This is a genomic window from Pseudomonas gozinkensis (assembly GCF_014863585.1).
GTDB lineage: Bacteria > Pseudomonadota > Gammaproteobacteria > Pseudomonadales > Pseudomonadaceae > Aquipseudomonas > Aquipseudomonas gozinkensis.
Map to the genome: position 1 here is coordinate 1,678,730 of NZ_CP062253.1, position 57,474 is coordinate 1,736,203.

At 60.9% G+C, this 57,474-nt stretch carries 50 protein-coding genes and 1 pseudogene (2 of these 51 only partly in view); 20 read left to right on the forward strand and 31 right to left on the reverse strand.

The genetic code is table 11. The features are described 5' to 3' along the window. Positions 1-782, forward strand: partial view of a DEAD/DEAH box helicase gene (locus IHQ43_RS07555; protein WP_192563920.1) — the 3' portion only. 559 nt of this gene lie to the left of the window's left edge; 782 of the gene's 1,341 nt are visible here — the last part of the coding sequence; the start codon falls outside the window, past its left edge; the stop codon is at positions 780-782. Between the two features lie 61 nt (positions 783-843). Here the strand turns inward: IHQ43_RS07555 and IHQ43_RS07560 are convergent, their stop codons facing one another. The 3 genes from IHQ43_RS07560 to IHQ43_RS07570 form a co-directional block, all read right to left on the reverse strand. Continuing rightward, positions 844-1,443 carry a hypothetical protein gene (locus IHQ43_RS07560; RefSeq protein WP_192563921.1) on the reverse strand — a complete coding sequence of 200 codons (600 nt, stop codon included), beginning with the start codon at positions 1,441-1,443 and terminating at the stop codon, positions 844-846. Beyond that, entirely contained in the window at positions 1,440-2,039 is a 600-nt protein-coding gene (locus IHQ43_RS07565; protein WP_192563922.1) for a papain-like cysteine protease family protein, read from the reverse strand. Before IHQ43_RS07565 ends, IHQ43_RS07560 begins: the two co-directional genes overlap by 4 nt. A gap of 249 nt (positions 2,040-2,288) precedes the next feature. Beyond that, complete coding sequence (locus IHQ43_RS07570) at positions 2,289-2,564, reverse strand: hypothetical protein (protein ID WP_192563923.1); 276 nt, start codon at positions 2,562-2,564, stop codon at positions 2,289-2,291. Between the two features lie 164 nt (positions 2,565-2,728). On the opposite strand from IHQ43_RS07570, the gene IHQ43_RS07575 reads away from it, so the two are divergent. The 3 genes from IHQ43_RS07575 (at position 2,729) to IHQ43_RS07585 (ending at position 4,018) form a co-directional block, all read left to right on the forward strand. Next, positions 2,729-3,157 carry an Sbal_3080 family lipoprotein gene (locus IHQ43_RS07575; RefSeq protein WP_192563924.1) on the forward strand — a complete coding sequence of 143 codons (429 nt, stop codon included), beginning with the start codon at positions 2,729-2,731 and terminating at the stop codon, positions 3,155-3,157. Next, positions 3,154-3,585: a DUF2846 domain-containing protein gene (locus IHQ43_RS07580; protein ID WP_192563925.1), complete on the forward strand. Its 432-nt coding sequence runs from the start codon at positions 3,154-3,156 to the stop codon at positions 3,583-3,585. Before IHQ43_RS07575 ends, IHQ43_RS07580 begins: the two co-directional genes overlap by 4 nt. 79 nt (positions 3,586-3,664) lie before the next feature. After that, a complete protein-coding gene (locus IHQ43_RS07585) occupies positions 3,665-4,018 on the forward strand; it encodes a hypothetical protein (RefSeq protein WP_192563926.1) in 354 nt (117 codons plus the stop codon). Between the two features lie 103 nt (positions 4,019-4,121). Here the strand turns inward: IHQ43_RS07585 and IHQ43_RS07590 are convergent, their stop codons facing one another. Continuing rightward, positions 4,122-4,856, reverse strand: a complete 735-nt coding sequence (locus IHQ43_RS07590) for a DUF899 domain-containing protein (protein WP_192563927.1) — start codon at positions 4,854-4,856, stop codon at positions 4,122-4,124. A gap of 176 nt (positions 4,857-5,032) precedes the next feature. Between IHQ43_RS07590 and IHQ43_RS07595 the strand changes: the two genes are divergently transcribed. After that, positions 5,033-5,425: a transcriptional regulator gene (locus tag IHQ43_RS07595; protein WP_192563928.1), complete on the forward strand. Its 393-nt coding sequence runs from the start codon at positions 5,033-5,035 to the stop codon at positions 5,423-5,425. Between the two features lie 124 nt (positions 5,426-5,549). On the opposite strand, the gene IHQ43_RS07600 is transcribed toward IHQ43_RS07595, so the two are convergent. The 3 genes from IHQ43_RS07600 to IHQ43_RS07610 all read right to left on the reverse strand — a co-directional run bounded on the left by IHQ43_RS07600 (position 5,550) and on the right by IHQ43_RS07610 (position 7,617). Continuing rightward, positions 5,550-6,419, reverse strand: a complete 870-nt coding sequence (locus tag IHQ43_RS07600; RefSeq protein WP_192563929.1) for a DUF6279 family lipoprotein — start codon at positions 6,417-6,419, stop codon at positions 5,550-5,552. Positions 6,420-6,496: 77 nt separating this feature from the next. Next, positions 6,497-7,213, reverse strand: coding sequence for a TorF family putative porin (locus IHQ43_RS07605; RefSeq protein WP_192563930.1), 717 nt, complete (start codon positions 7,211-7,213; stop codon positions 6,497-6,499). A gap of 215 nt (positions 7,214-7,428) precedes the next feature. After that, positions 7,429-7,617 (reverse strand): hypothetical protein, encoded by a 189-nt coding sequence (locus IHQ43_RS07610; protein WP_016985943.1) that lies wholly within the window; start codon positions 7,615-7,617, stop codon positions 7,429-7,431. 350 nt (positions 7,618-7,967) lie between these two features. On the opposite strand from IHQ43_RS07610, the gene IHQ43_RS07615 reads away from it, so the two are divergent. From IHQ43_RS07615 to IHQ43_RS07625, 3 genes are all read left to right on the forward strand, one after another. After that, positions 7,968-8,804 carry a CvfB family protein gene (locus tag IHQ43_RS07615; protein WP_192563931.1) on the forward strand — a complete coding sequence of 279 codons (837 nt, stop codon included), beginning with the start codon at positions 7,968-7,970 and terminating at the stop codon, positions 8,802-8,804. Between the two features lie 45 nt (positions 8,805-8,849). Continuing rightward, a complete protein-coding gene (locus tag IHQ43_RS07620) occupies positions 8,850-9,254 on the forward strand; it encodes a DUF2177 family protein (protein WP_192564961.1) in 405 nt (134 codons plus the stop codon). Positions 9,255-9,548: 294 nt separating this feature from the next. Further along, positions 9,549-10,481 (forward strand): DMT family transporter, encoded by a 933-nt coding sequence (locus tag IHQ43_RS07625; protein ID WP_192563932.1) that lies wholly within the window; start codon positions 9,549-9,551, stop codon positions 10,479-10,481. On the opposite strand, the gene IHQ43_RS07630 is transcribed toward IHQ43_RS07625, so the two are convergent. Then, positions 10,426-11,607: an MFS transporter gene (locus IHQ43_RS07630; RefSeq protein ID WP_192563933.1), complete on the reverse strand. Its 1,182-nt coding sequence runs from the start codon at positions 11,605-11,607 to the stop codon at positions 10,426-10,428. The two genes, IHQ43_RS07625 and IHQ43_RS07630, sit on opposite strands and share 56 nt — an antisense overlap. Before the next feature lie 104 nt (positions 11,608-11,711). On the opposite strand from IHQ43_RS07630, the gene ptrR reads away from it, so the two are divergent. Continuing rightward, positions 11,712-12,605, forward strand: coding sequence for a putrescine utilization regulator PtrR (gene ptrR, locus IHQ43_RS07635; RefSeq protein ID WP_007956575.1), 894 nt, complete (start codon positions 11,712-11,714; stop codon positions 12,603-12,605). Positions 12,606-12,747: 142 nt separating this feature from the next. Next, complete coding sequence (locus tag IHQ43_RS29680; RefSeq protein ID WP_003184145.1) at positions 12,748-12,876, forward strand: PA1414 family protein; 129 nt, start codon at positions 12,748-12,750, stop codon at positions 12,874-12,876. Between the two features lie 93 nt (positions 12,877-12,969). Here the strand turns inward: IHQ43_RS29680 and IHQ43_RS07640 are convergent, their stop codons facing one another. From IHQ43_RS07640 to speB, 6 genes are all read right to left on the reverse strand, one after another. Beyond that, the gene (locus tag IHQ43_RS07640; protein ID WP_108560177.1) at positions 12,970-13,218 is read right to left on the reverse strand and encodes a phosphopantetheine-containing protein; all 249 of its coding nucleotides are present in this window, start codon (positions 13,216-13,218) and stop codon (positions 12,970-12,972) included. Between the two features lie 44 nt (positions 13,219-13,262). Further along, positions 13,263-13,988 (reverse strand): MBL fold metallo-hydrolase, encoded by a 726-nt coding sequence (locus IHQ43_RS07645; RefSeq protein ID WP_192563934.1) that lies wholly within the window; start codon positions 13,986-13,988, stop codon positions 13,263-13,265. Between the two features lie 84 nt (positions 13,989-14,072). Continuing rightward, on the reverse strand, positions 14,073-15,452 hold the full coding sequence (locus tag IHQ43_RS07650; RefSeq protein ID WP_192563935.1) for a sodium:solute symporter family protein: 1,380 nt from the start codon (positions 15,450-15,452) through the stop codon (positions 14,073-14,075). A gap of 170 nt (positions 15,453-15,622) precedes the next feature. Further along, positions 15,623-17,134, reverse strand: coding sequence for a purine-cytosine permease family protein (locus IHQ43_RS07655; RefSeq protein ID WP_192563936.1), 1,512 nt, complete (start codon positions 17,132-17,134; stop codon positions 15,623-15,625). 55 nt (positions 17,135-17,189) lie between these two features. Beyond that, on the reverse strand, positions 17,190-17,612 hold the full coding sequence (locus tag IHQ43_RS07660; RefSeq protein ID WP_192563937.1) for a YybH family protein: 423 nt from the start codon (positions 17,610-17,612) through the stop codon (positions 17,190-17,192). Positions 17,613-17,622: 10 nt separating this feature from the next. After that, positions 17,623-18,573 (reverse strand): agmatinase, encoded by a 951-nt coding sequence (speB, locus tag IHQ43_RS07665; RefSeq protein WP_007956591.1) that lies wholly within the window; start codon positions 18,571-18,573, stop codon positions 17,623-17,625. Positions 18,574-18,886: 313 nt separating this feature from the next. Between speB and IHQ43_RS07670 the strand changes: the two genes are divergently transcribed. Both IHQ43_RS07670 and IHQ43_RS07675 read left to right on the forward strand, forming a co-directional pair. Then, positions 18,887-19,780 (forward strand): LysR family transcriptional regulator, encoded by an 894-nt coding sequence (locus IHQ43_RS07670; RefSeq protein ID WP_007956593.1) that lies wholly within the window; start codon positions 18,887-18,889, stop codon positions 19,778-19,780. Between the two features lie 4 nt (positions 19,781-19,784). Then, positions 19,785-20,381 (forward strand): tRNA-uridine aminocarboxypropyltransferase, encoded by a 597-nt coding sequence (locus IHQ43_RS07675; RefSeq protein WP_192563938.1) that lies wholly within the window; start codon positions 19,785-19,787, stop codon positions 20,379-20,381. Between the two features lie 144 nt (positions 20,382-20,525). On the opposite strand, the gene IHQ43_RS07680 is transcribed toward IHQ43_RS07675, so the two are convergent. The 3 genes from IHQ43_RS07680 to IHQ43_RS07690 all read right to left on the reverse strand — a co-directional run bounded on the left by IHQ43_RS07680 (position 20,526) and on the right by IHQ43_RS07690 (position 25,637). Next, the gene (locus tag IHQ43_RS07680; protein ID WP_192563939.1) at positions 20,526-21,899 is read right to left on the reverse strand and encodes an HlyD family type I secretion periplasmic adaptor subunit; all 1,374 of its coding nucleotides are present in this window, start codon (positions 21,897-21,899) and stop codon (positions 20,526-20,528) included. A gap of 10 nt (positions 21,900-21,909) precedes the next feature. Then, a complete protein-coding gene (locus tag IHQ43_RS07685) occupies positions 21,910-24,069 on the reverse strand; it encodes a type I secretion system permease/ATPase (RefSeq protein ID WP_192563940.1) in 2,160 nt (719 codons plus the stop codon). A gap of 209 nt (positions 24,070-24,278) precedes the next feature. Then, a complete protein-coding gene (locus IHQ43_RS07690) occupies positions 24,279-25,637 on the reverse strand; it encodes a TolC family outer membrane protein (RefSeq protein ID WP_192563941.1) in 1,359 nt (452 codons plus the stop codon). A 531-nt stretch (positions 25,638-26,168) separates the two neighbouring features. On the opposite strand from IHQ43_RS07690, the gene IHQ43_RS07695 reads away from it, so the two are divergent. Next, entirely contained in the window at positions 26,169-34,826 is an 8,658-nt protein-coding gene (locus IHQ43_RS07695; RefSeq protein WP_192563942.1) for a retention module-containing protein, read from the forward strand. A 237-nt stretch (positions 34,827-35,063) separates the two neighbouring features. On the opposite strand, the gene IHQ43_RS07700 is transcribed toward IHQ43_RS07695, so the two are convergent. From IHQ43_RS07700 to IHQ43_RS07730, 7 genes and pseudogenes are all read right to left on the reverse strand, one after another. Continuing rightward, a complete protein-coding gene (locus tag IHQ43_RS07700) occupies positions 35,064-35,441 on the reverse strand; it encodes a DUF6124 family protein (RefSeq protein WP_192563943.1) in 378 nt (125 codons plus the stop codon). Positions 35,442-35,886: 445 nt separating this feature from the next. After that, positions 35,887-37,362: a beta-propeller fold lactonase family protein gene (locus IHQ43_RS07705; RefSeq protein WP_192563944.1), complete on the reverse strand. Its 1,476-nt coding sequence runs from the start codon at positions 37,360-37,362 to the stop codon at positions 35,887-35,889. Positions 37,363-37,478: 116 nt separating this feature from the next. Then, positions 37,479-37,757 (reverse strand): annotated as a pseudogene (locus tag IHQ43_RS07710) (YbaN family protein); the annotation flags it as partial. A 297-nt stretch (positions 37,758-38,054) separates the two neighbouring features. Further along, positions 38,055-38,432 carry a DUF6124 family protein gene (locus IHQ43_RS07715; protein WP_192563945.1) on the reverse strand — a complete coding sequence of 126 codons (378 nt, stop codon included), beginning with the start codon at positions 38,430-38,432 and terminating at the stop codon, positions 38,055-38,057. A gap of 472 nt (positions 38,433-38,904) precedes the next feature. Further along, a complete protein-coding gene (locus tag IHQ43_RS07720; protein WP_192563946.1) occupies positions 38,905-40,749 on the reverse strand; it encodes a beta-propeller fold lactonase family protein in 1,845 nt (614 codons plus the stop codon). A gap of 185 nt (positions 40,750-40,934) precedes the next feature. Continuing rightward, positions 40,935-41,330 carry a YbaN family protein gene (locus tag IHQ43_RS07725; RefSeq protein WP_065260960.1) on the reverse strand — a complete coding sequence of 132 codons (396 nt, stop codon included), beginning with the start codon at positions 41,328-41,330 and terminating at the stop codon, positions 40,935-40,937. Positions 41,331-41,340: 10 nt separating this feature from the next. Next, entirely contained in the window at positions 41,341-41,928 is a 588-nt protein-coding gene (locus IHQ43_RS07730; RefSeq protein ID WP_085605689.1) for a UPF0149 family protein, read from the reverse strand. Positions 41,929-42,205: 277 nt separating this feature from the next. Here IHQ43_RS07730 and recQ point away from each other — a divergent pair, with 277 nt between their 5' ends. From recQ to IHQ43_RS07745, 3 genes are all read left to right on the forward strand, one after another. Further along, on the forward strand, positions 42,206-44,335 hold the full coding sequence (gene recQ / locus IHQ43_RS07735; protein WP_192563947.1) for a DNA helicase RecQ: 2,130 nt from the start codon (positions 42,206-42,208) through the stop codon (positions 44,333-44,335). 134 nt (positions 44,336-44,469) lie between these two features. Continuing rightward, positions 44,470-44,904 carry a MarR family transcriptional regulator gene (locus IHQ43_RS07740; RefSeq protein ID WP_115076960.1) on the forward strand — a complete coding sequence of 145 codons (435 nt, stop codon included), beginning with the start codon at positions 44,470-44,472 and terminating at the stop codon, positions 44,902-44,904. A gap of 127 nt (positions 44,905-45,031) precedes the next feature. Continuing rightward, positions 45,032-46,819 carry a motility hub landmark protein FimV gene (locus IHQ43_RS07745; protein WP_192563948.1) on the forward strand — a complete coding sequence of 596 codons (1,788 nt, stop codon included), beginning with the start codon at positions 45,032-45,034 and terminating at the stop codon, positions 46,817-46,819. Between the two features lie 6 nt (positions 46,820-46,825). On the opposite strand, the gene IHQ43_RS07750 is transcribed toward IHQ43_RS07745, so the two are convergent. Beyond that, the gene (locus tag IHQ43_RS07750; protein ID WP_192563949.1) at positions 46,826-49,015 is read right to left on the reverse strand and encodes a patatin-like phospholipase family protein; all 2,190 of its coding nucleotides are present in this window, start codon (positions 49,013-49,015) and stop codon (positions 46,826-46,828) included. A gap of 72 nt (positions 49,016-49,087) precedes the next feature. On the opposite strand from IHQ43_RS07750, the gene IHQ43_RS07755 reads away from it, so the two are divergent. Beyond that, on the forward strand, positions 49,088-49,375 hold the full coding sequence (locus tag IHQ43_RS07755) for an Rdx family protein (protein WP_192563950.1): 288 nt from the start codon (positions 49,088-49,090) through the stop codon (positions 49,373-49,375). Here the strand turns inward: IHQ43_RS07755 and IHQ43_RS07760 are convergent. Together IHQ43_RS07760 and IHQ43_RS07765 are read right to left on the reverse strand one after the other, a co-directional pair. After that, complete coding sequence (locus IHQ43_RS07760; protein WP_192563951.1) at positions 49,369-50,262, reverse strand: DMT family transporter; 894 nt, start codon at positions 50,260-50,262, stop codon at positions 49,369-49,371. The genes IHQ43_RS07755 and IHQ43_RS07760 overlap by 7 nt on opposite strands. A gap of 72 nt (positions 50,263-50,334) precedes the next feature. Beyond that, a complete protein-coding gene (locus IHQ43_RS07765) occupies positions 50,335-51,099 on the reverse strand; it encodes a helix-turn-helix transcriptional regulator (RefSeq protein ID WP_192563952.1) in 765 nt (254 codons plus the stop codon). 132 nt (positions 51,100-51,231) lie between these two features. Here IHQ43_RS07765 and IHQ43_RS07770 point away from each other — a divergent pair, with 132 nt between their 5' ends. Next, positions 51,232-52,047, forward strand: coding sequence for a UDP-2,3-diacylglucosamine diphosphatase (locus tag IHQ43_RS07770; RefSeq protein ID WP_007958385.1), 816 nt, complete (start codon positions 51,232-51,234; stop codon positions 52,045-52,047). 29 nt (positions 52,048-52,076) lie between these two features. On the opposite strand, the gene IHQ43_RS07775 is transcribed toward IHQ43_RS07770, so the two are convergent. Continuing rightward, positions 52,077-52,667, reverse strand: coding sequence for an HD domain-containing protein (locus IHQ43_RS07775; protein ID WP_192563953.1), 591 nt, complete (start codon positions 52,665-52,667; stop codon positions 52,077-52,079). A gap of 24 nt (positions 52,668-52,691) precedes the next feature. Next, on the reverse strand, positions 52,692-53,003 hold the full coding sequence (locus IHQ43_RS07780; protein WP_192563954.1) for an Mpo1-like protein: 312 nt from the start codon (positions 53,001-53,003) through the stop codon (positions 52,692-52,694). Positions 53,004-53,170: 167 nt separating this feature from the next. Here IHQ43_RS07780 and IHQ43_RS07785 point away from each other — a divergent pair, with 167 nt between their 5' ends. Then, complete coding sequence (locus tag IHQ43_RS07785; protein WP_202949245.1) at positions 53,171-54,232, forward strand: AraC family transcriptional regulator; 1,062 nt, start codon at positions 53,171-53,173, stop codon at positions 54,230-54,232. On the opposite strand, the gene IHQ43_RS07790 is transcribed toward IHQ43_RS07785, so the two are convergent. Further along, on the reverse strand, positions 54,189-55,643 hold the full coding sequence (locus IHQ43_RS07790; protein WP_085666727.1) for a TrkH family potassium uptake protein: 1,455 nt from the start codon (positions 55,641-55,643) through the stop codon (positions 54,189-54,191). The two genes, IHQ43_RS07785 and IHQ43_RS07790, sit on opposite strands and share 44 nt — an antisense overlap. Positions 55,644-55,764: 121 nt before the next feature. Between IHQ43_RS07790 and IHQ43_RS07795 the strand changes: the two genes are divergently transcribed. After that, positions 55,765-56,331: a nitroreductase family protein gene (locus IHQ43_RS07795; protein ID WP_192563955.1), complete on the forward strand. Its 567-nt coding sequence runs from the start codon at positions 55,765-55,767 to the stop codon at positions 56,329-56,331. A gap of 5 nt (positions 56,332-56,336) precedes the next feature. On the opposite strand, the gene IHQ43_RS07800 is transcribed toward IHQ43_RS07795, so the two are convergent. Then, positions 56,337-57,474: the 3' portion of a sensor histidine kinase gene (locus IHQ43_RS07800; protein ID WP_192563956.1), read on the reverse strand. The gene runs 203 nt beyond the window's last position; 1,138 of the gene's 1,341 nt are visible here — the last part of the coding sequence; the start codon falls outside the window, past its right edge; the stop codon is at positions 56,337-56,339.

Consider the following 57,474-nt stretch of genomic DNA (forward strand, 5'->3'; position numbering starts at 1 on the left):
GCGGTTCCGGCCTGCGCGAGATGATCGCCAAGGTGCTGAACAACCCTGAGCACCTGCAGCTCAACGCGGTCAGCCAGCTGAACGACACCACTCGTCAGCAGATCATCACCGCCGACCACAACCAGCACAAAGAACAGATCGTGAACTGGCTGCTGGCCAACGAGACCTATCAGAAGGCCATCGTCTTCACCAACACCCGGGCCATGGCCGACCGCATCTACGGTCGTCTCGTCGCCCAGGAATACAAGGCGTTCGTGCTGCACGGCGAGAAAGACCAGAAGGATCGCAAACTGGCGATCGACCGCCTGAAGCAGGGCGGCGTGAAGATCCTGGTGGCCACCGACGTGGCGGCCCGTGGTCTGGACGTTGATGGTCTGGATCTGGTGATCAACTTCGACATGCCACGCAGCGGCGACGAATACGTGCACCGCATCGGTCGTACCGGCCGTGCCGGCAACGACGGTCTGGCGATCTCGCTGATCTGCCACGGCGACTGGAACCTGATGTCGAGCATCGAGCGTTACCTGAAGCAGAGCTTCGAGCGCCGCACCATCAAGGAAGTCAAAGGCACCTACGGCGGGCCGAAAAAGGTCAAGGCCTCGGGCAAAGCCGTCGGTGTGAAGAAGAAAAAGACCGACGCCAAGGGTGACAAGAAGAAAACTGCCGCCAAGACCCCGACCAAACGCAAGAGCGCCAACCGTCCGAAGCCGGACGCTCTGGTGAGCAGCGATGGCATGGCCCCGCTGAAACGCCGCAAGCCGACAGCGCCGGCGGCTGAATAAGCCGTTTCAGGCAGGCAGAAAAACCCGGACATGGTCCGGGTTTTTTTATTGCCAGCGTTTATCAACTGCCCAGCAGGCCAGTGGTGTCGGCATCAAAGCGCCGCTTGGCCTGATCGGCTGCCGATTTTAGCTGTGCGAGCAGAGCGGCCTCGCTGTACAGCCCGGTCAGCGCCAGTTCTTTTGGGGTTGGCTCGATCGGGATCAACACGTCTTCACCCGCCGCATGCAGCCAGATCGCCACGAAGTGCAGCGCCGAGACAAACAGCATCCGCAGTTCAACGGTTTTGCCCTTCAGTTGCGGTGACTGTTCGGCCAGTTTCAGCGCATCGACCGTGGCGGCCGCCAGGTTGCCGTGGTTCAACGAGGCGAACTCGACGTGACCGCGTACTTCGGCCAATTGCGCATCGGCAATCGACACCCCGCCGGAGAACACCAGGTAATGCCAGTCGCCGACTCGGGCGTTTTTCAGGCCTTTGCCCTGGCTCAAGTCGTCCAGACTGAGCGAGTAGCCGCGATAGGCCTCGCTGAGGCTGATCCCGGCAGGCGCAGCACTGGCAAACTGGCGATTGACGCCGAAACCCTGGGACTGCAATGCGGCCTGCAGGGCCGGACGCAAGGTCTGTACGCCGTTGGAAGGCGCCTTTGGATAAGTCAGTTTCATGATGTCGCCCCCTGGTTTTTCGCCGTGAAGTAAGTGTGGGTCCAGTTCCCGCCGCCGTTGTAGGAACCGGGGAAGGCACTCAGCGCGCGGGTCGAATAGCCGTAGATCGAATCCGCGACCAGCACGTAATTGCCGTTGGTACCGTAGATCGCCAGAAAGTGCGCACCGCCGCCGTACCAGGCGCAACGCAGGCCGATCGGACGGCCCATGTTGATCTGGTTCTGGATGGCCGACATCTGCAACGAGCCCGAATTCATGCCGTTGAAACTGCGGGTGATCTTCAGGGCGACGTCGAGATAGCCATACACATTGCACGGCCCCGGTTGATTGCAGCAGTTGCGATCCAGCGCGGCGCTGGCAACGGCGCATTGGGTCCAGGAACCGGTGCCGTAATAATTGCCGATCGAGGCGGAAGCGGCGGCCCAGCACCAGTTGGTCTGGGTCTGTTGCTGCATGGTGAAGTTCAGGCTGGCGGCCGCCAGGGCGCGTTGTTGTACAGTCGCCTCGACTTCGACCAGTTGCGGGTCGAGCAGATGGCCGATCAGACATTCGGGCAGGGTGTTGCCGGTGAATGCCGTTGTTTCAGTGGTTAACATTTTTCAATCCTCCATGAATGAAAACAAACGTTCCGCGTTTGCGGGATAACGGTATTGCCGAGCGATCGGTGGGTAAGGGTTGCCATCTCTGATGGCCGGTTCCGATCAGGCTCGGGGTAACCGTAGGTGTGAATATGCGTTTGTGCAAATATAAAAATGCACTAGTGCAAATGTCCGGATAAAAGAAAGCAGGCTTCGGTATCGATCCAGCCTGATCGATGCCAAAGCCTGCCGTTGTCTGAGCGGGTGTTACCCCTCGGTTTTCTTCTCGGCCGAACCCAGTTCCTTCAGGCGCTGGTCGATCAACTGGCATTTGTCCGGCAGATCGGCGCTGGCCGTTCCCAGGTCCATCTTCTGCAGTTCGGCGTTGATCTCCTTGGCCTTGGTCGGGTTTTGCTCGGTGAGCTTCGCGACTTCCTGGGCCAGTTGCTCGCGCTTGGCGGTGGCTTCTTCCGGCGTACAGGCCCAGACGGGCAGGGCGCAGGCGAGCGTGGCGGCGAGGGTGAGCTTGAGCAGGGTTTTCATGGGAGCAGGCCTCAGTTCCGGTTAAGGCGGGTTAACCGGTTGAGGGTTTTGGCCGAGAGAAAGTTCAGTTTCTGTATTGAAGGTTGCCCTGTAATTGACCGTTTTCGGGTGCTCCACTAGGATGCGCCATCATATTGATATCAGCTGGCATTGAAGGATCGAACATGCTTTCTAGAGTTGTCACCGCGGGCCTGCTGCTGGCACTGGCCGGTTGCACCAACGTCAAGGTCGAGCCGGTGGCTCCTCAATACAAGATCTCCAGACTGTGCATCGAGGAAAACCCGAAAGTGGTCGTGGGGGACTTCGTTGCCGGGGTTCAAACAGTGTTGCGTCGCCACGGTATCGACAGCCAGGTGTATACCGCTCCGGTGCCTGCCAACTGTGAATATCGCTTGAACTACACCGCTATTCGCTCGTGGGATCTTTCCATGTACTTGTCCGATGCCACCGTTCGACTTTACAAGGGCGAGCAGCAAATCGGTTTTGCCCATTACAACCTGACCAACGAGGGCGGTTTCGATTTGTCGAAACTGGCCTCGGTCGAGGAAAAAATGGCGCCGGTGATCAATCAGTTGTTGGGGCAAAAACAATGAGCCAGTTCTTCACGCGTCTCCCGGCCCTGTTGTTCCTGCTGATGCTGGGCGGGTGCAGTCACCATCAACCTGCTCAACCGTACTTCGAGCCACCCCAGCCACCGCAGGGCAAGGCGCTGGTCTACATGATGCGTTCGCAGGTGATTCAGGGCAGTTTCTACGACAGCATTTTCAGCATCAATGACAGTGCGGTTGTGGCACTCGGCAGCAAAAACTATTCGTGGGTGTATGTCAGCCCTGGTTTGCACAAGGTGTCCGCAGGACCGCGCCCGAACCCCGGCAATGTCTTCCTGAACCTGCCCGTCGAGGCGGGCAAGGAGTACTTCGTCGAGTACACCCAGGAAAACATGATGGAACTGATCCGGTTGCGCAAACCGGAGGAGGGTAAGCCCATGGTTCGCGGTTACGAATACTTGCGGGTCGAGTGATGTTCTCGGGTAACGAATTCGAGGCGGGCGTGCTGGGTGATCCGCCCCTTTGCTGCTGTGAACTCAGGAAGGACACGCAATGACCGAGGATGAGATTTACCGAAGGATCGGGCAGTTGTTGATGGATGAGGCGCCGGAGTCAGCGGTGACGGTAATTGTTGATGCAGAGCTTTCGCCCGAGGACGATCACTGCCGGTTGCTGTTTGATTATGTCGACGGAGAAGGCGAGCGGGACTGGTTCAGTCCGAGCAGCGGTGAGGTTGACGGCATTGTCATGAACAGCCTGGTTGCCCTTGGAAAGTTGCACAAAGCGCAAAACCTTACGGCCGGACTACCCGCCTGGAACGCCTGTGAGATCGCCATGGACATTGTGGGCGGCAAGTTGAAAATCGACTTCAGGTATGACGAGACGCTCGACCTGCCGACTGACTGACGCAAGGCATCCGTAGCGACTGGCGTCGCTTTCCCGCGTTTGAAGCAGAGACAGATTCCACAGACCGGACAATCTGTCTCGCTTCATCGCTGTCAAATGGCGATCAGGTCCCGTGGCAGCAACTGGATTTCGTTTCTCCCTCATACCGGTCATGGTGCCGCACCCACTCCATGATCTCGTCCTCGTTCCGGCCCTTGGGTGTGAGGTCGAGGTAGTTGTAGGCGCCGACCAACAAGTCCAGGCCTCGCGCGTAGGTTGAGTAAGTGTGGAAAATGTCACCGTTGTCCGCGCGATAAAACACGCTGAGACCGGGCATTTCTTCCTCGGCGCTGTCGGTCTTTTCGTAGTTGTACGTAGCCTTGCCTGCTTCGACATCGTCAGCGCGGGCGCACACGCCAAAGTCGTAGTTGAAATCGCAGCCGTCCGACGACACCCAGTCGAATGTCCAGCCCATCCGCCGCTTGAAGGCCTGGAATTCGGCGAACGGTGCGTGGGACACCGCCACCACGGCGATGTCGTGATGAGCCAGATGTTGGTTGGCGCCATCGATGTGGTCACTGAGGAATGAACAGCCCGGGCAGCCTTCCTCCCAGCCCTTGGCGAACATGAAGTGGTAAACGACGAGTTGGCTGTGGTTGCCAAACAGATCGGCAAGTTTCAACTCGCCGTTCGGGCCCATGAAGCGGTAAGCCTTGTCGACCTTCACCCAGGGCAGGGCGCGGCGTTTGGCGCTGAGCCGGTCGCGCTCCCTGGTGAAGGCCTTCTCATCAGCCAGATGCTGCTTACGGGCGGTGAGCCATTCTTCGCGCGACACCACCGGATGATTCTCAACGTTCATGATGATTTCTCCTGCGGGGTTGAAACCGTCTGTCTCAGACTAGTCGTTCAACCACCCGGGAAATCGACAGACCGCCGGTCGGTCGGGGCGCCGAATAATCCTGAACGGTGACGCAGCGCCCCGGTCACAACCTGTGAACGCGCCAAAAAATCACGCGCACCGGAGGTTGAATCAGGATGACGACTTATAACTGGGATTTGATTGAACGCCTGCTGCATGAAGTGCAGAACGGCGCGGGCCACAGCTTCGCGCCGCGCTCTTACGCAGAAGACTATGCAGCGGCAAAAGCGGCGGCGGGTGAGCCGATCGAGAATCTGGATCATCTGAAAACCATTGCCTGTGAATATGAGCAAAAGTTGCTGCTGCGTGGTTTTATCGAGCCCCGTGGCGAAGACGAAGGCAGCACCGGCAACAACTTCAGCCTGACTCCGCGGGGTTCCAGCCTTTTGAGCCTGATCGACAGCAGCATTCCAGGCAATGATCATCCGCGTCAGGTGTTGGATGAGCAGGAAGATGCGCTGGATGAGGCGACGTTTGATCGTGTGGCATCCAAAGCGCAGATTGCCTGAGGTTTTGCACAAAAAAATGTGGGAGCGAGCCTGCTCGCGATAGCGATTTGTCAGCCAACCTTTTTCTGACTGCCTGGCCGCTATCGCGAGCAGGCTCGCTCCCACATTGGGTTTTGTGGTGGTCTCAGATCTTTTGTGCCGCCTTCAGGCACTTCAAGTCGTTGAAGTCCTTGCGCACCCCCTCGATTTTTTTCAACAGGCGCTGGCGCTGCTGCGGCGTGCTGTCGGCCATCAGATCGACGAACAGCGAACGGGCCTGCGCTTCGGTATTGGCGTAGGCCTTTTGGTAATCCGCTGTCCATAAACGCTCGCGATTGACCAGAAGCGTCTCGATCCGTTGTGGGAATTCAGGACTTTTGCGTTGCGCCACCGCCGCGCTGAATTGCTTCTGCCAGTGGGCGCGGTTGGCGATCCATTGGGTGTTCTGATCACCCAGGGCGTTCGACCAGGCCATCACCCGCTGCTCCTGCTCGGCGCTCAACGGGCCGAGCCAGTCGTTGAGGCGCTTGTCCATGCGCGCGCCACGTTCGGCAATCTGCTGCGACAGCGGAGGCTTGAGGTATTCCTGTTGGCGCTTTTGCAGATCCTTGGCAAAGGCGTCGTTCATTTCGGCAACCTGCCGATCATCGAGCCCTTGCAGCAATTCAATCGCCGACGGGGTGATTTCCCGGGCGGTTTCGGCGATCGCCTGCTTGGCCTCAGCGGTGCGGGCCTGGAGCGCGGCGTCGGTGACCTGATTGGTCTCGACCATCGTTTGCAGGCGATCGAGCCAGTCGAGATAACCCGGTAACTGCGTGGTGCAGTGCCAGCTCAGGTGTTCCCTGAGGCGTTCGTTGAACCAGCCTTTCTGCTCGCCGTTCATGTCCAGGTAGTCGCTCAGCGTCCATGGAATGATCACGTCGAGATTGCGATAGGCCAGGCCGACACGACTGCAGGCACCGAGGGCGAGGGTCAGGATCAGTAGAACGGCGATGCGTTTGAACCAGCTAGACATGGGCGAATCCTTGCGAAAGCCAGCCTTGAGGGTCTGATGCTCATGTGAACGCAGGAGGGGCCCGGCAGTTCAGCCAATCAAAAGAACGGGCGTTCGGCCTTGAGCGTGACCAGCCCGTCGCACTGACTGTTATGCCCGGAATAAGCCGAGCAATCGCTGCCGCTGAGGCTCGAATTGCTGTAGATCAGGTCGAGGTCGATGCCCATGAACGGCCGGGAAAGTTTCACCGACCAATCGGTGAAACTGCTGACATAACCGCCGTCCACCGAGACCGGCGTGTTGAGCTGATGAGTGGTGTATTTCATGCTGATCCCGATACCGAACGGTTGATTGCCGCCGAGGTCGGCAAACAGGGTGTTGTTCTGTTTGTCCGGATCGTTGCTCAGGGCGATGCCGATCCGGCTGCCGAGCAGGGTCAGGCCACCGAACAGTTCCTGGCTGTCGAGGGTGTCGACCTTGGGATAGCTGTAGTGAATCATCCCGACTTCGTAGCCGAGGGTTTGATCGAAAGGTTGTTTAAAGCCTACATAGGAATCGATTTCAAGGTTCTTCCCCGGCGTGAGGCCCATGCTCGGTGCGTACTGGCCGACATAGAGGCCGCTGTCATGGCTCAGGTCCAGACCGCCGTGGAACGAGCCGACCACCGAAGGTTTGACCAGCCCCTGGGCCATGCTGCGGCTGGGCGTGGTGCCGAGCTTGAGGTCGAAGTCGCCGAGTTCACGCTGGAAAATCTGCGCGTGCGCCGCCGGGCTTGCCAGCAGGCTTACAAGTAATAAACAGAGGGGTTTGAGCATGCGTCACTCCTTGAGCAGCGAGCGCAGGCGGGACAAACCTGCTGAAACGCTTGATCCAGACGCGTGCAAGGATACCGGCGAATGATCGGCATCGAGGGCCGTTCGTCGATTTCTGGTGTTTTGATTGTTTGATTAAACGCGAGAGGGGTCTTGCGGGGGATCCGGTCCAGACGCTTCGAAGCTCAAAGCGCCTTTGGACAGGTGTACTGCGGGTGTTACTTCTTGCCCAGGCTGATCTGCTTGGACGGGCCGAACGTCTGGCCGCTGACGCCCTTGGCAATTTGCTGGATTTCGCCGCCGGACTTGAGGAATGCCGCGATCTGATCGTTGATCGATTCGCTGGTTTCAACGGCTGGAGCTGGCTTTGCTTTGCTGGTGGATGCTTTTACACGCATGGCGGCCATTAACCTGTAGAAAAGTAACTCGGCCAGGCATCGTACAGGAATAACTTGACAATTGCTTGGTAAATATCCCCCGGAATAACCCAGCGTGCAGGTGGATTATTCTCGATTAATTATTCGGAATATCCCGCTAACCTGCTGTTTTAAATAACAACATTTATCTTTCTTTGCGTCCTTTTCGAGGGGCGGGAGCGTTCGGCAATCGTCCCGATCGCCTGACGAGTGGCGCCCGCTCCACGGCAAACCAAGGAAAATCAAGGCTTGGCGCAAATTTTCAGTCGGCGGGGGATCTGCCGGCCAACGAACCCGGCAAAACCGGGTAGAATGCCGCCCACGCAATGAGGGTATTGGAAATGGCTTTAGTCGGGCGTTACAACAGTTTGCAAGTGGTTAAACACACTAACTTCGGTTTATATCTGGACGGCGGTGCCGACGGCGAAATTCTTTTGCCCAACCGTTATATCCCTAAAGATATTCCCAGCGAAGATGAAGACTGGCTCAATGTTTTCATTTATCTGGACAGCGATGACAAACTTATTGCCACCACTGAAAAACCAAAAGTTCAGGTCGGTGAATTTGCCAGTTTGAAAGTTGTTGAAGTCAACAGCATCGGCGTGTTCCTCGATTGGGGCCTGCCGAAGGATCTGCTGCTGCCTTACTCCGAAGAAAAACGCCAGATGACCGCCGGCGAGTACTGCGTGGTGCATGTCTACCTGGACAAGCACACCCGTCGCATCACCGCCACCGCGCGCCTGGATCGTTATCTGGACAAGACCCCGGCCAACTACAGCGTGGGCCAGGAAGTTGATCTGCTGGTGGCCGAAGCCACCGACATGGGTTTCAAGGCCGTCATCAACAACAAGCACTGGGGTCTGATTCACAAGAACGAAATCTTCAAGTTCATGCGTTCCGGCATGCGCGAGAAAGGCTTCATCAAGGAAGTGCGTGCCGACGGCAAGATCAGCCTGAGTCTGCAACCGGTGGGTCAGGAAGCGGCCAGCAGCCTGAGTTCGAAGATCCTCGCCAAGTTGCGCGAAAACGATGGCACCCTGGCCGTCAGCGACAAGAGCGACCCGGCGCTGATCAGCAGCCTGTTCGGTGTCAGCAAGGGCAACTTCAAAAAGGCCATCGGTTCGCTGTACAAGGAAGGCAAGATCGTCATTCACGCCGATCGCATTGAACTAACCTGAGCCTGACGTGGCCCATGTTGCATGGGTTCACTCGAGGTCGGGCAGATGAAAAAAGCGCTGATTGCCTACGTCGCCACGTTGCTGGCGTTTCTTCTGCTCGACGGCATCTGGCTCGGCGTATTGATGGCGCCGACCTATCGCGAACTGCTCGGTTCGCTGATGCTCGAAAAACCGTTGCTGGTGCCAGCAGCGGTTTTTTATTGCCTGTACGTTTTCGGCTGCGTGGTGTTTGTGGTGTTGCCGTCGCTGACCTGGCAACGCGCCGCCCGGATGGGCGCACTGCTCGGGCTGGTCGCTTATGGCACTTATGACCTGACCAATTGGGCGACGCTGCGTGGCTGGTCGGTGCAGGTGACATTGATGGATTGGGCCTGGGGCACATTTGCCACGGCGCTGGCCTGTACGGTGGGATTTGTTGTGGCCAGCCGGTTTGGCAGATCAGCCCGTTGATTTCGGTCGTCTGAACTGACGCCATCGCTGGCAAGCCAGCTCCCACAATGTCCCAGTCGTACACAAAATCTGTAATCACCGCTGATCCTGTGGGAGCTGGCTTGCCAGCGATTGACGGCGCAGCCGTCAGCCATTCGCCGCTGACGTTGCAGAAGCATCAAATGTCTTTTCCAGACGGCTTTTTCTGGCTGACTGGTTAATAATCCACTCACTATTTTTCGCCCCGGACGCAGAGCCGGGGCTTTGTTCGACCATTGGAAAAACTGCCATGTCGTGTGTGTTCGAGGTGTCGAGGTGAGCGTCAGTCGGCGCAGTGCCGACGGATTTGCCCTGCAAGTGATGATCGGCCTGTGCCTGATCTGGGGCGTGCAGCAGGTGATGATCAAGTGGGCGGCGACCGACATTGCGCCGGTGATGCAGGCGGCGGGGCGGTCGGGGATTTCCGCGTTGCTGGTCGGACTGCTCATCTGCTGGAAGGGCGGCTGGGATCAGGTCGGGGCTACCTGGCGCGGCGGCTTGCTGGCCGGTGCCTTGTTCGGTCTTGAGTTCCTGTTCATCTCCGAAGGCTTGCAGTTGACCACCGCAGCGCACATGTCGGTGTTCCTCTACACCGCGCCGATCTTCACCGCACTGGGCGTGCATTTCCTGTTACCCAGCGAGCGTCTGCGGCCGGTGCAATGGCTGGGGATCTTCCTCGCGTTCGTCGGCATTGCCATCGCGTTTGCCGGCGGCGTGTCGTGGGACAACCTCGACCGCCGCATGTTGATGGGCGATGCCCTCGGCGTGCTGGCCGGCGCCAGTTGGGGCGCGACCACCGTGGTGGTGCGTGCCTCGCGGCTGTCGGAGGCGCCGGTGACGCTGACGCTTTTTTACCAGCTGATCGTCGGCTTCATTGGCCTGTTGCTGATCGCGCTGCTCAGCGGGCAGATCACCCACGTCAGCCTGACCGCCGTGGCCGTGGGCAGCGTGCTGTTCCAGGGGCTGGTGGTGTCGTTCTTCAGTTACCTGACCTGGTTCTGGTTGTTGCGCCGTTATCTGGCGGCCAATCTCGCGGTGTTTTCCTTCATGACGCCATTGTTCGGCGTGACCTTCGGCGTGGTGTTGCTCGGCGAAGAACTGAGCCTGAACTTCATCATCGGGGCCGTGCTGGTGTTGCTCGGCATCACCTTCGTCAGCGCGGAACAGTGGGTGCGTCGGCGTTTGCGCAAAGCCCTCGGTCAGCCGTAACCGATTTGCACGCCAGACCGCCGGCAATCAACAGGCCGCTGCCGGCGATCACCAGCGCCGGTTGCAGGCCACCGCTGAAATGGCTGCTGACCGCCGCCAGCAACGGCCCGCTGAGCTGACCGACAGCGAAGCACGCGGTGAGCAGGCCGGCGTTGCGCTGGGTGGCATGGGGCGCCAGTTCCCGGGAGCGTTGCATCACCAGTTGCATGCAGGCCAGGAACGGCGTGCCGCACAGCATCACGCCCAGTGCCAGACCGAGGCCGCTGCCCAACAGGCAAGCGAAAACTCCCGCAGCCTGAAGCCACAACGTCGCCATCAACCAGTGCCGGGTGGTTTGCGGATCGTGCCGTCGCAAACTCACCAGCAACACGCCAATCGCGGCGCCGAGGCCGAAGCACGGCCAGAACAGATCGGCCTGCCATTGCCCGTGAAACTGCGCGTTGGCCATCTGCGACAGGAACGTGGCCGGGATGATGTAGCCCACGCCATACAAGGCATACACCACCGCCAAATGCCCAATACCGCGATTCGACGAGCTCACGGCAGTCGGTGCGGCCGGCACACCGACGCCCGGTTGCGGCAGAATCCGCACGATCCCCAGCAACATCACCAGCGCCACGGCGGCATAGATCAGCCACAGGGTCGCGGAAGTCTGCTGCGCCAGATGTGAGAACAGCGCCAGCAATCCCGTCAGAAAAATCCCCAGCCCCGGCCCGGCAAAAACCAGTGCTCCCAACCGTGGGCGACCCGCCGCCGCAGCCAGTGGCTGACTCAATGCAGTAATCATCACCAGCACCCAGGCGCTCGCCACGCCAGTGCCAAAGCGCAGCAGCAGATGCGACCAGAAACCGTTGGCCCAGAACGACGCCAGCGTCAGCAGCACACACAGCCACAAGCCGCCATGCAGGCGTAGCTGTACCTGCTCCGGCCGTCGGGAAAACATCGCATCCACCGCGCCAAGCAGATAACCGAGGTAGTTGGCCGCCGCAATCAGACCAGCGGCGGTCAGGTCGATCTGCCCTTCGCTGAGCAGGTGCGGCAGTTGCGGGGTGAGGGCGAAACGCCCGATGCCCATGGCCATCATCAGGGCAATGAAACAGGCGGATAAGCGAATCAGCGGGGACATGGTCTGAATTCCGTTGGAGGTTCAATGACCGTCAGGCTAGGACTGATTGACTTTCTTTAAAATTGAATAATAGTGAGTAACTTGTTCTGTTCAGGAGAAAGGTTGTGGAGTTCAGCCAATTGCGGATCTTCCAGGCCGTGGCGGAGGAGGGCTCGATCACCCGCGCCGCCGAGCGTTTGCACCGCGTGCCGTCGAACCTGTCGACCCGACTCAAACAGCTCGAAGAGCAATTGGGTGTCGAATTGTTCGTCCGTGAGCGTCAGCGTTTGCAGTTGTCGCCTGCGGGAAAAGTCCTGCTGGACTACACCGGCAAACTGTTCGCCCTGCGCGATCAGGCCAGTGCGGCGGTGATGGGCGGGCAACCGGCGGGGGATTTTGTGCTCGGCACCCTGTACAGCACGGCGGCGATTCATTTGCCGGCGCTGCTGGCGCGGTATCACAAGCAGTATCCGGCGGTGAATCTTCAGGTGCAGTCCGGGCCCAGTGGCGAATTGCTCGAAGGCCTGCTCACCGGGCGTCTCGATGCCGCGCTGGTGGATGGCCCGCCGCAACTGGCCGGGATCGACGGCGTGCCGCTGTGCAATGAACGGCTGGTGCTGATCAGCGAGGCCGATCACCCGCCGATACGTAGCGCCAGGGATGTCGAAGGTCGGGCGGTGTTCACCTTTCGCCATGGCTGCGCCTACCGCGCGCGGCTGGAGGCGTGGTTCGCCCATTATCAGGCCGCGATGGGCCGGGCGATGGAGATCGAGTCCTATCAAGGCATGCTCGCCTGCGTGATTGCCGGCAGCGGCGTGGCGCTGATGTCGGAGTCGATGCTCGCCAGCCTGCCGGGGCGCGAAAGCGTGGCGGTGCACCCGCTGGCCGAGCCTTTTGCCAGTGCGACAACATGGCTCATGTGGCGGCGGGGCATGGTCGGTGCCAACCTCAATGCCTGGATCGAACAGCAGCAGGCGCTCTATCCCGTGGCTGGCGAAGACGTGCGGGAAACGGCTTGAACGAACGGTCAGGGATTTGGATCAATTCAGTAACAGATCATTGCGGATTTGGCCGAGCATTGCGTAGGACTTCGGACTATTATCAGTGCGAAGCGGCCTCAGAATTCCGGACGCTCAGCACCACCCTGAAGGGGGCATGACGATGAAAGAGAAAATTCAAAACTGGCTGCACGATTTGGGTGTTGCCCTCGGCTTGATCGAACCGCCTCTGCAACCGGTCCCGATTCGCACCGATGACGAACAGCGTCGGCGTCAGCCACGTCGGCGGTAATGCCCCGCTTTGAAGGATCAAAGGATTTAAACGACAAAAGATCGCACCCGGCTGTCACTCCATTGAGTGGCGGCCGGGTGCGATCTTTTGTTTTCAGTGACGCCCGATTTCCATCAGAAACCGGCTCAGGTCATTCGCGGTTTTCGCGGTCTTGAGCATGCGGTCTTCTTCGGCGGTGAATGCCGTCAGTCCGAATTCATCTTCCAGATGGAAGATCAGATCCTCGATATCCGCTTTTTCCAGCCCCAACTGCGCGAGGCTGGTGTGGTCGTCGAATTCACGATTTTCCAGCAGGCGCAGGATGAACCGGTGCACGGCAGCACGCACGGCAGCTCTTCTCATGGCAGATCTTTAGGGTTGTTGGTCTGACTGGAGTACAGCAGGCCTCAGGCGTGCCGGCGCAACCATTCGTCAATCATCGAGCGTAAATGCTTTCCGGAAAAACTGCCGAAGTGCCCGCCATGTACCGTACGGATCTTCAACCCCTGTAAACGGCGCAGGCTGGCGGCGTAGTCGTCGAGGTTGGAGTGGTAGGCGTCCTCGATCAACGGCCCGTCGTAGATGATGTCGCCGCTGAACAGGGTTTCGCTGGCCGCTTCGTAAAGGCTGATCCCGCCCGGCGAATGCCCCGGCGTGTGCAGCACCTGCAACGTTCGGTTGCCGAGGTCCAGCACATCGCCGTCCTCGACAAAACCGGTGGCCGGCGCTGCCTTGACCCGATATTCGGCGTAGCACAACGGGCAATCCGGGTGCGCTTCGAACATGTCGTCGCCGACGAAGGCCCGGCTCAGATCGTTCTCGCCATCCGGCGCCGCCAGGATGTCCGCCTCGGCGGGATGCACCAGCCGTTCGGCAAATTCATGATGCCCGGCGATGTGATCGAAATGGCAATGACTGGCCACCGCCACCAGCGGCCGCTTGGTCAGCCACGGCAGTTGCTCGCGCAGACTGACCAGCCCGGAACCGCTGTCGAGCAGCAGATCCTTGTCCCGCCCCTGAACGTGCCACAGGTTGCAGCGGTAGAACGGGCGGATGAACGGCTCGTGAATCAGGCGAATACCGTCGCTCAGGGTTTGCACTTCGAACCACTGATCGCGAGAAACAATCTTCATAGGCACTTTCCTTGAGACGAAAAAAACGGGTGTGGCAACCGACGCCACACCCGCCGAAGAAAGCATCAAGTCGTTGTGTTCAGCTTAGATCGCGCTCGCCACCACGTTTGGGCGACGCGACATCAGGCTGACCACCACAAAACTCACCAGACCCACAGCCAGGCTGTAGTAGATCGGCGTGTTCGCATCCAGACCATCCTTGAACATGAACAGCAGGGCAGTGGCGAAACCCAGGCCCATGCTGGCGATGGCGCCGGCGGTGGTGGCGCGTTTCCAGAAGATCGCACCGATCAGCGGAATCAGCATGCCGCCCACCAACAGGTTGTAAGCCAGGGTCAGAGCGCTGATCACGTCATTCACAACCAGAGCGATACCCAGCACCACGACACCGGTCAGCAGGGTGAACAGGCGGTTCACACCCAGGCTCGACTGTTTGCCGCCGCGCAGTTTCGGCAGCAGGTCTTCGGTCAGGGTGGTGGCCGCGGCGAGCAGGCCGGCGCTGGCGGTGGACATCATCGCGGCCAGGGCAGCGGCGATCACCAGACCACGGATGCCGTCCGGCAGCGACAGTTTGACGATCGCGGCGAAGGCGTTGTTGACGTTGTCCAGATCCGGGATCAGTACGTGCGCCGCCATGCCGATCAGGGCACAGGCCAGGCCGTAGAGGATGCAGTAGATGCCCGCGATGCTACCGGCGTACTGAGCCACTTTGGCGGTCTTGACGGTGAACACCCGTTGCCAGATGTCCTGACCGATCAGGATGCCGAAGAAGTAGATCATGAAGTAGGTGATGATCGTGTCCCAGCCGATGGTGGTGAAGCTGAAGGCGGTGGCCGGCAGTTTCAGTACCAGTTCGTCCCAGCCGCCGACTTTGTACAGGCAGATGGGCAGGAGGATGAACATCAGGCCGACGGTCTTGATGATGAACTGGACGATGTCGGTCAGGGTCAGCGACCACATGCCGCCGATGGCCGAGTACACCACCACCACGCCACCGCCGAGCAGTACCGAGACCCAGAACGGCAGGCCGAACAGCACTTGCAGCACGGTGCCGATGGCGAGGATCGAGGTCACGCCGATCATCAGCGCGTAGGCCAGCATGATCGCCGCGCTCGCCGAGCGGGCCATCGGGTTGTAGCGTTTTTCCAGGACCTGGGTAACGGTGTAGATCTTCAGTTTCAGCAGCGGCTTGGCCAGGAACAGGTTCAGCGCCACGATGCCGCAACCCAGTGCCGCGCACAGCCAGAAACCGGAGATGCCGTGCACGTAGCCCAGGCGGACGGTGCCGACGGTGGACGCGCCACCGAGAACGGTCGCGGCCATGGTGCCCATGTACAGGCTCGGGCCGAGGTTACGCCCGGCGACCAGGAAGTCCTCGTTGGTCTTGGCCTTGCGCATGCCGAAGTAGCCGAGCAAGAGCATGCCGGCGGCGTAGATGAGGACGACGAATAAATCCAAAGCCATGATGGCGTGTCTCCGATTGTCTTTTTTATGGTGAAACAAGTTTGGTTTCTTGTGGGAGCGAGCTTGCTCCGGGCGGCGATCCGACGAAGGCGTCGGCACATTCAAAAGTGATGTGACTGACAGATCGCTTTCGCGAGCAAGCTCGCTCCCACAGGGGTATGTGCTTTTGCTCAGGCGGCTTGGCGCATTGCCGCTTTAGCTGGCGCCTCCGCACCCTGGCTCCGGGGATCCTTCGGGCCGTAGACCAGCGCCGGTTCCGGGAACAGGCTCAGCAGCATCAGGTACATCACCGAGGCCAGACCGAGGGTCACCAGCAGGCTGATGTCGATGCCGCCGGCCAGTTCACCCAGCGGGCCGACGAACTGCCCCGGCAGGTTGACGAAGCACAGGCCGACCGCCGCGCTCGGGATCCACGCGCCCAGGCCGCGCCAGTTCCAGCCGTGGCTGAACCAGTAGCGTCCGCCTTGCTCGCCGCGCGTGAACACTTGCAGGTCGTCCGGGCAGTAGAAACCGCGACGCACCACCAGGCCGATGATCATGATCACCATCCATGGGGTGGTGCAGGTGATGATCAGCACAGCGAAGGTCGACACGCTCTGTACCAGGTTCGCCGCGAAGCGCCCGATGAAGATGAAGGCAATCGACAGCACGCCGATCAGCAGCGTCGCCTTGACCCGCGACAGCAGACGCGGGAACACGCTGGACATGTCCAGCCCGGTGCCATACAGCGACGTGGTGCCGGTGGACATGCCGCCGATCACCGCAATCAGGCACACCGGCAGGAAAAACCAGCTCGGCGACACCGCCAGCAGACCGCCGACGTAGTTGTTGGCCGCGATGTAGTCCGGTGCCTGGATCGCCACGATGGTCGCGGTGGTCAGGCCGAACAGGAACGGGATGAAGGTGGCGATCTGCGAGAAAATCACTGCCGCCATGATCCGCTTGCGCGAAGTCTCACGCGGGATATAGCGGGCCCAGTCGCCGAGGAACGCGCCGAAGGAAATCGGGTTGCTCATGGCCACCAGCGCAGCGCCGATGAACGCAGCCCAGAAGCCTGGCTGGCCGAGGCTGACAGTGCCGGCGTAGTGCGAATCGAAGGGACCTGCGAAGGCGAAGATGCCAAGCAGGAACAGCAGGCTCGCGCTCCACACCGCGACCTTGTTCACCCACAGCAGGAAGCGGAAGCCGTAGATGCACACGGTCAGGACCAGAATCGCGAACAGACCGTAGGCCAGGCCCAGGGTCAGGTCGGTTTCCGGCAGGCCGATCAGGCGTTTCGCACCACCGATCAGCGCATCCCCCGAACTCCACACCGAGAGCGAGAAGAAGGCGATGGCGGTCAGCAGCGACAGGAACGAACCGACGATCCGCCCGTGCACGCCGAAGTGCGCACCGGACGACACGGCATTGTTGGTGCCGTTCAGCGGGCCGAACAGGCCCATCGGGGCGAGGATCAACGAGCCGAGCAGCACGCCCGAGACAATCGCCCAGACGCCCGCCTGAAAGGACAGGCCGAACAACACCGGGAAACTGCCGAGCACGGCGGTGGCAAAGGTATTCGCGCCGCCAAAGATCATGCGGAACAAGTCCACGGGACCGGCGGTGCGTTCGTTGTCCGGGATCTGCTCGACCCCGTGGGTTTCAATCTGCGTAAGGCTTTGGTCTTTGTTGTTGTTATTCATGATCTGCTCCGATCATAAAGGCGCGCTCATCGTGCGTGAGCGTCACCTGTCTTGGCTAAGGGGATGGCAGCCCTTCCGGCATTGCGGACAAATGTTCGTGGCAGGCCAGCCAATGGCCTTGTTGTTCTAGGCTCGACGCTTGTTTCTTGAAAACAATCGTCTCGCGCTCCTGGCTGAAGTGTTGCTCCCCTTGCATGCGCAGCTCGGTGGCCACGTCATGGATGAAAATCGCCACGTCACCCTGCAGGCTGACGAAGGCGTTGCTCGAGATGCAGGACAGCACCTCGAAGCCATCCTCGGCGCGCCAGCTGTCCCACAACGCCTGATAGGCATCGCGCGACAGCAGGGGCTGTTCGAGGGTGTAGAACACGAAGCTCGCATCGGCGCTGAACGCGCCGAAGTAGGCTTCGCGATCGTTACGGGCGAAGGCGGACACCAGATCGGCGGCCGCTTTCAGAACCTGATCACGTTCGTTCATGACCCGACCCTCAGCGGTGGACGACGCCCGGCAGTACGCAGAGCATTTCGTACAGCAGGTTGGCGGCCAGCAGCGAGGTGTTGCCGGTGGTGTCATAAGCGGGCGAGACTTCTACCAGATCGCAGCCGATCAGGTCGAGGCCCTGGCAGCCGCGAACGATTTCAATCGCCTGAATGGTCGTCAGGCCACCGATTTCCGGGGTGCCGGTGCCAGGCGCCCAGGCCGGGTCGATGCCGTCGATGTCGAAGCTCAGGTACACCGGGCCGCCACCGACTTTCTCGCGCACTTCGGCCATCAGCGGTTCCAGCGACTTGTGCCAGCACTCTTCGGCCTGCACCACGCGGAAGCCCTGATCGCGGCTCCAGTTGAAGTCGTCAGCGGTGTAACCCTGCGCACGCAGACCAATCTGTACCACGCGGTCGCAGTCCAGAAGGCCTTCTTCGACGGCGCGACGGAAGGTCGTACCGTGGGCGATCTTCTCGCCGAACATGTGATCGTTGACGTCAGCGTGGGCGTCGATGTGTACCAGACCGACCTTGCCGTGCTTTTTGTGGATGGCACGCAGGATCGGCAGGGTGATGGTGTGGTCGCCACCCAGGGTCATCGGGATCACGTTGTGCTCGAGGATGTTGTCGTAGGCTTCTTCGATGATGCGCACGGCGTCGAGCAGGTTGAAGGTGTTGATCGCCACGTCACCGATGTCGGCAACCGACAGCGAGTCGAACGGCGCAGCGCCGGTGGCCATGTTGTACGGGCGGATCATCACCGATTCGGTGCGGATGTCGCGCGGCCCGAAGCGGGTGCCGGGGCGCAGCGAAGTACCGATGTCCAGTGGCACGCCAACGAAGGCAGCGTCCAGGCCGGCAGCGGTCGGTACATGGGGGAGTCGGAGCATGGTGGCGATGCCGCCGAAGCGCGGCATTTCGTTGCCGCCCAGTGGTTGGTGAAGAATCTTGTCCACGGGTAGGGCCTCATCGTCTTTGTTTTATTTATGTCGGCGCACCGCATTCGCAAGGTCACGGGCACCGCTGTGGGCCGATTCTGCGAAATGTAGTGGGGCGAAAGAATCGCTACGGGCAAATACTTAGTTCAGAAATTTCTAAACTAATGAGAGGGAGATGGATAGACTTCTCGCTGATCGTTCCCACGCTCCGCGTGGGAATGCATCCCGTGACGCTCCGCGTCACAGCCGTGAAGTCGACGCAGAGCGTCCTGAGCGGCATTCCCACGCAGAGCGTGGGAACGATCTATGGGGAACGATCCTTGGAGTAGACATGGCCAACGCTTTACCCGACCTGAAACTTTTGCGCATCTTCGTCAGCGTCGTGCGTCACCAGGGTTTTGCCAACGCGCAGCAGGAACTCAACCTGTCGACCTCGGCGATCAGCACCTACATGAGCCAGCTCGAAGCCGCGCTGGGTCTGGTGCTGTGTCATCGCGGGCGCGGTGGTTTCAGCCTGACCAGCAAGGGCGAGCTGTTCCATCAGGAAACCCTGCGCCTGCTCGCGGAACTTGAAGGTTTCGAGCAATACGCCGCCGCGCTCAAGGGCGAATTGCGCGGCACGCTCAATCTGGGGGTGATCGATTCCACGGTCAGCGACAAGGCCCTGCCGTTCGCCGAAGCCATCGGCGCCTACAGCCAGGAACACCCGGCGGTGCATTTGCATCTGTCGGTGATGAGCCCGTATGAACTGCAGCTCGGCGTGCAGGACAACCGCCTCGATCTGGCCATCGGCGCGTTCTCCACACGCATGAGCGGTCTGGTGTACATGCCGCTATACCGCGAGCAGCACTGGCTGTATTGCAGCAGCCGTCACCCGTTGTTCAACGAGCGGCGGATTCCCGAGCAGGTCATCACCCAGCAGCGCATGGTCGGGCGCGGTTACTGGAGTCAGGCGGAACTGGCCCGCCACGGTTTCAAACACAGCGCCGCCACCGTGGAAAGTATGGAGGCGCAGCTGATTCTGGTGCTGTCCGGTGCCTACATCGGTTACCTGCCCGAGCACTACGCCCAGGCCTGGGCCGACAAGGGTGATTTGCGGGTGCTGTTGCCGGCGACCTTCGGTTATCAGGCGCCGTTTTCCATGATCATGCGCCGTGGCCGCAGCCGCGAGCCGCTGATCCAGACTTTCCGCGATCTGCTCAAAGCGCAGCTCAATCAGGCATAAGACAATGTCCAGACCCCAATGCCCGCGCTGCCTGCGCCCACAAACCCATTGCCTGTGCCCGCTGATCCCGAGCCTCGACAGCCGCACCCGGGTGTTGCTGTTGCAGCACCCGAGCGAAGTCAATCACGCGCTCAACACGGCGCGGCTGGCGGCGCTCGGTTTGAACAATGCCGAGCTGATTGTCGGTGAGGTGTTCGAAGATCTGCCCGCGCTGCTGAACCGGCCGGGGTATCGGGCGCGGTTGCTGTTCCCGGCGGAGGATGCGCAGTCGATGCAGGCTTACACCGCGTCGGATGAACCGCTGTTGCTGGTGGTGCCGGATGGCACGTGGCGCAAGGCGCGCAAGATGTTGCACCTCAATCCGTTGCTGGCGGCGTTGCCTCGGGTGACTTTGGCACAGGGCGGGGTTTCCCGGTATCGGCTGCGCAAGGCTCCGGGGCCGGGGGCGTTGTCGACGATTGAGGCGATTGTTCAGGCATTGCAGACGCTTGAGGCACCGACCTCTTTCGATCCGTTGCTCAAGCCGTTCGAGGCGTTGATTGAAGGGCAGATTGCGGCGATGGGGGAGGAGACTTTCCAGCGCAATCATTCTGGAAATTAAGGGTGTTCTCACTGGCCCTTTCGCGGGCAAGCCCGCTCCCACAGTGTCCGTGTCGTACATAAAGTTTGTGACCACTACAAAATCTGTGGGAGCTGGCTTGCCAGCGATGGGGCCAGATCATTCACCGCAAAGTCCAGATCATCACTAGCGTTCGCGCATCGCCTCGGTCCGCGCCTTCAGCACCGGTTTGAGCAGGTAATCCAGCACGCTTTTCTCCCCGGTAATGATGTCTACCGTCGCCACCATCCCCGGAATGATCAGCAGCGGTTTCACATCCCCACCCAGGTGGTTTTTATCGGTGCGCACCTGGATCAGGTAGAAACTGTTGCCCTTGTCATCGGTGATGGTGTCGGCGCCGATCAGCTCGAGCTTGGCACTGAGCCCGCCATAGATCGTGTAGTCGTAGGCGCTGAACTTGACCATGGCTTTCTGGCCCGGATGCAGGAACGCCACGTCCTGCGGCCGAACCTTGGCTTCGATCAGCAGGTTGTCTTCCAGCGGCACGATTTCCACCATGTCGCTGCCCGGCTGCACCACGCCGCCGATGGTATTGACCTTCATTTGCTTGATCACCCCATGCACCGGCGACGTCACCGTGGTGCGGCTGACACGGTCGTCAATGGCGATGCTCGAAGCGGTGATTTTCGACAGGTCGGTGCGTTTCTCGTTGAGCTCCTTGGCCGCTTCAGAGCGGAAGGTCTGTTCCGATTCGTCGATCTTGCTCTTGATCTCGTTGATCGCCGATTCGGCCCGGGGAATGGCGAGCGTCGTGGCATTCAACGAGCCACGAATTTCCACTGCGCTACGACGTAGACGGAGGATCTCCACAGGCGATACCGCACCGGTTTTCACCAGCGGCTCCGACATGTTCATTTCCTGTTGCAGCAGCGCCAGGCTCGAACTGTATTGCCCCTGTTTCGAACGAAACTCCGCCAGCTCCTGCGCCTTCTGCCGCAGTTGTTCGCTGAGGGTGCGCTGTTCGCTGGCCAGCCGCCGTTGCCGTTGCTCGTACAGCGAACGCTCATCCTCGGCCACTTGCGGCGCCTTGGCGATCACCTCGTCCGAGAGTTTGAACGGCCGGCCTTCGGCTTCGGCGGACAAGCGTTCGACCTGAGCGGTCAAGGCATAGCGATCGGCCTCGCTCTCACCCTTGTTCGACAGAAACCGCGTGTCGTCCAGACGCAGCAGGGTGTCGCCCTTGCTGACCATCTGCCCTTCACGCACGAAGATCTCGGTGACGATCCCGCCCTCAAGGTTCTGGATCACCTGAACCTTGCTCGACGGAATCGCCTTGCCTTCGCCCATGGTCACTTCCTGGAGCACGGCAAACTTGGCCCAGACCAGCGCACTGATCAGCAGCGCCGCCGCCAGCCACACGGTGATGCGCGACCAGCGCGGCGAATCCTGCAACGAAGCGCCGGCGGTTTCCGGCATGAATTCGGCCTCGGCGCTTTTGCCGAAACTGTCGAAGTAGCCACGGGATTTAGCATTTGAATCAGAGCCGGAGGAAGCAGACATGGGGCAACTCCTAGACCGCCGCCGAGCCGACCCGGCCCTTGCGCAGTGCATCGATGACCGCTTCTTTCGGACCGTCGGCGACGATCCGGCCGTTGTCCAGCACCAGCAACCGGTCCACCAGACTCAGCATCGAGGTGCGGTGGGTGACCAGCAGCAAGGTTTTGCCCTGCACCCAGCCGTGCAGTTTCTGGCGCAGGACGTCTTCGCTGCTGTTGTCCATGGCGCTGGTGGGTTCGTCGAGCAGCATGATCGGCGGGTCGAGCAACAGCGCCCGCGCCAGCAACACCGCCTGACGCTGGCCACCGGAGAGCAGTTGCCCGCGCTCGCCCACCGGCCGGTCGAAGCCTTGCGGATGCTGGCGGGCAAGCTCGGTGACGCCGGTCAGTTCGGCCACTTCGAGCATGCGCGAATCGCTGATATAGCGGGCGCCGAGGGTCAGGTTGTCACGCAGGCTGCCGGCCAGCAGCGGCAGATCGTGGGCCACGTAACCGATCTGCTGGCGCAGGTCGGCGACATCCAGTTGCCGCAGGTCGAGGCCGTCGAGCAGCAACTGGCCTTCTTCCGGTTCGTAGAACCCCATCACCAACCGCGCCAGGGTGCTTTTGCCGGAGCCGCTGCGGCCGATGATGCCGATGCGTTCGCCGGGTTTGACGCTGAAGCTGACGTTGCTCAGGGCCGGCGCGTTCTGGCCGTTGTAGTGGAAAGTCACGGCGTTGGCGTCCAGCGCGCCTTGCAGTTGCGTGCGCTCCAGCGGCCGCTGTTTGCCGTCGCGCTCCTGAGGGAGGGACATCAGCGCGTCGGTGCTTTTCATGGTCAGTTGCGCTTGCTGGTAACGGGTGATCAGCCCCGCGATCTGGCCCAGCGGCGCGAGCACGCGGCTGCCGAGCATGTAACTGGCGACCAGCGCACCGACGCTGAGGTTGCCGGCGATGATGCTGTAGACCCCGGCCACAATCGTCGCCATCCCCGAAAACTGCTGGATGAACAGCGTGCCGTTGGTGGCCAGCGCCGAGAGATTACGCGCGTGGCTGTCGAGGCGGGTGAGGGCGCCGTGGGTGCTTTCCCACTTGTGCTGGCGCTCGCTTTCGGCGCTGCACGCCTTGAGGGTTTCCAGGCCGCCGAGGGTTTCGATCAACAACGCCTGACGCTCGGCGCCGAGGCTCAGGCTTTTCTGCACGGTGTCGCGCAGGCGGGCCTGAATGATCATCGCGAAGATGATCGTGATCGGAAACGCCAGCAGCGGAATCACCACCAGCCAGCCACCGAGCAGGCCGATCACCACCAGCATCAACACCACGAAGGGCAGGTCGATCAGGCTGGTCAGGGTCACGGCGGTGAGGAATTCGCGCAGGCCCTGAAAGTCGTGAATGCTCTGGGCGAATCCGCCGATGGTCGCCGGCCGGGCCTTCATCGCCATGCCGGTGATGCGCTCGAACAAAGTGGCGGAAAGGATCACATCGGTTTTCTTGCCGGCGGTGTCCAAAAGGTGCGCGCGCACCACCCGCAGCACCAGTTCGAAACCGGTGCCGATCAGCAACCCGATGGCCAGTACCCACAGGGTCGAAGTGGCCTGGTTCGGCACCACGCGGTCGTAGGTCTGCATGACGAACAGCGGCACCATCAGGCCCAGCAGGTTGATCAGGAAACTGGCGAGAATCGCGTCGCTGTACAGCCATTTCGACAATTTCAGGGTGTCGCGAAACCATGCCTGCACCCGTGGCACCAGCGGTGAGCGCAGGTCTTCGAGTTCGTGGCGTGGCCGGGCGAACAAGGCCTGGCCGCTGTAGTGTTCGGTGAGCTCTTCACGGCTGACCCATTGCTCGCCGCCGTCGGCTTCGCTGGGCAGGATCAGCGCCTTGCCATCCTCGGCAAAGCGCCGCAGCACCGCCGTGCGCCCGTTGCCGAGCAGCAACAGCACTGGCAGGTTCAGCGGTGAAATGTCTTTGAGTTCCCGGCGCAGCAAACGCGCCTGCAACCCGGCCCGGGCTGCGGCGCGGGGCAGCAGGTCCAGGCTCAGGCGTTGTTTGTCCAGGGGCAGCCCGGCGCTCAGGCTGGCGCGACTGACCGTCGCGCCATGGAGTTTGCAGAGGATCAACAGACCGTCCAGCAACGGGTCATCGAAGCTCAGCCGCGGATCGATCCCGGCGTTACCGGGTTGCATGCTGGTCATATTGATCGCTCCCGTTGAGCTGGCTCGGCTATCCACATCAACCCAGTGTTACTGCGAGGCAATTAACCGTACTGATCGTTCCCACGCTCTGCGTGGGAACGCAGCCCGTGACGCTCTGCGTCACTGGACGCGGAGCGTCCCTAGAGGCATTCCCACGCGGAGCGTGGGAACGATCAGGTTGCGGCCTTCGGCAGCGCCTGCACGCGGCGTTATTTCAGTTCGGGCAAGCGCGCTTCGTTCTTCACCTCGGTCGCGGCAATCGCATCGGCAGGCAGCACCACTCGCTGCTTGGTCAGCAACTGACCCATGTTCGCCAGCACTCGGTACATCGAATATTCCTCGGTGTAGCGGATTTCGGTGTAGCGACGGTTGGCGTTGTACAGCTCGTTTTCACTGTCGAGCAGGTCAAGCAAGGTGCGCTGGCCGAGGCCGAACTGATCCTGATACGCGGCGCGCACACGCTTGGTGGTTTCAGCGTATTCACGGGCGGTCGGGGTCTGCTTCTTGGCGTTGACCATGGCGTTCCAGGCCAGGTGAATGTTCTCGTTGAGCTGACGCAGGGCGTTGTTGCGGATGTCCATCGCCTGGTTGATCTGGTGCGCATCGGAAGCCAGACGTGCCTTGTCGCTGCCGCCACGGAACAGGTTGTAGTTCATCACCACACCGACTCGCCATTCGTTGTCGTGGCCCTCGTCGCCCTGCACGTTGTTGTTGGCGCCGACCGCGGCTTCCGCGTCGAAGCGCGGGTAGAACGGAGATTTGGCGACTTCGTACTGGCTCTCGGCCGATTGCACGTCGGCCTGGGCGGATTTCAGGTACGGGTTGTTCTCGACCATGCTCTGCTGGGCTTCGGGCAAGGTGGCGGGCAACTCGCCGCGGGTCGAGGCGGGGGTTTCCAGCTCATCGGGCATGCGCCCGACCACGCTGTAGAAGTTCGACTCGGCGTCGGCCAGATCGACTTCGGCGGTGTCGAGGTTGTTCTGGGCCAGCGCCTTACGGGCAACCGATTGATCGGAGTCGGCGGTGCTGCCCACGCCGCGCTCGGTGCGCAGGCCGATCTGGTCGTTGACCCGCAAGTGTGCCTGCAGGTTGTTCCTGGCCAGGGTCACCAGTTCACGGCGCTTGAGCACTTCGAGGTAGACCTCGATGGTACGCAGGGCCAGATCCTGGGCGGTGCCTTGCGCGTAATAGGCGCGCGAGTTGGAAACGCCCTTGGTGCGTTCGACTTCGTTGGCAGTATTGAAACCGTCGAAGAGCATCTGCCGCAGACGCAGTTCCGACTGGGTGTAATTGAGGATTTCGGTGTGATGGTTACCCAAGGCCCGGGTGTTGGTGTTGTCGCTGTAGCCGCGCCCGTAAGCAGCGTTCAGATCCACCGACGGATAGAAGCCGCCCTTGGCGACTTTCACTTGTTCATCAGCCGACAGGCGCGCGTCCACGCGCGAGGCCAGTTCGGGGTGTGTCGCGATGGTGCTCTGGATCGCTTCGGTGAGGTTCATGGCCTGGGCTTGGGAAGTGCAAGCCATGGCCAGCAAAACCGCGCTGCAGAGGGGGGTTAGTACGCGCATGGGTGCATCTCCCTGAGTCCTGATGGTGTTTCGCTGTCGCCAATTTATTGACGATATTTTTAGTAGAAAGCGTTTCATGCCTGTAACAACAGAGCTAAGAACATCCTGAAGCGTAGCTAAGAAAAAATTTTCATATGGGTTATGCCAAAAAAAACTTATGCGGTTCGCCAAATCCAGCACATTGTTCCACTCGAAAGCCTTTGTTTTATGCGCTTTAGGGAGCACAGAAAGGCTTGAGGAAAGTTCCACTCACTTTGCGACATACGGCGAAGTACTGCTAAAGGGGAGGGACGCGTAGCGGCTGAGGGGTGACAGTTTTTTGTCACTTGGGTGATTCACCACCGTTACGTAGCGCTAGTGGGCCTGCTGCATCGAACAGAGATTCCAAGTACCTGATGGCGCTGGAGTTTCTGGATTTGCGCAACCTGCGAAACGAACTGTCGAGGTGCGAGCGTCGCCCCGACAACCCGCTTGAGCCATGGGCTGCTTCGCGAACCAGCGCCGACGGTGGTCGGCAGCGGAGGAATGCACATGGCAACGCTCATCGGGATCGTCACTAAAGTCATTGGTCAGGTTTTCGCTCAGTCAGCAGACGGAAGTCGGCGTGCGCTGGTGGAAGGTGATCGTCTGTTTGCAGGGGATCAACTGATCACCGGGGCGGAGGGGGCGGTTGCCGTCCATCTGCAAAATGGCCAGGAACTGACCCTCGGTCGGGACAGCAGCCTGACCATGACCGGCCAGTTGCTCGCCGATCAGGCCGCCCACGTCAATGCCCCGGAAGCAGTGACCCCGAGCGAATCGCAACTGACCGACGTCGAGCAGATCCAGAAAGCCATTGCCGCCGGCGATGACCCGACCCAATCCGCCGAAGCAACGGCAGCCGGCCCCGGAGCCACCGGTGGTGCGCCGGGCGCACTGGGTGGTGGCCACAGTTTTGTGTTGCTGACCGAAGTGGCGGGCCGGGTCGATCCGGTCATCGGTTTTCCGACGGCCGGGTTCAACGGCATTCCAGAGTTTCCCGAAGAGCGGCATAACGCCGTGATCGACAACGGTGACGGCCAGGCCGCGCCGATTGTTCCGCCACCGCCACCGGTCAATAATCCGGTGACTCTCGGCGGCCTGTCCGTCGCTGGCGGCGAACTGACCCTCAACGAAGCCAATCTGCCCGACGGTTCCGCCGCCAACCCTGGCGCGCTGACCCAGACCGGCAGCTTCACGGTGTCGGCGCCGGATGGTCTGAGCAGCTTGAGCATTGGCGGCATCAACGTGATTGTCGGCGGTGTGCCGATCGGTTTCCCGCAATCGATCACCACGCAATTGGGCAACACCCTGACCATCACCGGTTACAACCCGGCCACCGGCACGGTCAGCTACAGCTACACCCTCAACGGCAATGAAACCCACGCGGCGGGCGACGGCGCCAATAACCTCAGCGAACAATTCACCGTGATCGCCGGTGACAGCAATGGCGACACGGCGACTGGCACGCTCGACGTCAACATTACCGACGACGTCCCGAAAGCGTTCGATGACAACAATGGCACGGCGTCAGAGACCCAACTGACGTTGACTGGCAACGTCCTGACCAATGACGTGCAGGGCGCCGACCGCGTGCCTGTCGGCGAAAACGCCGGCCCGATCACCCCCGGTACATTCATCGGGACTTACGGCACGTTGGTGCTCAACGCCAACGGCACCTACACCTACACGCTCAACACCAGTGATGCGGACTTCAAGAGTCTGCATGGCGGTGGCAACGGCACCGAGACCTTCACCTACACCATCACCGATGCCGACGGCGACACCAGCACCGCCAACCTCGTGTTGCAGATCCACAACAATGACGACCCGGTGATCATCAACGGGTTGAATGTCGAGGGTGGTGAGCTGACCGTCTACGAGAAAAACCTCGGCGACGGCAGCGCCCCTGATTCATCTGCGCTGACCCAAAGCGGCACGTTCACCATCACTGCTCTCGATGGCGTCACCACGCTGACCATCGGCGGCATCGCCGTGGTCACCAACGGTGTGGCCGCAGGCTTCCCGCAATCGGTAACCACACCACTGGGCAGCACGCTGACCATCACTGGCTTCAACGCGGCAACCGGTGTCGTCAGCTACAGCTACACCCTGGTGGATAACGAAGCGCATCCGACTGCCAACGGCGCCAACGTTCTGAACGAGCAATTCGCCGTGACCGTGGTCGATGACAATGGCACCACCGCCAATGCCACGCTGGACGTGAACATCGTCGACGACCTGCCAAAAGGCGTGGACGACAGCAACGCCGGCACCGCTTCGGAAACCAATCTCACACTGACTGGCAACGTCCTGACCAATGACGTGCAGGGCGCCGACCGCGTGCCTGTCGGCGAAAACGCTGGCCCGATCACCGCCGGCACGTTCACCGGGACTTACGGGACATTGGTGCTGAATGCCAACGGCACTTACACCTACACGCTCAACACCAGCGACGCCGATTTCAAAGCACTGCACGGCGGCGGCAACGGCACCGAGACCTTCACCTACACCATCACCGATGCCGACGGCGACACCAGTACCGCGAATCTCGTGCTGCAGATCCACAACAACGACGACCCGGTGATCATCAACGGGTTGAATGTCGAGGGTGGTGAGCTGACCGTCTACGAGAAAAACCTCGGCGACGGCAGCGCCCCTGATTCATCTGCGCTGACCCAAAGCGGCACGTTCACCATCACTGCTCTCGATGGCGTCACCACGCTGACCATCGGCGGCATCGCCGTGGTCACCAACGGTGTGGCGGCAGGCTTCCCGCAATCCATCGTCACCCCATTGGGCAGCACGCTGACCATCACTGGCTTCAACGCGGCAACCGGCGTCGTCAGCTACAGCTACACCTTGGTCGACAACGAAACGCACCCAACCGCCAACGGCGCCAACGTGCTCAACGAGCAGTTCGCCGTGACCGTGGTCGATGACAACGGCACCACCGCCAACGGCACGCTGGACGTGAACATCGTCGACGACCTGCCAAAAGGCGTGGACGACAGCAACGCCGGCACCGCTTCGGAAACCAATCTCACACTGACTGGCAACGTCCTGACCAATGACGTGCAGGGCGCCGACCGCGTGCCTGTCGGCGAAAACGCTGGCCCGATCACCGCCGGCACGTTCACCGGGACTTACGGGACATTGGTGCTGAATGCCAACGGCACTTACACCTACACGCTCAACACCAGCGACGCCGATTTCAAAGCACTGCACGGCGGCGGCAACGGCACCGAGACCTTCACCTACACCATCACCGATGCCGACGGCGACACCAGTACCGCGAATCTCGTGCTGCAGATCCACAACAACGACGACCCGGTGATCATCAACGGCCTCGACGTGAATGGCGGTGAGCTCACTGTCTACGAAAAAAACCTCGGTGACGGCAGCAGCCCCGATGCTCCAGCGTTGACCCAAAGCGGCACCTTCACCATCACCGCGCTGGACGGTGTCACCACGCTGACCATCGGTGGCATCGCCGTGGTCACCAACGGTGTGGCCGCAGGCTTCCCGCAATCGGTGACCACTCCATTGGGCAGCACGCTGACCATCACCGGGTTCAACGCGGCAACCGGCGTCGTCAGCTACAGCTACACCCTGGTGGATAACGAAGCGCACCCGACTGCCAACGGCGCCAACGTTCTGAACGAGCAATTCGCCGTCACCGTGGTCGATGACAACGGCACCACCGCCAACGCGACGCTGGACGTGAACATCGTCGACGACCTGCCAAAAGGCGTGGACGACAGCAATGCCGGCACCGCTTCGGAAACCAATCTCACACTGACTGGCAACATCCTGACCAACGACGTGCAAGGCGCTGACCGCGTGCCGACCGGCCCCAACGCCGGTCCGATCACCGCCGGCACCTTCACCGGGACTTACGGCACCCTGGTGCTGAACGCCAACGGCACATACACCTACACGTTGAACACCAACGATGCGGACTTCAAGAACCTGCACGGCGGTGGCAACGGCACGGAGACCTTCACCTACACCATCACCGATGCCGACGGCGACACCAGCACCGCTAACCTGGTGCTGAACATCCACAACAACGACGATCAGGTGTACCTCAACGGTCTCGACGTCAACGGCGGCGAACTCACCGTCTACGAGAAAAACCTCAGCGACGGCACCAGCCCCAACACTCCGGCACTCACCCAGAGCGGCACCTTCACCGTCACCGCGCTCGACGGTCTGCAAACCCTCACCGTGGGCGGCATCGCCGTAATCACCAATGGTGTTGCGGCAGGGTTCCCGCAATCGGCGGTCACGCCGCTGGGCAGCACGCTGACCATCACCGGATACGACCCGGCCACGGGCGTGGTCAGCTACAGCTACACCCTGGTGGATAACGAAACCCACCCGAATGCCAACGGCGCCAACAGCATCACCGAGAACTTCAACGTGGTGGCGACGGACACCGATGGCAGCACCGCCACCGGGCAGATCAACGTCAACATCATCGACGACCTGCCGACCGCCAAACCCGACGCGACGTCGGTGCAGGAGGGCGGCACCGTCAGCGGCAACGTGCTGGACAACGACATCGGCGGCGCCGACGGCCCGGCAGCCAGTGGCGCGGTAGTGGGCGTGCGCGCCGGCTCCGACACCTCGACTTCGGCCATCGGCGGGCTCAACAGCAACATCAACGGCACCTACGGCTACCTGACCCTCGACGCCAACGGCAACGCGGTCTATCACAGCAACCCGAATGCCGTGAGCGGCCCCGGCGCGGTGGACGTGTTCGTGTACACCGTGCGCGATTCCGACGGCGATGAAAGCACCACCACCATCACCATTGACGTCTACAACAGCAAGCTGTGCGCGGTCAGTGACACCGACGTCACCGTGTACGAAAAAGCTCTCGACCTGACCAAGGACGGGCAAGACCTGGCCGCTGGCACGGTCACCGGCAGCGATCCGGCCAGCACCGGCGAAACCGCGTCGGGCACCCTGGTCGGCTCGGTCACCGGCGCGGTCGGTGCGATCAGCTATGCGCTGGTCGGCAGCGCCACCGGCAACTACGGGCAGATCGTGCTCAACCCCAACGGCACGTACACCTACACCCTGACCTCACCGGCCAGCACCACCCCGCACGCCGATGACGGCGCCAACACCCTGACCGAAACCTTCACCTACCAGGCCACCGATTCGCTGGGCAACGTCGTCACCAGCACCATCGTGGTCAACATCGTCGATGACGTGCCGAAGGCGATCAACGACAGCAACGCCAGCACCGCGTCGGAAACCCAGTTGACCCTCAACGGCAACGTGCTGACCAACGACGTGCAAGGCGCCGACGTAGTGGCGACCGGCCCGAATGCCGGCCCGATCACCCCCGGCACCTTCACCGGTACTTACGGCACCTTGGTGCTGAACGCTAACGGTACGTACACCTACACGCTGAACACCAACGATGCGGACTTCAAGAATCTGCACGGCGGCGGCAACGGCACCGAGACTTTCACCTACACCCTGACCGATGCCGACGGCGACACCAGCACCGCCAACCTGGTGCTGAACATCCACAACAACGATGATCCGGTGATCCTCAACGGCCTCGACGTGAATGGCGGCGAACTCACCGTCTACGAGAAAAACCTCAGCGACGGCACCAGCCCCAATATCCCGGCGCTGACCCAGAGCGGCACCTTCACCGTCACGGCCCTCGACGGTCTGCAAACCCTGACCGTGGGCGGCATCGCCGTGATGACCAACGGCGTGGCCGCCGGCTTCCCGCAATCGACCGTCACCCCGCTGGGCAGCACGCTGACCATCACCGGTTACAACCCGACTACCGGCGTGGTCAGTTACAGCTACACCCTGGTGGATAACGAAACCCACCCGAACGCCAACGGCGCCAACAGCATCACCGAGAACTTCAACGTGGTGGCGACGGACACCGACGGCAGCACTGCGACCGGGCAGATCAACGTCAACATCATCGACGACCTGCCAACCGCCAAACCCGACACCGGTTCGGTGGCGGAGGGCGGCACGGTCAACATCAGCGTGCTGGGCAATGACGTCAGCGGCGCGGATGGCGCAGCGATCGTGGTCGGCGTGCGCGCCGGCGGCAATACCGCGACCTCGGCCATCGGCGGCCTCAACAGCAACATCAACGGCAACTACGGTTACCTGACCCTCGATGCGGCGGGTAACGCGGTCTATCACAGCAACCCGAACTCGGTGAGCCCGCCGGGCGCTACCGATACCTTCACCTACACCATCCGCGACAGTGACGGCGACGAAAGCACCACCACCATCACCGTCAACGTCGCCGACAGCAAACTCGTGGCCTCGGTGGATCAGGACGTGACCGTCTACGAGAAAGCCCTCGACCTGACCAAGGACGGCCAAGACCTGGCCCCCGGCACGGTCACCGGCAGCGACCCGAGCAACACCGGCGAAACCGCGACCGGCACGCTGGTCGGTTCGGTCAGCGGCGGCAGCGGGGCGATCACCTACACCCTGGTCGGCAGCGCCACCGGCACCTACGGGCAGATTCTGCTCAACCCCGACGGCACGTACACCTACACCCTGACCTCGGCACCGAAAACCACGCCGAACGCCAACGACGGGCCGAACACCCTGAGCGAAAGCTTCACCTACAAAGCCACCGATGCACTGGGCAACAGCACCACCAGCACCATCGTGGTCAACATCGTCGACGACGTTCCCAAAGCGGTGGCCTCGGACCGTTCGGTGACGGCGGTGGAGATCGACTCCAACATCCTCATCGTCCTCGACATCTCCGGCAGCATGGCCGATGCCTCCGGCGTGCCGGGCCTGTCGCGGCTGGAACTGGCCAAGCAGGCGATCAGCGCCTTGCTCGACAAGTACGACGATCTGGGCGACGTGAAAGTGCAGCTCGTCACTTTCAGCAGCAACGCCACCGATCGCACCGCGGTGTGGGTCGATATCGCCACGGCCAAGACCATTCTGGCCGGCCTCAGTGCCGGCGGCGGCACCAACTACGACGCCGCCGTGGCAACCATGTACAACGCGTTCAACACCTCGGGCAAACTCACCGGGGCGCAGAACGTCGGCTACTTCTTCTCCGACGGCAAACCCAACGAGGGTGACATCGGCACCGCCGACGAAGCGACGCTCAAGGCGTTCCTCGATGCCAACAACATCAAGAACTACGCGATCGGTCTGGGCAGTGGCGTGAGCAACGCCAACCTCGATCCGCTGGCGTACGACGGCATCACGCACACCAACACCAACGCGGTGGTGGTCACCGACCTCAACCAGCTCAACTCGGTGCTGTCCGGCACCGTCGAAGGGGCGCCGGTTACCGGTTCGTTGATTGGCGAGGGTGGCACGTTCGGCGCCGATGGCGGGTTCATCAAATCCATCGTGGTCGACGGCACCACCTACACCTATGACCCGAAAGCCAACGGCGGCCAGGGTTCGCTGGTCGCCAGCGGCGGCGCCAACCACGGCACGTTCAACACGGTGAACAACACCCTGAGCATCGCCACCAACAACAGCGGCACCCTGGTGGTCAATCTCGACACCGGCGATTACAGCTACACCTCGCAAAAAACCACCACCGTGGTGATCACCGAGAACATCGGCTTCACTCTTAGCGACAACGATGGTGACCTCGCCAGCTCGACCCTGACGGTGAAAGTGATCCCCAACGCGCCTCCGGTGGCGGTGGACGACCACATCATCACCAACGTGCTGTCGGGCAACATCGTGGTGCCGGGCGAGTTGTTGCTGGCCAACGACACCGACCCCAATGGCGACACCCTCAACGCCACGCCAACCTCGTTCAACACCGGCTGGGTCTCCAAATCGGCAGACTTTACGGGCAGCGGGGCGATCAGCTTCACCGGCACCAACGCCAACACCGCCGCCAACCAGAACCTGGCCAACGTGCGTAATTCGTTCAGTGCCAACGCCGCGACCATGACCGCCGTGCTGGTGGTCAGCGGCTACCTCGGCGCGGTGACCAACACCAACGCCAACGATGAAGACCGCATCACCGTCAACCTGCGCCAGGGCGAAACCCTCAATCTGGACCACAACCTGGCGGCCGGTCACATCACCATGGAGTACTCGATCAATGGCGGCGCCTACATCGCCCTCGCGGACGGCCAGACCCTGACCGCGACGTCCGATGGTGTCTATCAGATTCACATCACCAACATCACCAACACCACGGGCAGCAACGCCAACGCGGCGGAGAACTACCAGCTGACCATGACCCTCAACTACGCCGGGGCCCACGACATCACCCCGGACTACCACGGCACCTACACCGCCAACGACAACCACGGCGGCAGCGACACGGCGAACGTGACCATCAGCTATCAGGACGGCCACATCCTCACCGGCACCTCGGGCGATGACGTCCTGGTGGCCGGCACCGGCGACAACATCATCAACGCGGGCGACGGCAACGATGTACTCACCGCAGGCTCTGGCAACAACGAACTGCACGGCGGCGCCGGCAACGACTTGCTCTACAGCGGCCCGGGCAATGACCTGCTCGACGGCGGCACCGGCATCGACACCGCCAGCTACGCCCATGCCACCGCCGGGGTGACGGTCAACCTCGGCCTGCTCGGTGCGCAAAACACCATTGGCGCGGGCACCGATACCCTGACCGGTATCGAAAACCTTGTCGGCTCGAACTTCAACGACACCCTCACCGGCGACAACAATAACAACGTGATCAACGGCGGCCTGGGCAACGACATCCTCAACGGTGGCGGCGGTGACGACCTGCTGATTGGCGGCATGGGCAACAACACCCTGACCGGCGGGCCGGGAGCGGATACCTTCCAGTGGCTCAAGGGCAACAGCGGTCACGACCTCGTCACCGACTTCACCCCTGGCACCGACAAGCTCGACCTGTCGCAACTGCTGCAAGGTGAAAACGGCACGTCGGCGTCACTGGATGACTACCTGCACTTCACCGTCACCGGCAGCGGCGCCTCGGTCATGACCAGCATCGACGTCAGCGCCATGGCCGGCGCCACGCCGAACCAGACCATCGACCTGGCCGGCGTCAACCTCGCCAGCCACTACGGCGTGACACCGGGGGCGGGCGGGTTGATCGCCAGCGGGCACGACACGGCGACGATCATCAACGGCATGTTGAATGATCATTCGTTGAAGGTGGATACGGTTTGATCTGAACGCTGAAACGACAAAACCCGCCGTCCCGATCAAACGGGACGGCGGGTTGTGTTTTTGCGCGTCGATCGCCCCCACCTCGAAACACTTGATCGTTCCCACGTCGAGGCGTCGAACCGTCCGCGTGGGAATGCCTCAATGGACGCTCTGCGTCCGCTCTTTGGGACGCGGAGCGTCCCGGGCTGCATTCCCACGCAGAGCGTGGGAACGATCAGACGGCGGGTTTTTCTTTGCTCAGGTTACAGCGGGCGCCTCAGCCTTCACTTCCAGATTATCCAGCACCCGATTCACCGCCAGCTCCCCCAGCATGATCAGCTGCGCAATCCCCAACAGCACATGCCGCTGCGAGCCATCCACCAACCCGGCGAAGTCATTGGCCATGGTCTTGGCCGAAGTCAGGGTTTCGCAGGCGTCGGCCAGCAGTTCTTCGCTGTCGATACCGGGGGCGATGAGGTAGCGGGCGTTGGGTTTGAGTAGCGGTTTTCTGGGGAGTAGCGGATTGAGGTAATGGTCGAGGGCGCGCTCGGCGGCTTCGTGGAATTTCTTGGAATCGAGGGTTTCGTAGGGCGAGGTGGGGTCGGTTTCGGGCGGGTTTGGCGTGGGTTTGATCATGGTGAAGCTCCTTGAGAAATGGGGCCGTCATCCATCGCTGCTAAACGAATTAGGTGGCGGCTGAACGCGGGTTAGCAGACCAGGCTCAAGGATCCCGGCGCACCGAAGTGCCCCACGTCACAGCCGCCATAACAAAACTTTGGCGACACCAACGTGCCTTGAGGTTAACCGGGCTGCTAAACCCGATCGCTGTTATTCAGCGACCGCCAAACAATAGAACCCGCCCCCAAGGCGCACAAGCCGGCGGATTCTGGCGGATGCGTAGGCAAAGGCGCAAGGTTGCGTGGCTTTGCGGACATATCCTTCAACACACTTCAACATGGATTTTGAAACAACAAAACCCGCCATCCCCGTTGAACGGGAGGGCGGGTTTTCAGGACGGAGACTGGAGAATAAATACGTCCCCATTTCCTCCATTTCCTATTTCCTACGTCTCTGTTTTCAATTATTTCGCAGGAATAACCGAGACCGTACTACTGGCTGCATTACTGACATAGAGGAGGGTGCCATCCGGAAGGACGGTGATTGCACCTGGACCTTGCCCGACGCTGTCGGTCTTGATAACCGCCTGACTCTGCGTATCAATCACCGCGACTAAATTGTCAAGATAAAGGCATACGTAGGCACGGGAGCCGTCCGGGTGAAAGGCAAGTTTTGAAGGATGTTGCCCGACGCTGATAGCTTTGATAACAGTATGACTCTGGGTCTCAATCACCGAGACTGTACCGCTTTCTTTATCAGTCACGAAGACATGAGAGCCGCTTGGATTGGCGGCGATTTCGAAAGGCCATTGTCCAGCGTTGACAGTCTTGATAACCGTTTGACTTCGGGTATCGATCACCGAGACTGTACGGAATCCTGCTTGAGTCACGTAGAGGTATGAGCCGTTCGGATTGATGGCGATCCTGAGTGAGCCTGGCAGGTTGTCGATAGTCTTGATAACCGTCAGGTTCTGGGTATCAATCACTGTGACTGAGCGGTAAGTGGCACTACACACGTAGACACGAGTGCCGTTCGGATGGATAGCGATCCCATTTGGCGTGACTCCGACTTTGATGGTTGCGGTAACCGTTTGACTTTGAGTATTGATCACCCAGACTGTACTGGCTAAGGCGCCGTACACATAGAGAAAGAGGCCGTTCGGGTGGATGGTGATGCCTGATGGGTCTTGCGCCAAGCGGATGGTATTGATAACCGTCTGATTACCGGCATCAATCACCGAAACTGAACTGCCTTTGGTATTACACACGTAGACATGGGAGCCGTTCGGGTGGGCTACGCTACCTACTGGCTCTTTCCCGACTGGAATGGTCGCTGACAGGCCGATGCGTAGCGTTCTTGGCGGAGCCGATACCGGCCCCGAATCATAGTTGCCTTCAACCGCATAACTATGAAGCCCTGGTGTTTGAGTGCCCGTGTTATAGGTCCAGTTTCGACTTCCATCCACGGCGATCAGTCCCTGCTGTCGGACTCCGTCGATACGTAGATAACAGGTCGCATTCGCCCTGGCTTTGCCGCTCATCGCAAACAACGTTTCGGAAGTGCTGGAGCCCTCAGGAATCTCCTTCCCGCTGATCAAGCCTTTGATCATCTCAATCGTCAGCGTCTCGGCTGCGCCCACTGTCAGTACCCATTGGTGAAAGGGCGTCGAACTGGAGTTTGCACGCAAGCCAAAGGTGTGCGCCCCGTCCAGCATATTCTGCACTCGATGAAGGTATCGACCGCTTGTGTTGAACACGCTACCAGGCGGCGTCAAAACCTTGATGACGCCGTTATGGGTGTCGGTAATTTCCAACGGATCTCCGGGTGGACCGTCAGCCCCCATCTCGATGTCTTTGGATTGCGTAATGTCAGGGTTCTTTAGTGGGGTCCCGCCGGGAAACGTGCTGAAAAAAGAAAAAAACGGATTCTGGGTGCTCATGGCAAAGGTTCCTTTGTGGGCCCAGCCGGTTCCGTCGGAAGGCTGCAGGCATGCACCATGGAACGCCATCAAAAGAATGCTGCGCACCTGTCAACTCTGACAGTCACGACAAGCGGTCAAGACTTGCGCAAAGTCTTCTGCCGCAGGATATAAACCGTCACCAACACCGCACTGGTCAACATGAACCCTCGCGCCCAAGGCAGCGGCACCAGGTAGCACGAGAACAGAATGCTCGCCCACATCAGCCCGATCGCGTAGACCTTGCCTTTAAGCGGTATGCCGTTGCCATCGAGGTAGTCGCGAATCCATGGCCCGAGTCGGGGATGCTCGACCAGCCATTGGTAGAAACGCGGAGAGCTGCGGGCGAAGCAGGCGGCTGCCAGCAGAATGCGGGGAAAATAAATATGTTTCCATTTCCCTGCATTTGCGGACACAACCTTCAACACACTTCTACAGGGGGGTTCGATGGCGCTGAAACGACAAAACCCGCCGTCCCGATCAAACGGGACGGCGGGTTGTGTTTTTGCGCGTCGATCGCCCCCACCTCGAAACACTTGATCGTTCCCACGTCGAACCGTCCGCGTGGGAATGCCTCAATGGACGCTCTGCGTCCGCTCTTTGGGACGCGGAGCGTCCCGGGCTGCATTCCCACGCAGAGCGTGGGAACGATCAGACGGCGGGTTTTTCTTTGCTCAGGCTACAGCGGGCGCCTCAGCCTTCACTTCCAGATTATCCAGCACTCGATTCACCGCCAGCTCACCCAGCATGATCAGTTGCGCAATCCCCAACAGCACATGCCGATGCGAGCCATCCACCAGCCCGGCGAAGTCATTGGCCATGGTCTTGGCCGAAGTCAGGGTTTCGCAGGCGTCGGCCAGCAGTTCTTCGCTGTCGATGCCGGGGGCGATGAGGTATCGGGTGCCGGGTTTGAGCAGTGGTTTTCGGGGAAGGAGGGGATTGAGGTAGTGATCGAGGGCGCGCTCGGCGGCTTCGTGGAATTTCTTGGAGTCGAGGGTTTCGTAGGGCGAGGTGGGGTCGGTTTCGGGCGGGTTTGGCGTGGGTTTGATCATGACGAATCTCCGTGATGGGATTTGGCCGCCACGACTCATCGCTAAACAAGTAAAGGTGGCGGCTGTACGCAGGTTAGCGATCCGGGTCACAGAAACCCCGGGTAGACCCGAAGGTCTCCCACGCACAGCCACCATTACGCCAAGTGCAGAGAAGAGACTGCAATCGGGATTGGGTGTTGTTGCGTCTGTAGTGGGCCGGATCGCTAAACCCGATCGCTGCTTTTCAGCGACCGCCAAACAATAGAACCCGCCCCCAAGGCGCACAAGCCGGCGGATTCTGGCGGATGCGTAGGCAAAGGCGCAAGGTTGCGTGGCTTTGCGGACATATCCTTCAACACACTTCAACATGGATTTTGAAACAACAAAACCCGCCATCCCCGTTGAACGGGAGGGCGGGTTTTCAGGACGGAGACTGGAGAATAAATACGTCCCCATTTCCTCCATTTCCTATTTCCTACGTCTCCGTTTTCAATTATTTCGCAGCAATAACCGAGACTGTACTACTGGGTGCATTAGTGACATAGAGGAGGGTGCCATCCGGAAGGACGGTAATTCCGCCTGGAGATTGCCCGGCGCTGACAGTATTGATGACCGCGTGACTCTGCGTATCAATCACCGCAACTAGATTGTCAGTGTGAAGGCTTACGTAGGCACGGGAGCCGTCCGGGTGAAAGGCGACCGACTCAGGATTTCGCCCGACGCCGAAAACCGTGATAACCGTCAAGCTTCGGGTATCAATCATCAAGACTGTACCGCCATCGTAATCAGTCACGTAGGCAACGGTGCCGCCTGGACGGACGGCGATACTCCGAGGTTTTTGCCCGGCGCTGATAGTCTTGATAACCGTTTCACTTCGGGTGTCTATCACCGAGACTGAACTGTATCCCAGCCGAGTCACGTAGACATGGGAGCCGTCCGGGTGGATGGCGACTCTGTATGAGGCTGGCAGGTTCTCGATGGTCTTGATAACCCTCATATTCTGGGTATCAATCACCGCGACTGCGCCGCTATAGTATTGACATGCGTAGATACGAGAGCCGCTCGGATGGACGACGATCCCAGTTAAATAGCCTCCGATTTTGACGGTCGTGATGACTGTCAGACTTCGGGTATCAATCACCGAGACTGCAGCTGTGGAATAACTGCATACGTAGACAACGAGGCCGTTCGGATGGACGGCGATGCCTGATGGCTCTTGCTCAACGCTGATGGTCTTGATAACCGTCTGACTTGCGGTATCAATTACCGAAACTGAACTGCCTTTGTAATTACACACATAGACACGGGAGCCGTCCGGGGTAGCTAAGACGTTTGACGGACTATCCCCGACTGGAATGGTCGCTGACAGGCCGATGCGTAGCGTTCTTGGCGGAGCCGATACCGGCCCCGAATCATAGTTGCCTTCAACTGCATAACTATGAAGCCCTGGTGTTTGAGTGCCCGTGTTATAGGTCCAGTTGCGACTTCCATCCACGGCGATCAGTCCCTGCTGTCGGACTCCGTCGATACGTAGATAACAGGTGGCATTCGCCCTGGCTTTCCCGCTCATCGCAAACAATCTTTCGGATGTGGTGCCGCCGTCAGGGATTTCCACATTGCTTGGTAAACCCACGAGCGAAGTGATGGTTGGAATATCCGGCTCTGCCTCACCGAACATTTCTCTCAGTACTTTCGAAAACATCAGCCGTTCGCCACTGCCGGATTTGTACACGCTGTAGTTGATGAGCGTCAGTACGCCCTTGTTGGCGGCAAGCCAGTCTCCCGACAGCGTAAAAGTCGGAATTGTCCCGGTCTGGACTTTGCGTTCATCGCTTTCCCACACGGTTTTACCCACGGCACGAATACGTACGGTGTAGCCAGTGATCATGCCCACGTAACTGACGCTGAGGGTTTTTTTGTCGCTCGCCAGTGTGGGGGCCCGGAGGTCGAACGGATAGGGGGCTATGTGCAATAACTGGGTGCGGGAATAAATCAGCGCTGTCCCTGGAGTCTCGCGCACGGTGTAGTAGACACTCACGGTATGGCCAATGGCATCTACGACTTCCACGCGAGGCACGGGCACATTGATCACACCGGGAGTGCCCACTGTCACGACGGCCGAATGATAGGTGTGTCGAGGGTTATCAAAAGTGATGCGAACGGTATGCCCCCTCGCCATGCCCGTGTAATGGGGAACCTGAACGATGAGTTCGTTATCACTGTACATATCATTGAAGTTGAGGTGATCGCCGGCCCCTGTGGCTTTCGGTATTTTAGGGGCAAACGGCTCCGGCAATGCATTGGGAGCATTGGTGGGTCCTGTTGATTTGACTGACATGATGCACCGCCTCTTTTTTTGAAAATGAACAAGAGGGGTGAGCTAACACCCGCATCAAAACAGGTGCTACTGTCAGAAATTACAGGTGGGCGGGGCTATCAGACCAACGGTCAGAATTGCAAACCACGACGTCGGAGATCAAAAAAATCACGTTCAGAAAGAAAGGCGGATCAGTCTACGGCTGCTCACGATTTTCGTAGTGTCTTCTGCCGCAAGATATAAACCGTCACCAGCACCGCACTCGTCAACATGAACCCTCGCGCCCAAGGCAGCGGCACCAGGTAGCACGAGAACAGAATGCTCGCCCACATCAGCCCGATCGCGTAGACCTTGCCTTTAAGCGGTATGCCGTTGCCATCGAGGTAATCGCGAATCCATGGCCCGAGCCGGGGATGCTCGACCAGCCATTGGTAGAAACGCGGAGAGCTGCGGGCGAAGCAGGCGGCTGCCAGCAGTAGGAAGGGAGTGGTGGGGAGAACAGGCAGGAATATCCCGATCACCCCCAATGCCACGCTCAGCCAGCCGATGGCCAGCAGGATGTAGCGCAGCATCAGGGGGCGGTTGCCTATGGGGTTGTCCATAGGCCGGATCTTAGTGGTGACGTGGCTTGAGGATCGCCGGCTTTTCGTCGGGTGCCTGGCACAGCAGGTACAGCGCGGTCAGGGCTTCCGGGATCTGCACGATCATGTCGTCCATCAGGTTGGCGTCCCTGGCGATGTCTTCGAACTCGGGCTGTTCGTCGAACAGGCCCGAACCGACCATGATCGGCAGGAGCATTTCGCTGACTTCTTCTTCGGCCGTTTCGAACCAGGCCGCCTCGCGCAGGAACACGCCCTCCATGAAACCGATGCACCAGCCGCGCAGTTCGGAGTCGTCCGGGTCGTCGCCCAGGTCCAGCTCGCAGGGCAGCTCGAATTCTTCATCCGACGCCAGTTGGCGAGCAATGTGGGCCTTGAGGCCGATCAGCGTGGCTTCGATCTCTTCACGTTGGGCTTCGCTGCTGTAATGCGGCTCTTCGGCGAACAGGGCGTCGATCCACTCACGATCCGGCACCACGTCGGCGCAGATCGACAGCGCAGTCAGGTAACCGTGAGCGGCCACGTAGTCCAGCGCCTCTTCATGCAGCTCGTCGGCGTCGAGGAAGACTTGCAGGCGGGTTAGTTGCTCGGCGAAGGACATTAAAGGGCTACCTTGGGGGAATAAACAATGCGGGAATTCTAGGCCTTCTTGAGCCCTCAAGCCAGCCGCACGGCAGATTTGCCCGTACAAGCTTCTTATCGGCGGTGCCCTTTGCCGGGGAGGGCTCGGGTATACTGCCGCGCTTTGCGATCCCTGCCGGTGTCGCGGCTGTTTTTGTACGGCGCGATGCAATGCGCGCTTACGTTTTGTTTAAAGCAGCTTCGGCTGTCTTGAACCAGCCTGTGCAGGGATGTTTCGGTGGATTTTTGGAGTTTTTATGCTCGAACAGGCTCAGCGCGTCCTCAAGGACATCTTCGGCTACGACAGTTTCCGTGGCCGTCAGGGTGCAATCATTGAGCGCGTGGCCAGTGGCGGTGATGCCCTTGTCCTGATGCCGACCGGCGGCGGCAAGTCGCTGTGCTTCCAGGTGCCGGCGCTGCTGCGCGACGGCCTGGCGGTGGTGGTGTCGCCGCTGATCGCGCTGATGGACGATCAGGTCGCCACCCTCGAAGAGCTGGGCGTGGCCGCTGCCGCGTTGAACTCCACCCTGAGCGCCGAGCAACAGCGCGACCTCGCCAACCGGATCAAGCGCGGCGAAGTGAAAATGCTCTATCTGGCGCCGGAGCGTCTGGTGCAGCCGCGCATGCTGTCGTTCCTGCAAGGCTTGAACATTGCGCTGTTCGCCATCGACGAAGCGCACTGCGTATCGCAGTGGGGTCACGACTTCCGCCCGGAATACCTGCAACTGGGCCAGTTGGCGGAAATGTTCCCGGACGTGCCGCGCATTGCCCTGACCGCCACCGCCGACAAGCGCACCCGCGAAGAAATCGTCACCCGCCTGCACCTGCAGAACGCCGAACGTTTCCTGTCGAGCTTCGACCGGCCGAACATCTTCTACCGCATCGTGCCCAAGGAGCAGCCGCGCAAGCAGTTGCTGGCGTTCCTCGCCGAGCGGCGCAGCGATGCCGGTATCGTCTACTGCCTGTCGCGCAAGAAAGTCGAAGAGGTTGCCGCGTTTCTTACCGAGCAGGGCTTCCCGGCGCTGCCGTATCACGCCGGTCTGCCCAATGATCTGCGCGCCTATCACCAGAAGCGCTTCCTCAATGAGGAAGGCCTGATCATGGTTGCCACCGTGGCGTTCGGCATGGGCATCGACAAACCCAACGTGCGCTTCGTCGCTCACCTCGACCTGCCGAAATCCCTTGAAGCCTATTACCAGGAAACCGGGCGTGGTGGCCGTGACGGTCTGCCGGCGGACGCGTGGATGGCCTACGGTCTGCAAGACGTGGTGATGCTCAAGCAGATGCTGCAGAACTCCGAAGGCGACGAGCGCCACAAGCGTCTGGAGCAGCACAAGCTCGACGCGATGCTTTCGCTCTGCGAAGAAACCCGCTGCCGCCGTCAGGCGCTGCTGGCGTATTTCGACGAAGACATGCCCGAGCCGTGCGGCCACTGCGACAACTGCACCGACGGCGTGCAGACCTGGGACGCCACCGAGCCTGCGCGTCAGGCGTTGTCGGCGATCTATCGCACCGGCCAGCGTTATGGCGTCGGCCATCTGGTGGACGTGCTGCTGGGCAAGGACAACGAAAAGGTCCGCAGCTTCGGCCATCAGCACCTGTCGGTGTACGGCGTCGGCAAGGCGCTGAGCGAGAGCGAGTGGCGCTCGCTGTTCCGTCAGTTGGTTGCCCGTGGTCTGGCGGATGTCGACCATGAAGGCTACGGCGGGCTGCGCCTGAGCGATACCTGCCGGCCGCTGCTCAAGGGTGAAGTGAGTCTGGAGCTGCGCCGCGACCTGAAGCCGCAAGTCACCGCCAAGAGTGGCAGCAAGAGCCCGGCCAGCCAGCTGGTGCGCGGCGAAGAACGCGAACAGTGGGAAGCGTTGCGCGCCCTGCGACGCAAACTGGCGGAAGAACACGGCGTGCCGCCGTATGTCATTTTCCCCGATTCAACCTTGCTGGAAATGCTCCGCAGCCAGCCGACCTCGCTGGCGGACATGGCCCGGGTCAGCGGCGTCGGCGCACGCAAGCTGGAGCGTTATGGCGAGGCCTTCCTCGAAGTGCTCGGCGGCGAGGCCGAAGCGCCGAAAGTGGTGGCCGATGTGCGCCACGAATTGATTACCCTGGCCCGCGCCGGCATGACGCCGTTGCAGATCTCCGGCCAGTTGCAGTGCTCGGAAAAGAACGTCTACACCATGCTCGCCGAAGCGATCGGCAAGCAGCAGCTGTCGCTGGAACAGGCGCTGGATTTGCCGGAAGACCTGATGGGCGAAGTCCAGGACGCTTTCCTCGACGGCGAAGGCGAGTTGCCGTCGGTCGCCGAAGTGGCCGAGCTGTTTGCCGGTCGTGTACCGGAAGGCGTGCTGTATTGCGTCAGGGCTGCGCTGCAATCTGAATTCGAAATGTGAGAGGGCGTTTACGCCAACCGTCATACCGATGTAACGATTCAGTACAGGGCGCCTCTTGCCTATAGGCAGATGTCATGCTTAGCTGACTAATAATTAGTTTTTCTCTATTTGTTCAGTCTAATCATGAGTGTTTTATGCCGTTAACCGATCAACACCGTTTTGGCATGCAATTGGCCCAGATGTCCCGTGGCTGGCGTGCCGAACTGGATCGCCGGCTGGCCGGCCTGGGCTTGTCCCAGGCACGCTGGCTGGTGCTGCTGCATCTGGCGCGTTTCGAAGAGGCGCCGACCCAGCGGGAGCTGGCGCAGAGCGTCGGCGTCGAAGGGCCGACTCTGGCCCGTCTGCTCGACAGCCTGGAAAGCCAGGGTCTGGTGCAACGCCAGTCCGTAATGGAAGACCGCCGGGCGAAAAAAATCGTGTTATGCGCACCGGCCCTGCCGCTGATCGAACAGATCGAAACCATCGCCACGCAACTGCGCAAGGAATTGTTCGAGGGCATCGATGAGGCCGATATGAAGGTGTGCATGCGGGTTCACGGGCACATTCTGGCCAATCTGGAAAAGTCTTGAGGCACAACCGCGTGCCGTTTTTTTGAGAGATCGCGCTGGGCAGACTATAAGAACTACTGGGCAATATCGTGTTCGTACCGGATGTGCGAACGCATAGAAGTCGGTTTTGCTTATTCAAGGGATGCTCATGCTCGGAAGTCGGCACGTGGTACTGCGTTGCGCCAATTCGCTGCTGGTGGCCGGTGTACTCACCTGGTCCACCGCGTCATTGGCGCTGGGGCTCGGTGATATCACCGTGCATTCAGCCCTCAATCAGCCGCTCAAGGCTGACATCGCCCTGGTGGATGTCGGAGGGCTCAGCGAAAGCGAACTCAAAGTCAGCCTGGCCACGGCGGACGAGTTTGGCCGCGCCGGCGTCGAGCGCGTGTTCTTTCTCAATGACCTCAAATTCACCCCGATCCTGCGCGGTAATCGCAACATGATCCGGGTGACCTCGACCAAACCGGTCAACGAACCCTTCCTGAATTTCCTGGTGCGGCTCGATCAGCCCAATGGTCACCTGCTGCGCGAATTCACCGTATTGATCGACCCGCCGGGTTCGCCGGGGATTGTCCCTGCCTCCGACGAGCCGGATGCCCGAGCGCAATCGTCGGAGTTCCCGACGCCCGAGGCCCCCTCCGCAACTACGCCGACCAAACCTGCCGCGCCTGTACAACCACCGCCCCCGGTCGCCGACGCGCAGGCCGAGCAATTGGCGGCGAGCCTTGTGCAGAACCAGCAACTGCAAAAAACCATCGATGAGTTGAACGTGAAGCTTCAGGCGCAGGAAGTGCTGATCGCTGATGGCAAGAAACAGCTCGGTGATTTACAGGCCCGTCTGATTGAAGTGCAACAGACGCCGCCGACACCTGTCGCACCCGTGGCGCCTGTGCCGGCGCCGGTCACTGCCCCGGTCGAGTCTCAGGAAGATTCACTCAATTGGCCGCTGCTCGGTGGACTGCTGCTGGTACTGGGATTACTGGTGGCAGGGTTGTACGTGCGCCGACAACGTCAGCAGGCGCCAGGGGCCGAGGCGCAGACACCGTTCCTGCCGGTACGAAACGAACCTCCGGTCGACGACGCCGAACCGATGCAGCCGAGTACCGTTCACAGTGCTGTGGAACATCGCGAAGAACACGCCAACGGCGATGTGCTGGAGGCGGTCGGTATTTATCTGGCTTACGGAAGGTTGGGCGAGGCTGCCGGTATGTTGCGCGATGCGTTGCAGCGGGAGCCGGAGCGCATCGATCTTGGCGTGCAGTTGCTTGAAGTGCTGGGTCGACAGGGCGATACGCCGGCCTATGACGAGCAGGAAAACCGCCTGCGCCAGCTCGGGGTCGAGGATCAGCGGTTGCAGGACATTCGCGCCCGCTATCCGAAACTGGTCAGTGCCGCACCTTTGGTGGCGGCGGCCCCGGTGATTGCTGCGCTGCCGATCGAACCTTCCACGCCTGTGGAGCCGGTAGCCGAAGACAATTTCGAACTGAACCTGGATCAGCTCTCAATGGCTTCCAGTTGGGATCTTGAGGAAACCCGCCCCAGCACGGCTGCGCATGAACAGGTTCCATCAACGCTCGGCTCCGATCTGCAGGTATTGCCACAGGATTTCGAATTGGCCGAAACCCTTGCCGACGATGAGGAAACCGCCGAGCTGGAATGGATCGCCGAGCCGGAAGCGCAGCCACTGGACGAGGACTTTCTCAACGAGTTTGGCGATCCCGGTCCGTCGCTGTCGCTGGAACCGCTGGAGCTACAGGCTGCGGAAGCCGAACCCGAACCCTCGGACGCCGCCAACGCCGGCAAACTCGAACAGGCCCAGACCTGCATCGACGACGGTGATATCGACAGCGCCATTGCCTTGCTCAACGAACTGCTCAAGGAGGCTGATGAACCCCTCAGGCAAACGGCGCGCACGCTGTTGGCGGGGATTCGCTGAGCGCTATCAGAAGGTCTGGCCGAGGTTAAGGTACACCGCCTGTTCATCCGCATCGTTCAAGCCGTAGCTGAAATTCAACGGCCCCAGCGGCGTATCGAAGCCGATGAACACGCTGGCCGCGTTGATGTAGCCGCTGTCGAATTCATTGTCGTTGTTCCACGCCCGACCGCGTTCCAGTGACGCACCGGCGTACAACGGGAAGTCCAGCGGCAGGTACGAGCGCGGGGTGAGGCGGCGGTAATACACCGCGCGCATCAGACTGACGTTTTGCCCGGAGATCGCGTCCTCGCGGAAACCGGACAATTGCCGGGCGCCACCGAGCAGGAAACTGGAGGTCACCACGTTGGCATCGTCCAGCGTGCGGCCGTAACGACCACCCAGAATCAGCGTATCCGGGCCGCTGCTCATGGCCTTGTCCAGTTTGAACTCCCACTGCCGGTAGCGCGTGTCGGAACCCAGGCTCGGTTCGTACTGCACCAGGGTCAGGCCGATGTCTTCGCCTTCGTGGGGGTAGTAAACGTTGTCCAGCGAGTCGAACGAATACTTCAGCGCATAGAACCCTTCGTTGAAGTTTTCGCTCGGCAGGTCCTGATCGCCAATCCGCACATCCGCCTTGCCCCAGGCCTCGCCGACCCCGAAACGGACTTCGCCGCTGTTGCCGATCTGTCGACCAAAGTTGAGGCCGAAGCCGTAGCGCTCGACGCGATACTGGGCGATCGGATCATTGTCCAGGACCGAATCGACGTTCTGTGCGGCGAACGATGCATAAGGCGCCACGAAGTAGCGAGAGCCCACGTCCAGCGGCTGATAGAACTCGCTGTACAACTCTTGTTTATCGCCGATCTGTGCCCGGGTCAGCCATTCCGCGCCGAGGCGGTTGATGCCGTTCATGCGATAACTGGCGCCGAGGTTGAAGGCGCTGTCGCCGCGCATGTCATCCGACAGGTTCAGGCCGACTCGCAGGTAATCGGTTCCGGTGCGTTTGCCGCGCGCGCTGATCACCAGCGTGTGATCAGCGCCCTTGTGCACCACGCGGTATTGCACTTGCTCGAAGTAATCGAGGCCGTAGAGGGTGCCCATGTCGGTTTGCAGACGGCCCAGATCCAGCGGTTCGCCGATGTGCTGTCGAATGTAATAGCGGATCACGTCATCGCCGACTTTCGAGTCGTTCTCGACCTTGATCGCAGTGATGATCGGCGTGCGCTGGCCCGGCGCGCGGGCGGCGTTGAGCTCAGCGTCTTGTGACTGCACGGGTTTGAGGCGGGCGAGGCGCACGTTCAGGGCCTGGGTCGCGCGGTAGCCGGCGTCGATCATCTCCTGGCCTCGACCGAAGTCGGTGGCGCCGAAACTCGCCAGTGGCGGCTGGATCAGCACGTCATCGGGATGCAGGGTCGCCAGTTGCTCTTCGGAGTTGCGCCGGGTCATCAGGGTGATCGACTGATTCAGCACATCGACCACGGTCACCAGTTGCTTGCGGTTGCGCAGCGGGGTGCCGATGTCGACCACGATGGCCACGTCGACGCCCATTTCCCGGGCCACATCGAGGGGAATGTTGTCGGTCATGCCGCCATCCACCAGCAGTCTGCCGTCGAGTTCGACCGGGGCGAACACCGCCGGGATCGACATGCTGGCGCGGATCACCTGGGGCAGATGGCCCTTGCGGAACACCACTTTTTCGCCGTTGGCGATGTCGGTGGTCACGGCGCGGAACGGGATCGGCAGCTTGTCGAAATCCCGGGTGTCGCTGGTATGGGCCAGCAGGCTTTCCAGCAGCAGCGCGAGGTTCTGGCCCTGAATCACGCCCAATGGCAGGCCGAGGCTGCCGTCATCGCGAAAGCTCAGTTTCTGTTTCACCAGAAAGTCGCGGTCGTCCTGCTTGCGCCGGAACGGCACGTCTTCGCGGGGCGGGGCGTCGGACAGCGCCTGCTGCCAGTCGATGGTCAGGGCGAGTTTTTCCAGCTCGTCGATCTTGTATCCCGAGGCGTACAGCCCGCCGACCACCGCGCCCATGCTGGTGCCGGCAATCGCATCGATCTTGATGCCTTGCTCTTCCAGAGCCTTGAGCACACCGATGTGCGCCAGCCCCCGGGCCGCGCCGCCGGACAGCACCAGGCCGACTTTCGGGCGTGTGGCCTCACTGGCATGAACGAACAGCGGCAGGAAACCAAGCAACAGGCAGATCAGAAGACGACGCATCGTGAGTCTCGGGGCGAGCGATAAAGCCGGCTATTATAGCGGCGCCCCTCTGGCTCAGGAGTTTCAGCGATCATGACCGTCACAAAACCGGAAATCGTCATCACCTATTGCACGCAATGCCAGTGGCTGTTGCGCGCCGCGTGGCTGGCGCAAGAACTGCTCAGTACCTTCGGCGACGACCTCGGCAAAGTGTCACTGGTGCCGGGCACTGGCGGGGTGTTCCACATCGCCTGCAACGATGTGCAGATCTGGGAACGCAAGGCCGACGGCGGTTTCCCGGAGGCCAAGGTACTCAAGCAGCGGGTGCGCGATCAGATCGACCCAGATCGCGATCTAGGGCACAACGACCGTACTCAGTGAGAAGCAGCCTCGGCCGCGACGGTTTTCTTGTCGTTGCTGCCTGACAGCCGGCTCGATACCACGATGGCAACGATGATCAGCGCGCCGCCGATCAACATGCGCAGGGTCGGCTCTTCATTGAACAGCAGCCACGCTACGGTTATCCCGTACACCGGCTCCATGGCGAACACCACCGCTGCGGTGCGCGCCTTGATCACCGCCAGACTGGCGACGAACAGGCTGTGGGCAACACCGGTGCAGAACACCCCGAGCAGACCGATCCACAACCAGTCGATGGCCCGCACCTCGCTCAGTTGCGGCGCCGCCACCGGCAGCAGACACAGCGCCACCACCACGTTCTGACACAGTGCCGCCTGCACCGCCGGGATGCGTCCGGAGCTGGCGCGGTTGGTCAGGGACAACAGGGAAAACAGCAGGCCCGACAGGATCGCCCAGAGCAGGCCGGTGGTCGCGCCGCTGGCCAGATCGAACGCCGGGGTCACCAGCACCAGCCCGACACTGACCAGCACCACCAGCACGATTTCGTTGGCGCGGATGCGTTCGCGGAAGATCAACCCTTCAAGAATCACCGTGAAGGCCGGGAAACTGGCGAAACCCAGGGTCGCAATGGCGACGCCCGCGACTTTGACCGCAATGAAGAAACTCACCCAGTGCCCGGCCAGCAGCACGCCGCTCAGGGCCAGTCGGCGCCAGTCCACGGCCTGCAGTTTCTGCCAGCCGCCCTGTTGGGCGAATCGGGCGAAAAACGCCAGGGCGAGCACGGCAAACGCGGCGCGTCCGAACACGATGACCGCTGGCGTTGCGGCCGCGAGTTTGCCGAAGACGCCGGTCAGGCCGAACATCAGTGCGCCGATATGCAGGGCGCCGAGGGCAGTACGGGGAGTCATTGCAGTCCTTTTTCCAAACACCATTTCAGGCACACATTGAAGCGTGTCACGACGGAAAAGTCTGTCGGCAGGCTATCGACTTTTGTCGTCAGCCTCGCGTCGCAATTGTGTAGGAGACGTGCCGAATTCACGCAGGACGGCGGCCGAGAACGCACTTTGCGAGTTGTAGCCGACGCGGCTGGCCACTTCACCGATGGGCAGCGTGGTGTTGCGCAACAGCGCGACAGCTTTGTGCAGCCGGCGACTGCGAATGTAGTCCATCGGCGTCTGCCCGCATTCGGCGACAAACCGTGCATGCAACCGGGCGCTGGATAACCCGGCGACGCGCGCCAGATCCGCGACTTGCAGCGGATAGGCCGCGTACTGCTCGATGTGGGCATCGAGCGCCGCGTAGGGCAGGCGGCGCGCGACGATTTCGGCGGGTGGTACGTGGTTCAGACTCGCCAGCAACAACACTGCGCCCTGTTGCGCAATCAGCGGATCATCCACCGGACTGTTCGCCAGCCAACTGACCAGTTGACCCTGCCCGGCATCCAGCGACAGACGCGCCGCGTTGTCCAGCAGGCGGCGACTGGCATCGGCATGATCGCCCAGCGAGCGTGTCAGCCATTGCTCGTCCGGCACATCCAGCACCAGACAGCGGCTGCCCTTGGGACTGCCGCACGCGTGATGCGCACCGGCGGGGATCACCACGAAACTCTGCTGCAATACCTGACTGCCATGCCCTTCGACTTCGAAATCCAGCGCACCGGACAGGCCGAACACCAGTTGCGCATGGTCGTGGCTGTGGGCGATCAGGTCGTGGCTGTAATGGCGCAGGGTCAGGATCGGTTGCATGGCGGTCTCCGGGCGAGCCGCCAGTCTACACCGGCGCAGGGGCGACGCGTTTGTCACAAGACTGACGCACACCTGTCATGGTCGATTAACCGGGCGCGCGCACAGTGGCGAAAACATCGCAGAGGGTTGCCCATGACCAGCGCCGAGCTCGCCAGACCCAGCCGTAAACAACGGGTGCGCACCCTATGGATCTCCGACGTGCACCTGGGCACGCGGGATTGCCAGGCCGAGCATCTTTCGCAATTTCTCAAGGGCTATCACGCCGACAAGATCTACCTGGTCGGCGACATCATCGACGGCTGGAAACTGCGCGGCGGCATGTACTGGCCGCAGGCGCACACCAACGTGATCCGCCGTTTGCTGACGATGAGCAAGCGCGGTACCGAGGTGATCTACGTTACCGGTAACCATGATGAATTCCTGCGCCGTTATTCGAAGCTGATTCTGGGCAACATCCAGTTGGTCGACGAAGCAGTGCACGTCACGGCCGATGGTCGGCATCTGCTGGTGATTCACGGTGACCAGTTCGACGTGATCACCCGCTATCACCGCTGGCTCGCGTTCCTCGGCGATTCGGCCTACGAATTCACCCTGACCCTCAACCGCTGGCTCAATCACTGGCGGGCGAAATACGGTTACGGCTACTGGTCGCTGTCGGCCTATCTCAAGCACAAGGTGAAGACCGCAGTCAGCTTCATCAGCGATTTCGAGGAAGCCATCGCCCACGAATGCGTGAAGCGCGAGCTGCACGGTGTGGTCTGCGGGCACATTCACCACGCCGAGATCCGCAAGGTCGGTGAGGTGGATTACCTCAATTGCGGCGACTGGGTGGAGTCGTGCACAGCGCTGATCGAGCACTGGGACGGCACGATCGAGCTGTATCGCCTGGCCGATGCGCAGGCGCGGGAGGCCGAACTGAAAGCGGCGAAGGTTGCCGAACTGGCCTGAGCGATGCCCCTGTGGGAGCGGGATTGTCTTTATGCGGAGGTGTGTTCTTCCATCGCCGCTTTGTAGATCGAGTTTTTCGGCTGAGCGAACAGCTTTTCCATCATGGGTTCGAAGAAGCTCAGCGGCAGGGTGTCGTACTCGGGGTCGAACGCCGCCGCGTCATATCTGGCGCAGAACTCCGCGGTCGCCAGAAACTGCGGATGGTCGCTGAACTGCTCGCGCAGGTGCCGATCCATGCCCAGGTGATGGAAGAAGTAGTAGCCCTGGAAGATCCCGTGCTTTTCCACCATCCACAGGTTCTCGGCGCTGACGAACGGCTTGAGGATGGCGGCGGCGATGTCCGGGTGGTTGTAGGAGCCAAGGGTGTCGCCGATGTCGTGGAGCAGGGCGCAGACCACGTATTCCTCGTCGCGCCCGTCGCGAAAGGCGCGGGTGGCGGTTTGCAGCGAGTGGGTCAGGCGATCTACGGGGAAGCCGCCGAAATCGCCTTCAAGCAGTTTCAGGTGCGCCACGATCCGGCTCGACAGTTGACGGGCGTAGGCGCTGAAATCCGCCGCGATGATCGCCCAGTCTTCCTGTGTGCCGTCCTTCATGTGGGTGAAACGGGCAGTGGCATTCATCGGCAATCCTCTTGATCGGAGTTTCTAGAACGGCACGCGGCCCAGGATCATGTCGCGGTACATGACGAAGTCGCCGAGCAGGCTGTAGAGCGGGTGCTGGAAAGTGGCCGGGCGGTTTTTCTCGAAAAAGAAATGGCCGACCCAGGCAAAGCTGTAGCCGGCCAGCGGCAAGGCAAGCAAAAGCAGCCAGGCGCCCTTGGCGATGGTCAGGGCGAGAATGAAGATCACCAGCGTCGTGCCAATGAAGTGCAGGCGACGGCAGGTGCTGTTGCTGTGCTCGCTGAGGTAATACGGATAGAACTCGGCGAAGCTGTTGAAATGCTTGATGGTTTCCACGACTGCGATCTCTGTGGTTATTGTTCTGATTGCAAGTTGTTCGGCGGGTAGCTTATTTGAGTCTAGAGTGATCATTGGCGTCGGCCAGTGACAATCGGCGCCACTTTACTATCCTTGGGAAATCGGCCGTAGTATGCGGCTCATCATGTCATTCAAGAAAAAACGCCATGAGCGAACGAACGACTTCTGCAAGCTGGGCGATGGGGATTGTCAAAGCACTGGAAATGGACGGCCTGGATTGCCGGGTTTTGTTCAGACAGCTGGGGCTCGACTATGCGGCGCTGGAGGATCCGGACGCACGCTTCCCGCAGGATTCCATGACCCGACTCTGGCAACGGGCGGTCGAGCTGTCCGGGAATCCGGCGATCGGCCTGAACATGGGCAAGGTGGTGCGGCCGGCTTCGTTCCATGTCGCGGGCTATGCGCTGATGTCCAGCAATACGCTGGCGGAAGGCTTTCAGCGACTGGTGCGTTATCAGCGGATCATCGCCGAAAGTGCCGACCTGAGCTTTCGTCTGCTCGACGAAGGTTATGCGCTGATCCTGACGGTGCATGGCGATCATCTGCCGCCGACCCGGCAAAGTGCCGAAGCGTCACTGGCCTGCGCACTCGCGCTGTGCGGCTGGCTGACCGGGCGTACGCTGCACCCGCGCAAAGTGCTGGTGCAGGGCGATGAGCCGGATGATCTTGAACCCTACAAACAAGCCTTCCATGCACCGCTGGTGTTCAACGCGCCGTATGACGCGCTGATCTTCGAGCGCGCCGACATGGAAGCGCCGCTGCCCACCGCCAACGAAGCGATGGCGCTGTTGCACGACCGGTTTGCCGGGGAATATCTGGCGCGGTTTTCTGAAAGTCGCGTGACCCACAAGGCGCGTCAGGTGTTGTGCCGTTTGCTGCCCCAGGGCGAACCCAAGCGCGATACGGTGGCGCAGACCCTGCATCTGTCGCAGCGCACCTTGCAACGGCGCTTGCAGGAGGAGGGCACCAGTTTTCAGCAGTTGCTCGATGACACCCGCCGCGAACTCGCCGAGCAATACCTGGCGCAGCCGAGCATGACCTTGCTGGAGATTGCCTATCTGTTGGGGTTTGCCGACCCGAGCAATTTCTTCCGCGCCTTCCGCCGCTGGTTCGACACCACGCCCGGCGATTACCGGGCGCGGTTGCTGGAGGCGCCAAACGCGATCAGTGACGCCAGAACGCCGGAATACACAGTACAAACACCGTAATGATCTCCAGTCGGCCGAGCAGCATGCCGAACGAAAGAATCCACTTGGCTGCATCCGGCAGGCTGGCGAAGTTGCCGGCCGGGCCAATCGTTTCACCCAGCCCCGGGCCGACGCCGGACACGGTGCTGGCGGCGCCGGTCAGCGCGGTCATCCAGTCCACGCCGAGCAGCGACAGCAGCAGGGCGATCACGCAGATGGTGATGGCGAAGAAGAACGAGAACGTCAGAATCGAACGGACGATTTCCTCGTCGAGGCGATGACCGTTGTACTTCTGCTTGATCACCGCCCGTGGGTGAATCAACTGATTAAGGTTGGCCTTGAGCAGAATATAGGCGACCTGGAAACGGAAGATCTTGATCCCGCCCGCCGTCGAGCCGGAGCAGCCGCCGACGAAGCCCAGATAGAAGAACAACATCAGCGAGAAGTTGCCCCACAGGCTGTAGTCCCCCAATGCAAATCCCGTCGTCGTGACCACCGACGTCACGTTCAGCGCCACGTGGCGCAATGCGTCCAGCCAATGCAGGTTGGTGGTCCACCAGTACCAGGTACCGAGCACCAGCCAGGTGACCAGCAACATCCCGAGCAAACCCTGCACCTGTTGATCCTTGATCAGCGCCCGGCGGTTGCCGCGCAGCGTCGCCACGTACAGGGTGAACGGCAGGCTGCCGAGAATCATCACCACCACCGCCACCCAGTGCACCGCCGGTTGCGTCCACTTGGCCAGGGACTGGTCGGAGGTCGAGAACCCGCCGGTGGAAATCGCCGACATCGCGTGGTTGATCGCATCGAACGGACTCATCCCGGCCCACCAGAACGCCAGGCTGCCGAGAATCGTGATGCCGACATACGCCGCCACGATCAGGCGCGCCACCATGTGCGAGCGGGGCATGACCTTTTCCGAGCGGTCCGAGGATTCGGTCTGGAACAGGCGCATGCCACCGATGCGCAGCAGCGGCAGGATCGCCACCGCCATGCCAATGAAGCCGATGCCGCCGATCCAGTGCAGCAGTGAGCGCCACATCAGAATGCCGGGGGACATATCGTCCAGATGGTTGAGCACGGTCGAGCCGGTGGCCGTGATGCCGGACATGCTTTCGAAGAACGAGTCGGTGTAGCTGATGTGCTGGGTCAGCAAAAACGGCAGCGCGGCGAAAATGCACACCACCAGCCAGCTGCTGACGGTCAGCAGGTACATGTCCCGGGGGCGCAGGTGAATGTGTTCCGGACGCCCCGGAATCACCAGCGCGAGGCCGGCGACGAAGGTGATCATGCTCGCCCAGAGGAACGACGGCAGATCGCCGGTGCGCTCGAAAATCACCAGGGTGGCCATGGGCACGACCATGGCGACGGCCAGGGTGATCAGGAAGATGCCGATGATGAAACCAATGATCCGTAAGGTCGGCAACGCCATGAAGTCCGCTCGGGCTGATGTGGGAAGGGCGCCATTCTACCTGCGGTGCAAGGCATGTAAACCGACGCGTCTGGATCACTTGCAGCTAGAATAGCCGGACATTTTTTTCAGGAGGTGGCCGATGCAGGCTCTCGACGCTTTGCTCAACCGTGTTTCCGTTCCACGACTGATCGATCCGGCCCCCACCGCCGAACAGCGCGAAGTGCTGTTCGCCGCCGCGACCCGCGCACCGGATCACGGCCATTTGCAGCCGTATCGCTTCCTGACCGTCGAAGGCGCGGCGCGTGAGCAGATGGGCGAGTTGCTGGCCGAAGCTGCACAGATGCAGGAAGGCGAAGTCTCCGAAGCAATGATCGACAAGGCCCGCAACGGCCCGCTCCGCGCGCCGCTGGTGGTCGTGGTCATCGCCAAATTGCAGGATCACGTCAAATACCCGAAGGCCGAGCAGTTGCTGGCCGCGGGCTGTGCAGCGCACGGGATTTTGCTGGCGGCTTACGCGCAGGGGATTGGCGCGGTGTGGCGCACCGGTGATCTGGCTTATTCGAAACATGTCGCCAAGGGTTTGGGCCTGACGGATGACGAAGAGGTGATTGCGTTCCTGTACCTCGGCACGCCGCAGAAAGAACCGCGGGTGGCCGAGAAGGTTGATCTGGCGGAGTTTGTCAGCGCCTGGCCGGGTAAAGCCTGACTCCATCAGGGCTGAACAACAGCCCCCGGCTCCAGCGGCAATTCAAGACTGGCCACAAACCCGCCCTGCGGGTGATTGACCAGCACCAGGGTCCCACCATGCCGCTCCGCCGCCCGTCGGGCAATCGCCAGTCCCAGGCCATGTCCGGCAGCAGTCTGGCCGGGCGCCCGATAAAACGGTTCGCCCAACTGGCTCAGATGTTCGGCATGCACGCCCGGCCCATGGTCACGCACGCTGACCACGATCCGCTCGCCCTGACGTGAAGCCTGCATTTCAATCGACTGCCCGACCGGGTTGAAGCGCTGGGCATTGCGCAGCAGGTTATCCACGGCGCGTTCGATCATGGTCGGCCAGCCTTTCAGATTGAGCGCGGGTTCGGCTTCCAGATGCACGGCCTGTTCCGGCGAGCCGAGTTGCGCGTCCTTTTGCAGGGTGGCGAGCAAGGCATTCAGATCCACTTCTTCGGCGCTGGCGTTGTCGGCATCGACCCGCGCCAGTACCAGAATTTCACTGATAAGCGCTTCCAGGCGATCACACTCGCGGGTCAGGCGCGGCCAGAGTTTTTCCCGTTCTTCCGGGCTGGCCCGTTCGGCCAGTGCCAGCGCGATGCGTAGTCGTGCCAGTGGTGAACGCAATTCGTGGGAGACGTCGCGCAACAGCTGGCGCTGACTGCCGATCAGACTTTGCAGGCGTGCGCCCATGCGGTTGAAGTCGTTGGCCAGCACACCGAATTCATCACGACGGTTGGCCAGTTGCGCGAGGCTGTTCTGTTGATAGGTGGTCTGGCCGAGGTCATGAACGGCGCCGCGCAGGCGACTGAGCGGGCGGGTGATGGAGAACGTCACCAACAGGCTGAACAGGGTCAGCACCACCAGTGCGATGCCCAGCGCACTCAATGGCCAGAGCAGGCTTTCGCGGTGCCAGGCGTCGAGTTCCGGGTGCGGGATGCGGTAGATGAAGAGGTAGGTGTCGCCGCTTTTGTCGCTGGTGAATTCGTCGGTCAGTCGGCGCCAGGGCAGGCGTCGGTCATCGTTGTTCTGCCGCGCCTCGAAAGCAGCTGCGCGACGGGGAAAGGTGCCGCGCACCACCGGGTCGCCGCTTTCGTTCAGCACTTGCACGTCGATGTGATATTGGCGTTTGCGT

Coding starts and splice junctions, on each gene's coding strand:
- IHQ43_RS07560 (WP_192563921.1), bottom strand. CDS start 1,443: ATGAAACTGACTTATCCAAAGGCGCCTTCCAACGGCGTACAGACCTTG.
- IHQ43_RS07565 (WP_192563922.1), bottom strand. CDS start 2,039: ATGTTAACCACTGAAACAACGGCATTCACCGGCAACACCCTGCCCGAA.
- IHQ43_RS07570 (WP_192563923.1), bottom strand. CDS start 2,564: ATGAAAACCCTGCTCAAGCTCACCCTCGCCGCCACGCTCGCCTGCGCC.
- IHQ43_RS07575 (WP_192563924.1), top strand. CDS start 2,729: ATGCTTTCTAGAGTTGTCACCGCGGGCCTGCTGCTGGCACTGGCCGGT.
- IHQ43_RS07580 (WP_192563925.1), top strand. CDS start 3,154: ATGAGCCAGTTCTTCACGCGTCTCCCGGCCCTGTTGTTCCTGCTGATG.
- IHQ43_RS07585 (WP_192563926.1), top strand. CDS start 3,665: ATGACCGAGGATGAGATTTACCGAAGGATCGGGCAGTTGTTGATGGAT.
- IHQ43_RS07590 (WP_192563927.1), bottom strand. CDS start 4,856: ATGAACGTTGAGAATCATCCGGTGGTGTCGCGCGAAGAATGGCTCACC.
- IHQ43_RS07595 (WP_192563928.1), top strand. CDS start 5,033: ATGACGACTTATAACTGGGATTTGATTGAACGCCTGCTGCATGAAGTG.
- IHQ43_RS07600 (WP_192563929.1), bottom strand. CDS start 6,419: ATGTCTAGCTGGTTCAAACGCATCGCCGTTCTACTGATCCTGACCCTC.
- IHQ43_RS07605 (WP_192563930.1), bottom strand. CDS start 7,213: ATGCTCAAACCCCTCTGTTTATTACTTGTAAGCCTGCTGGCAAGCCCG.
- IHQ43_RS07610 (WP_016985943.1), bottom strand. CDS start 7,617: ATGGCCGCCATGCGTGTAAAAGCATCCACCAGCAAAGCAAAGCCAGCT.
- IHQ43_RS07615 (WP_192563931.1), top strand. CDS start 7,968: ATGGCTTTAGTCGGGCGTTACAACAGTTTGCAAGTGGTTAAACACACT.
- IHQ43_RS07620 (WP_192564961.1), top strand. CDS start 8,850: ATGAAAAAAGCGCTGATTGCCTACGTCGCCACGTTGCTGGCGTTTCTT.
- IHQ43_RS07630 (WP_192563933.1), bottom strand. CDS start 11,607: ATGTCCCCGCTGATTCGCTTATCCGCCTGTTTCATTGCCCTGATGATG.
- IHQ43_RS29680 (WP_003184145.1), top strand. CDS start 12,748: ATGAAAGAGAAAATTCAAAACTGGCTGCACGATTTGGGTGTTGCCCTC.
- IHQ43_RS07640 (WP_108560177.1), bottom strand. CDS start 13,218: ATGAGAAGAGCTGCCGTGCGTGCTGCCGTGCACCGGTTCATCCTGCGC.
- IHQ43_RS07645 (WP_192563934.1), bottom strand. CDS start 13,988: ATGAAGATTGTTTCTCGCGATCAGTGGTTCGAAGTGCAAACCCTGAGC.
- IHQ43_RS07650 (WP_192563935.1), bottom strand. CDS start 15,452: ATGGCTTTGGATTTATTCGTCGTCCTCATCTACGCCGCCGGCATGCTC.
- IHQ43_RS07655 (WP_192563936.1), bottom strand. CDS start 17,134: ATGAATAACAACAACAAAGACCAAAGCCTTACGCAGATTGAAACCCAC.
- IHQ43_RS07660 (WP_192563937.1), bottom strand. CDS start 17,612: ATGAACGAACGTGATCAGGTTCTGAAAGCGGCCGCCGATCTGGTGTCC.
- IHQ43_RS07670 (WP_007956593.1), top strand. CDS start 18,887: ATGGCCAACGCTTTACCCGACCTGAAACTTTTGCGCATCTTCGTCAGC.
- IHQ43_RS07675 (WP_192563938.1), top strand. CDS start 19,785: ATGTCCAGACCCCAATGCCCGCGCTGCCTGCGCCCACAAACCCATTGC.
- IHQ43_RS07680 (WP_192563939.1), bottom strand. CDS start 21,899: ATGTCTGCTTCCTCCGGCTCTGATTCAAATGCTAAATCCCGTGGCTAC.
- IHQ43_RS07685 (WP_192563940.1), bottom strand. CDS start 24,069: ATGACCAGCATGCAACCCGGTAACGCCGGGATCGATCCGCGGCTGAGC.
- IHQ43_RS07690 (WP_192563941.1), bottom strand. CDS start 25,637: ATGCGCGTACTAACCCCCCTCTGCAGCGCGGTTTTGCTGGCCATGGCT.
- IHQ43_RS07695 (WP_192563942.1), top strand. CDS start 26,169: ATGGCAACGCTCATCGGGATCGTCACTAAAGTCATTGGTCAGGTTTTC.
- IHQ43_RS07700 (WP_192563943.1), bottom strand. CDS start 35,441: ATGATCAAACCCACGCCAAACCCGCCCGAAACCGACCCCACCTCGCCC.
- IHQ43_RS07705 (WP_192563944.1), bottom strand. CDS start 37,362: ATGAGCACCCAGAATCCGTTTTTTTCTTTTTTCAGCACGTTTCCCGGC.
- IHQ43_RS07715 (WP_192563945.1), bottom strand. CDS start 38,432: ATGATCAAACCCACGCCAAACCCGCCCGAAACCGACCCCACCTCGCCC.
- IHQ43_RS07720 (WP_192563946.1), bottom strand. CDS start 40,749: ATGTCAGTCAAATCAACAGGACCCACCAATGCTCCCAATGCATTGCCG.
- IHQ43_RS07725 (WP_065260960.1), bottom strand. CDS start 41,330: ATGGACAACCCCATAGGCAACCGCCCCCTGATGCTGCGCTACATCCTG.
- IHQ43_RS07730 (WP_085605689.1), bottom strand. CDS start 41,928: ATGTCCTTCGCCGAGCAACTAACCCGCCTGCAAGTCTTCCTCGACGCC.
- recQ (WP_192563947.1), top strand. CDS start 42,206: ATGCTCGAACAGGCTCAGCGCGTCCTCAAGGACATCTTCGGCTACGAC.
- IHQ43_RS07740 (WP_115076960.1), top strand. CDS start 44,470: ATGCCGTTAACCGATCAACACCGTTTTGGCATGCAATTGGCCCAGATG.
- IHQ43_RS07745 (WP_192563948.1), top strand. CDS start 45,032: ATGCTCGGAAGTCGGCACGTGGTACTGCGTTGCGCCAATTCGCTGCTG.
- IHQ43_RS07750 (WP_192563949.1), bottom strand. CDS start 49,015: ATGCGTCGTCTTCTGATCTGCCTGTTGCTTGGTTTCCTGCCGCTGTTC.
- IHQ43_RS07755 (WP_192563950.1), top strand. CDS start 49,088: ATGACCGTCACAAAACCGGAAATCGTCATCACCTATTGCACGCAATGC.
- IHQ43_RS07760 (WP_192563951.1), bottom strand. CDS start 50,262: ATGACTCCCCGTACTGCCCTCGGCGCCCTGCATATCGGCGCACTGATG.
- IHQ43_RS07765 (WP_192563952.1), bottom strand. CDS start 51,099: ATGCAACCGATCCTGACCCTGCGCCATTACAGCCACGACCTGATCGCC.
- IHQ43_RS07770 (WP_007958385.1), top strand. CDS start 51,232: ATGACCAGCGCCGAGCTCGCCAGACCCAGCCGTAAACAACGGGTGCGC.
- IHQ43_RS07775 (WP_192563953.1), bottom strand. CDS start 52,667: ATGAATGCCACTGCCCGTTTCACCCACATGAAGGACGGCACACAGGAA.
- IHQ43_RS07785 (WP_202949245.1), top strand. CDS start 53,171: ATGAGCGAACGAACGACTTCTGCAAGCTGGGCGATGGGGATTGTCAAA.
- IHQ43_RS07790 (WP_085666727.1), bottom strand. CDS start 55,643: ATGGCGTTGCCGACCTTACGGATCATTGGTTTCATCATCGGCATCTTC.
- IHQ43_RS07795 (WP_192563955.1), top strand. CDS start 55,765: ATGCAGGCTCTCGACGCTTTGCTCAACCGTGTTTCCGTTCCACGACTG.